Source organism: Xylanimonas ulmi, from assembly GCF_004216535.1.
Taxonomy (GTDB): Bacteria; Actinomycetota; Actinomycetes; order Actinomycetales; family Cellulomonadaceae; genus Xylanimonas; species Xylanimonas ulmi.
The window spans coordinates 230,687-288,198 of the sequence record NZ_SGWX01000001.1; the positions used below are offsets into that span (position 1 = coordinate 230,687).

50 protein-coding genes (1 of these 50 cut by a window edge) are annotated in these 57,512 nt (G+C 73.9%); 27 read left to right on the plus strand and 23 right to left on the minus strand.

Annotated features, from left to right (window positions below):
• The 3 genes from EV386_RS00980 to EV386_RS00990 all read right to left on the minus strand — a co-directional run.
• Positions 1 to 461: the beginning of a DUF2142 domain-containing protein gene (locus EV386_RS00980; RefSeq protein WP_130411513.1), read on the minus strand. Its footprint begins 1,093 nt before the window's first position; 461 of the gene's 1,554 nt are visible here — the first part of the coding sequence; the start codon lies at positions 459 to 461; its stop codon lies beyond the left edge, outside the window.
• Positions 462 to 537: 76 nt separating this feature from the next.
• Complete coding sequence (locus EV386_RS00985) at positions 538 to 2,949, minus strand: hypothetical protein (protein WP_130411515.1); 2,412 nt, start codon at positions 2,947 to 2,949, stop codon at positions 538 to 540.
• Positions 2,946 to 3,539, minus strand: a complete 594-nt coding sequence (locus EV386_RS00990; RefSeq protein ID WP_130411517.1) for a hypothetical protein — start codon at positions 3,537 to 3,539, stop codon at positions 2,946 to 2,948. Before EV386_RS00990 ends, EV386_RS00985 begins: the two co-directional genes overlap by 4 nt.
• A 243-nt stretch (positions 3,540 to 3,782) precedes the next feature.
• On the opposite strand from EV386_RS00990, the gene EV386_RS00995 reads away from it, so the two are divergent.
• Both EV386_RS00995 and EV386_RS01000 read left to right on the plus strand, forming a co-directional pair.
• Positions 3,783 to 4,988 carry a lipopolysaccharide biosynthesis protein gene (locus EV386_RS00995; RefSeq protein ID WP_130411519.1) on the plus strand — a complete coding sequence of 402 codons (1,206 nt, stop codon included), beginning with the start codon at positions 3,783 to 3,785 and terminating at the stop codon, positions 4,986 to 4,988.
• On the plus strand, positions 4,981 to 6,030 hold the full coding sequence (locus EV386_RS01000; protein WP_130411521.1) for a glycosyltransferase: 1,050 nt from the start codon (positions 4,981 to 4,983) through the stop codon (positions 6,028 to 6,030). The genes EV386_RS00995 and EV386_RS01000 overlap by 8 nt, the downstream gene beginning before the upstream one ends.
• On the opposite strand, the gene EV386_RS01005 is transcribed toward EV386_RS01000, so the two are convergent.
• A complete protein-coding gene (locus EV386_RS01005) occupies positions 6,021 to 7,520 on the minus strand; it encodes a DUF2142 domain-containing protein (protein ID WP_165399797.1) in 1,500 nt (499 codons plus the stop codon). The genes EV386_RS01000 and EV386_RS01005 overlap by 10 nt on opposite strands.
• Before the next feature lie 119 nt (positions 7,521 to 7,639).
• Here EV386_RS01005 and EV386_RS01010 point away from each other — a divergent pair, with 119 nt between their 5' ends.
• Genes EV386_RS01010 through EV386_RS01035 form a run of 6 tightly spaced genes read left to right on the plus strand, consistent with a single transcriptional unit; the run spans position 7,640 to position 14,231 of the window.
• A complete protein-coding gene (locus EV386_RS01010) occupies positions 7,640 to 9,511 on the plus strand; it encodes an NTP transferase domain-containing protein (RefSeq protein ID WP_130411525.1) in 1,872 nt (623 codons plus the stop codon).
• On the plus strand, positions 9,459 to 10,541 hold the full coding sequence (locus EV386_RS01015) for a DMT family transporter (protein ID WP_130411527.1): 1,083 nt from the start codon (positions 9,459 to 9,461) through the stop codon (positions 10,539 to 10,541). The genes EV386_RS01010 and EV386_RS01015 overlap by 53 nt, the downstream gene beginning before the upstream one ends.
• Positions 10,538 to 10,816, plus strand: coding sequence for a hypothetical protein (locus EV386_RS01020; protein WP_130411529.1), 279 nt, complete (start codon positions 10,538 to 10,540; stop codon positions 10,814 to 10,816). The genes EV386_RS01015 and EV386_RS01020 overlap by 4 nt, the downstream gene beginning before the upstream one ends.
• A complete protein-coding gene (locus EV386_RS01025) occupies positions 10,809 to 11,651 on the plus strand; it encodes a LicD family protein (protein WP_130411531.1) in 843 nt (280 codons plus the stop codon). Before EV386_RS01020 ends, EV386_RS01025 begins: the two co-directional genes overlap by 8 nt.
• Entirely contained in the window at positions 11,644 to 13,116 is a 1,473-nt protein-coding gene (locus EV386_RS01030; RefSeq protein WP_130411532.1) for an oligosaccharide flippase family protein, read from the plus strand. Before EV386_RS01025 ends, EV386_RS01030 begins: the two co-directional genes overlap by 8 nt.
• 11 nt (positions 13,117 to 13,127) lie before the next feature.
• Positions 13,128 to 14,231: a glycosyltransferase family 4 protein gene (locus EV386_RS01035; protein ID WP_207216440.1), complete on the plus strand. Its 1,104-nt coding sequence runs from the start codon at positions 13,128 to 13,130 to the stop codon at positions 14,229 to 14,231.
• 1 nt (position 14,232) lies between these two features.
• On the opposite strand, the gene EV386_RS01040 is transcribed toward EV386_RS01035, so the two are convergent.
• From EV386_RS01040 to EV386_RS01055, 4 genes are read right to left on the minus strand one after another with little or no spacing between them, the layout of a single operon-like run.
• Entirely contained in the window at positions 14,233 to 14,637 is a 405-nt protein-coding gene (locus EV386_RS01040) for a DUF2304 domain-containing protein (protein ID WP_130411536.1), read from the minus strand.
• The gene (locus EV386_RS01045; RefSeq protein WP_130411538.1) at positions 14,634 to 15,377 is read right to left on the minus strand and encodes a glycosyltransferase family 2 protein; all 744 of its coding nucleotides are present in this window, start codon (positions 15,375 to 15,377) and stop codon (positions 14,634 to 14,636) included. The genes EV386_RS01040 and EV386_RS01045 overlap by 4 nt, the downstream gene beginning before the upstream one ends.
• Before the next feature lie 26 nt (positions 15,378 to 15,403).
• Positions 15,404 to 16,354 (minus strand): glycosyltransferase family 2 protein, encoded by a 951-nt coding sequence (locus EV386_RS01050; RefSeq protein WP_165399798.1) that lies wholly within the window; start codon positions 16,352 to 16,354, stop codon positions 15,404 to 15,406.
• Positions 16,351 to 17,475 carry a glycosyltransferase family 4 protein gene (locus tag EV386_RS01055; protein WP_242607771.1) on the minus strand — a complete coding sequence of 375 codons (1,125 nt, stop codon included), beginning with the start codon at positions 17,473 to 17,475 and terminating at the stop codon, positions 16,351 to 16,353. The genes EV386_RS01050 and EV386_RS01055 overlap by 4 nt, the downstream gene beginning before the upstream one ends.
• 94 nt (positions 17,476 to 17,569) lie before the next feature.
• Here EV386_RS01055 and EV386_RS01060 point away from each other — a divergent pair, with 94 nt between their 5' ends.
• Positions 17,570 to 18,694 carry a glycosyltransferase family 4 protein gene (locus tag EV386_RS01060; RefSeq protein ID WP_130411541.1) on the plus strand — a complete coding sequence of 375 codons (1,125 nt, stop codon included), beginning with the start codon at positions 17,570 to 17,572 and terminating at the stop codon, positions 18,692 to 18,694.
• Positions 18,695 to 18,717: 23 nt separating this feature from the next.
• Here EV386_RS01060 and EV386_RS01065 read toward each other — a convergent pair whose 3' ends face one another.
• Positions 18,718 to 19,335 (minus strand): dTDP-4-dehydrorhamnose 3,5-epimerase family protein, encoded by a 618-nt coding sequence (locus EV386_RS01065; protein ID WP_130411542.1) that lies wholly within the window; start codon positions 19,333 to 19,335, stop codon positions 18,718 to 18,720.
• A 52-nt stretch (positions 19,336 to 19,387) separates the two neighbouring features.
• On the opposite strand from EV386_RS01065, the gene rfbD reads away from it, so the two are divergent.
• Positions 19,388 to 20,269, plus strand: a complete 882-nt coding sequence (gene rfbD, locus EV386_RS01070; protein ID WP_278025402.1) for a dTDP-4-dehydrorhamnose reductase — start codon at positions 19,388 to 19,390, stop codon at positions 20,267 to 20,269.
• A 62-nt stretch (positions 20,270 to 20,331) separates the two neighbouring features.
• On the opposite strand, the gene rfbA is transcribed toward rfbD, so the two are convergent.
• Both rfbA and EV386_RS01080 read right to left on the minus strand, forming a co-directional pair.
• Entirely contained in the window at positions 20,332 to 21,195 is an 864-nt protein-coding gene (gene rfbA / locus EV386_RS01075; RefSeq protein WP_130411544.1) for a glucose-1-phosphate thymidylyltransferase RfbA, read from the minus strand.
• Between the two features lie 19 nt (positions 21,196 to 21,214).
• Complete coding sequence (locus EV386_RS01080) at positions 21,215 to 22,117, minus strand: glycosyltransferase family 2 protein (protein ID WP_130411546.1); 903 nt, start codon at positions 22,115 to 22,117, stop codon at positions 21,215 to 21,217.
• Between the two features lie 94 nt (positions 22,118 to 22,211).
• Here EV386_RS01080 and EV386_RS01085 point away from each other — a divergent pair, with 94 nt between their 5' ends.
• A complete protein-coding gene (locus EV386_RS01085) occupies positions 22,212 to 23,828 on the plus strand; it encodes a DUF2142 domain-containing protein (protein ID WP_165399799.1) in 1,617 nt (538 codons plus the stop codon).
• Here EV386_RS01085 and EV386_RS01090 read toward each other — a convergent pair.
• Positions 23,797 to 25,287, minus strand: coding sequence for a hypothetical protein (locus EV386_RS01090; RefSeq protein WP_130411550.1), 1,491 nt, complete (start codon positions 25,285 to 25,287; stop codon positions 23,797 to 23,799). The genes EV386_RS01085 and EV386_RS01090 overlap by 32 nt on opposite strands.
• Before the next feature lie 72 nt (positions 25,288 to 25,359).
• On the opposite strand from EV386_RS01090, the gene EV386_RS01095 reads away from it, so the two are divergent.
• From EV386_RS01095 to EV386_RS01110, 4 genes are read left to right on the plus strand one after another with little or no spacing between them, the layout of a single operon-like run.
• Positions 25,360 to 26,439, plus strand: coding sequence for a glycosyltransferase family 2 protein (locus EV386_RS01095; RefSeq protein WP_130411552.1), 1,080 nt, complete (start codon positions 25,360 to 25,362; stop codon positions 26,437 to 26,439).
• Positions 26,436 to 27,662, plus strand: coding sequence for a glycosyltransferase family protein (locus EV386_RS01100; RefSeq protein ID WP_130411554.1), 1,227 nt, complete (start codon positions 26,436 to 26,438; stop codon positions 27,660 to 27,662). The genes EV386_RS01095 and EV386_RS01100 overlap by 4 nt, the downstream gene beginning before the upstream one ends.
• The gene (locus EV386_RS01105; RefSeq protein ID WP_242607772.1) at positions 27,659 to 28,609 is read left to right on the plus strand and encodes a lysylphosphatidylglycerol synthase domain-containing protein; all 951 of its coding nucleotides are present in this window, start codon (positions 27,659 to 27,661) and stop codon (positions 28,607 to 28,609) included. Before EV386_RS01100 ends, EV386_RS01105 begins: the two co-directional genes overlap by 4 nt.
• A gap of 52 nt (positions 28,610 to 28,661) precedes the next feature.
• The gene (locus EV386_RS01110; RefSeq protein WP_130411556.1) at positions 28,662 to 29,408 is read left to right on the plus strand and encodes a class I SAM-dependent methyltransferase; all 747 of its coding nucleotides are present in this window, start codon (positions 28,662 to 28,664) and stop codon (positions 29,406 to 29,408) included.
• A gap of 11 nt (positions 29,409 to 29,419) precedes the next feature.
• Here the strand turns inward: EV386_RS01110 and EV386_RS01115 are convergent, their stop codons facing one another.
• Positions 29,420 to 30,151: a TIGR03089 family protein gene (locus tag EV386_RS01115; RefSeq protein ID WP_130416692.1), complete on the minus strand. Its 732-nt coding sequence runs from the start codon at positions 30,149 to 30,151 to the stop codon at positions 29,420 to 29,422.
• A 183-nt stretch (positions 30,152 to 30,334) separates the two neighbouring features.
• Here EV386_RS01115 and EV386_RS01120 point away from each other — a divergent pair, with 183 nt between their 5' ends.
• The gene (locus EV386_RS01120) at positions 30,335 to 30,661 is read left to right on the plus strand and encodes a WhiB family transcriptional regulator (RefSeq protein WP_130411558.1); all 327 of its coding nucleotides are present in this window, start codon (positions 30,335 to 30,337) and stop codon (positions 30,659 to 30,661) included.
• On the opposite strand, the gene EV386_RS01125 is transcribed toward EV386_RS01120, so the two are convergent.
• Positions 30,642 to 32,282 carry a glycosyltransferase family protein gene (locus tag EV386_RS01125; protein ID WP_165399800.1) on the minus strand — a complete coding sequence of 547 codons (1,641 nt, stop codon included), beginning with the start codon at positions 32,280 to 32,282 and terminating at the stop codon, positions 30,642 to 30,644. The genes EV386_RS01120 and EV386_RS01125 overlap by 20 nt on opposite strands.
• Positions 32,283 to 32,487: 205 nt before the next feature.
• Here EV386_RS01125 and EV386_RS01130 point away from each other — a divergent pair, with 205 nt between their 5' ends.
• Complete coding sequence (locus EV386_RS01130; RefSeq protein WP_165399801.1) at positions 32,488 to 35,715, plus strand: glycosyltransferase family 2 protein; 3,228 nt, start codon at positions 32,488 to 32,490, stop codon at positions 35,713 to 35,715.
• A 2-nt stretch (positions 35,716 to 35,717) separates the two neighbouring features.
• Complete coding sequence (locus EV386_RS01135; RefSeq protein ID WP_130411564.1) at positions 35,718 to 37,304, plus strand: DUF5719 family protein; 1,587 nt, start codon at positions 35,718 to 35,720, stop codon at positions 37,302 to 37,304.
• Positions 37,305 to 37,332: 28 nt separating this feature from the next.
• Here EV386_RS01135 and EV386_RS01140 read toward each other — a convergent pair whose 3' ends face one another.
• Complete coding sequence (locus EV386_RS01140; protein WP_423218951.1) at positions 37,333 to 37,884, minus strand: metallopeptidase family protein; 552 nt, start codon at positions 37,882 to 37,884, stop codon at positions 37,333 to 37,335.
• Between the two features lie 214 nt (positions 37,885 to 38,098).
• Here EV386_RS01140 and EV386_RS01145 point away from each other — a divergent pair, with 214 nt between their 5' ends.
• Entirely contained in the window at positions 38,099 to 38,458 is a 360-nt protein-coding gene (locus EV386_RS01145; protein WP_130411566.1) for a DUF3499 domain-containing protein, read from the plus strand.
• A 40-nt stretch (positions 38,459 to 38,498) separates the two neighbouring features.
• Here EV386_RS01145 and manA read toward each other — a convergent pair whose 3' ends face one another.
• Positions 38,499 to 39,737 carry a mannose-6-phosphate isomerase, class I gene (manA, locus tag EV386_RS01150; protein ID WP_130411568.1) on the minus strand — a complete coding sequence of 413 codons (1,239 nt, stop codon included), beginning with the start codon at positions 39,735 to 39,737 and terminating at the stop codon, positions 38,499 to 38,501.
• Between the two features lie 83 nt (positions 39,738 to 39,820).
• Here manA and EV386_RS01155 point away from each other — a divergent pair, with 83 nt between their 5' ends.
• The 3 genes from EV386_RS01155 to EV386_RS01165 all read left to right on the plus strand — a co-directional run bounded on the left by EV386_RS01155 (position 39,821) and on the right by EV386_RS01165 (position 44,086).
• Positions 39,821 to 41,353, plus strand: coding sequence for a phosphomannomutase/phosphoglucomutase (locus tag EV386_RS01155; RefSeq protein ID WP_130411570.1), 1,533 nt, complete (start codon positions 39,821 to 39,823; stop codon positions 41,351 to 41,353).
• Complete coding sequence (locus EV386_RS01160) at positions 41,350 to 41,568, plus strand: Trm112 family protein (protein WP_130411572.1); 219 nt, start codon at positions 41,350 to 41,352, stop codon at positions 41,566 to 41,568. Before EV386_RS01155 ends, EV386_RS01160 begins: the two co-directional genes overlap by 4 nt.
• A gap of 88 nt (positions 41,569 to 41,656) precedes the next feature.
• Positions 41,657 to 44,086 carry an HAD-IC family P-type ATPase gene (locus tag EV386_RS01165; RefSeq protein WP_130411574.1) on the plus strand — a complete coding sequence of 810 codons (2,430 nt, stop codon included), beginning with the start codon at positions 41,657 to 41,659 and terminating at the stop codon, positions 44,084 to 44,086.
• A gap of 7 nt (positions 44,087 to 44,093) precedes the next feature.
• On the opposite strand, the gene EV386_RS01170 is transcribed toward EV386_RS01165, so the two are convergent.
• Positions 44,094 to 45,329 (minus strand): MFS transporter, encoded by a 1,236-nt coding sequence (locus tag EV386_RS01170; RefSeq protein ID WP_242607773.1) that lies wholly within the window; start codon positions 45,327 to 45,329, stop codon positions 44,094 to 44,096.
• A gap of 148 nt (positions 45,330 to 45,477) precedes the next feature.
• On the opposite strand from EV386_RS01170, the gene ahcY reads away from it, so the two are divergent.
• The 3 genes from ahcY to EV386_RS01185 all read left to right on the plus strand — a co-directional run bounded on the left by ahcY (position 45,478) and on the right by EV386_RS01185 (position 49,099).
• Positions 45,478 to 46,992, plus strand: coding sequence for an adenosylhomocysteinase (ahcY, locus tag EV386_RS01175; protein WP_130411578.1), 1,515 nt, complete (start codon positions 45,478 to 45,480; stop codon positions 46,990 to 46,992).
• Between the two features lie 107 nt (positions 46,993 to 47,099).
• On the plus strand, positions 47,100 to 48,413 hold the full coding sequence (locus EV386_RS01180) for a sensor histidine kinase (RefSeq protein WP_130411580.1): 1,314 nt from the start codon (positions 47,100 to 47,102) through the stop codon (positions 48,411 to 48,413).
• 26 nt (positions 48,414 to 48,439) lie between these two features.
• Positions 48,440 to 49,099, plus strand: a complete 660-nt coding sequence (locus tag EV386_RS01185; protein WP_130416694.1) for a response regulator transcription factor — start codon at positions 48,440 to 48,442, stop codon at positions 49,097 to 49,099.
• A 22-nt stretch (positions 49,100 to 49,121) separates the two neighbouring features.
• On the opposite strand, the gene EV386_RS01190 is transcribed toward EV386_RS01185, so the two are convergent.
• The gene (locus EV386_RS01190; RefSeq protein WP_130411583.1) at positions 49,122 to 49,940 is read right to left on the minus strand and encodes an RDD family protein; all 819 of its coding nucleotides are present in this window, start codon (positions 49,938 to 49,940) and stop codon (positions 49,122 to 49,124) included.
• A gap of 77 nt (positions 49,941 to 50,017) precedes the next feature.
• Between EV386_RS01190 and EV386_RS01195 the strand changes: the two genes are divergently transcribed.
• Together EV386_RS01195 and EV386_RS01200 are read left to right on the plus strand one after the other, a co-directional pair.
• Positions 50,018 to 51,007 (plus strand): stage II sporulation protein M, encoded by a 990-nt coding sequence (locus EV386_RS01195; RefSeq protein ID WP_130411585.1) that lies wholly within the window; start codon positions 50,018 to 50,020, stop codon positions 51,005 to 51,007.
• Positions 51,008 to 51,116: 109 nt separating this feature from the next.
• A complete protein-coding gene (locus EV386_RS01200) occupies positions 51,117 to 52,043 on the plus strand; it encodes a cation diffusion facilitator family transporter (RefSeq protein ID WP_130411587.1) in 927 nt (308 codons plus the stop codon).
• Between the two features lie 20 nt (positions 52,044 to 52,063).
• Here EV386_RS01200 and EV386_RS01205 read toward each other — a convergent pair whose 3' ends face one another.
• Genes EV386_RS01205 through EV386_RS01225 form a run of 5 tightly spaced genes read right to left on the minus strand, consistent with a single transcriptional unit; the run spans position 52,064 to position 57,449 of the window.
• A complete protein-coding gene (locus tag EV386_RS01205; protein WP_130411589.1) occupies positions 52,064 to 53,449 on the minus strand; it encodes a DUF58 domain-containing protein in 1,386 nt (461 codons plus the stop codon).
• Complete coding sequence (locus EV386_RS01210) at positions 53,446 to 54,462, minus strand: AAA family ATPase (protein ID WP_130411591.1); 1,017 nt, start codon at positions 54,460 to 54,462, stop codon at positions 53,446 to 53,448. The genes EV386_RS01205 and EV386_RS01210 overlap by 4 nt, the downstream gene beginning before the upstream one ends.
• Positions 54,459 to 55,649 (minus strand): DUF4350 domain-containing protein, encoded by a 1,191-nt coding sequence (locus EV386_RS01215; protein ID WP_130411593.1) that lies wholly within the window; start codon positions 55,647 to 55,649, stop codon positions 54,459 to 54,461. The genes EV386_RS01210 and EV386_RS01215 overlap by 4 nt, the downstream gene beginning before the upstream one ends.
• Positions 55,646 to 56,305 carry a DUF4129 domain-containing protein gene (locus tag EV386_RS01220; RefSeq protein ID WP_242607775.1) on the minus strand — a complete coding sequence of 220 codons (660 nt, stop codon included), beginning with the start codon at positions 56,303 to 56,305 and terminating at the stop codon, positions 55,646 to 55,648. The genes EV386_RS01215 and EV386_RS01220 overlap by 4 nt, the downstream gene beginning before the upstream one ends.
• Before the next feature lie 7 nt (positions 56,306 to 56,312).
• A complete protein-coding gene (locus EV386_RS01225) occupies positions 56,313 to 57,449 on the minus strand; it encodes a glycerophosphoryl diester phosphodiesterase membrane domain-containing protein (protein ID WP_130411595.1) in 1,137 nt (378 codons plus the stop codon).
• Positions 57,450 to 57,512: the final 63 nt, after the last annotated feature.

Here is a 57,512-nt window from a genome sequence, read left to right on the forward strand (position 1 = left end):
GCCACCAGTCCGTTCGCGATCCGCATGTTCGTCACGGACTGGGGCACGTCGGGGCCGACGAACCAGTGCATGACGTCGTAGAAGCCGCCGGGGTAGAGGCCGTCGTTGAGGCGGCTCGCCCAGACCTTGTCGTTGCCGAGCCCGTCCACGCAGGCGCCCGAGTTGTCGGGCTGGAAGGCCGTGCAGAGCGCCGCGGAGACGACCACGTGTGGTGCGGCGACCTGGGTCTCTCCCTCCTCCCCCACGCGGGTCTCGCAGGATCCGTCGATCGGCATCGGGCACCAGATCGACGTGAGGTGGAAGTCCTCGTCGGGCGACGATCCGGGGGGCGACGCCGTCGCCCAGGCGACCACGGCGAGGAGCGCGCCCACCACCAGCAGGGCCGACCATGCGGCCGTCCGCAGTCGCGATCGGCGACGCGCGTCGGTGTCTCCGGGCGTGCGGTGGCGCAGGGGGCTCATCCCCGCAGGATACCGGCGCGGATCCACCTCACGGCGCGAACGACGGAGGATGGATCCGCGCCGGTCCGTCACCAGATCACGGGACGGCGATGGTGGACGGCCAGCCGATGCTGGGGTGGACGCCGTCGTTCGGGGAGTTGATGAAGTACACGCGGACGTCCTTGGCGCCAGAGGTCACGGGGACGGTGATGTCGAAGCCGCGGTTGGCGCCGAGGCCGATCGCCGCCTCGACATCGGGCCGGGATCGGTTGGCGACCCCGGAGCCCGCGTAGACGCCGCCCACGTAGACGTCGACCGCGACGAAGGCGCTGGTGTCCGGGTCGATCGCCCACCCGGCGACCTGCAGGCTGCTCGACCCGTTCGACGTCGAGAGGCTCACGACGTCAAGGGATCCGAACGGGCCGCGGTTGGGCACGTCGACCGAGGCGCAGCCGAGGGACGCCGTCACACCCGTCGGGGAGTCGACGGCGGTCGCGCAGACCTGACGTGTGCCCGGCGACGTCTGGGTGGTCAGTGACCAGCCCACGGTCGCGCGGCCGGCGCCCGCGGGGATCGGGGACACGGTCGCGGACGCCTTGGCCTGGCCGACGGCGACGCCGTCGACCGCAAGACGCACGGTCACGGGAGTCGTGACGTCGTAGTCCCACGCCCACCCGGACGCGACCAGGCGCGCGGGCGCGGTTCCGCTCACGTCCGCTGCCGCGTCGGTGATGGCCCCCGTCGGCGGGGTGTTCGGGACGGTCACGGTGCGGCATCCCACCGCAGTCGCGGCTCCGGTGGGCGCGTCGAGGGCGTCGACGCAGATCTGCCGACTCCCGGCCGTCAGGGCGACGGTGGTGTCGAACCCGGTCGCGTCCCGGACGCCGAGCGCCTTGCCGACGTCGGGACGCGACGCGTCCGCGGTCGCGGTGTGGACGACGGCGCCGTCGACCCGGACCCGCACGCCGATCGGGGCGGTGGAGTCCGCGTCGTACGCCCAGCCGGCCACCCGGACGTTCTGCGGGCTGGCGGCGTCGACGATGTCGAGCACGCCGATCGGAGTCGCGTTGCGGACCGTGACCGTCCGGCACCCGGTCTCGACGTTGAGCCCGGCGGGGACGTTGATCGCGTAGGCGCAGACGCGGTGCGTCCCGTCGCTCGCGCCGAAGGTGGTCATGAACCCGGAGGTCGCGCCCATCCCCCCAAAGGCGTTCGCGACGTCCTGGCGCGCTCCGTCCGCGACGACACCCTGCGTGATCTTCCCGTCGACATAGATGTGCACGGGGATCGGCGACGTCGTGTCGGGGTCGAAGGCCCAACCGCCGACCGTGATGGCGCCAGGTCCGGCCGTCACGACGTCGAGGACCCCGAGCGGCGTGCGGTTGGTGACCGTGACCGTCGAGCACCCGAGCAACGCGTTGAGGCCGGCGGGGCTGTTGATGGCGTAGGCGCACACGTTGTGCTGGCCGGCTGTGACGGTGAAGGTGCCGCCATAGCCAGCCCGGGCGTTGCCGTAGATCGCGGCGACGTCCGGACGGGCGCTCGAGGTCATGAGCTGCCCGGCGATCGCGCCATCGATGTACACGTGGACCGGGATCGAGCTGACGTCAGGGTCGATCGCCCAGCCGCCCACGTAGATCGTCCCCGGCGTCGTCGCCTGGACCAGGTCCAGGTTTCCGAACGGAGTCCGGTTGCCCGTCGGCGAGCCGAACCACTGCTTGAAGAAGGTGTGGAAGTTGCGGTTCCCGTAGGACGAGCAGGCGTCTCCCGTCCCGGTGCCGGCCGCTAGCGCGGCGGCGTTGGGCTGGTAGGGCGTGTAGTTGTAGAGCGACGCCGTCGCTTGGTTCTGGATGTAGACGGGCGACGTCCCGCACGAGGCGTTGGGGCTGTAGCGGATGTTGTTCACCGCGCCCGGGCGGTGGGCGTAGGCGTTGGGGTTGGCGGCGTAGCGCTGGAGCTGCTGGGCCGCGGAGTACACCTGGTTCGCGAAGCCGGCGTACTGACCGTCGCACACCCCGCCCGCGTTGTCGGGGCAGCCGAACCCAAGCGCCCGGGCGTAGGTCGACGCGGGCTTGCCCGTCGTCGCCGTGACGAGGCCCTGCTCCTTCTGGAGCGTCACGAGCAGCACCTGCGGATTGATGCCGCAGGCGGCACCCACCTTGCTGATGATGGTGGCCGCGCTCTCGCCGCTCGCACCGGTGTAGGCGCTCGCGCACAACGCGCTCGCCGGCCGTGTCGGTGTCGTCTCGCGGTAGTCCTTGAGGCAGGTGTTGCCCGCGGACGGCCTGCAGTTCGCCCCCTGGGTGGCGATGAACTGCGCGACCTGGGCCGCGCTCATGCTGCGCGAGTCGTACATCACGGCGTCGCTGATGATGTAGCCCGGGTCGAAGTCGGTGATGGGCGCCGCGGTCGCCGTGCCGGTCGAGAGCACGGCGGTCACGAGCAGCAGCGCGGCGGACAGCGTCGTCGCGAGCGCCGCGGGAAGGGCGCGCCTTGCTGTCGAAGTCATGGGACCGTCACCGCCACCGAGGACGATTTGCCGCTATGCGTCGCGGACTCGTAGTGGAGCACAGCCGACCAGGTCCCTGACGACAGGCGCTCACCGGGGACCGTGAGGCCGCCGCACACCGTCGAGGTGACGTCGGGGATGGACGGCGTCTCGACGGTGACCGACGGGCTGCCCTCCTTCGTCAACGTCAGCGCGCAGGTGCCCCCGCCGTCGAGCGGGATCGAGAAGCCCGACGCCTCGACGTGCTGAGCCTGCGGCGACCACGCGAGGTAGCTGAGGGTGACATCGGCGCTCGGCTGTGGAGACGCCTCGTGCGGTGGCGGTGCGGACGCAGGCGCGACGTCGGGCGTGGGCGCCGCTGCGGGCGACGGCGTTGGCGCGGCGTCCGACGGCGTGCCCGAGGGCGCCGAGGCGGCGCCCGACGCTGACGGGGCGTCGGACGGTGTGTCGCGGGGCGGGGCGGAGGACGACCCCGCGGCATCCGGTTCGGGGCTTGGGCCGGGCCGGTCGAGCGTGATCGCGTAGCCGACCGCGCCGGCCGCGAGCACGCCGACGGCCACGACCGCTGCGACGATAACGGGACGTTTCATGACACACTCCTCACCGATGTGGCCTCACCCTAAGCGAGCGTTCGCGACGGAGGCGGTCGAACCGCGCCAGATCGGCCCCGATTGGCCTGGAAGGCGCCTTCGCGGACGCGTCGTGCGCGCCTTCGGCGGCCGTGGCTCGACGCGCGTTCGCGGCCACTAGGATCGGCGGCGATGCTTCGGCGACTTCTCACCCAGACAGACAACCCGGATCGAGCGGGTTTCCTCTGGAACACCATCGTCGGAGTGTGGTTCACGTTCCAGCCGACAGCCATCTCGTTCGTCATCACCCGAACACTCGGGGCGAGCGAGACCGGGCAGTTCGCCTACGCCGTCGCCCAGGCCTACCTGTTCTGGGGGATCGGGATCTACGGGATGAGGCGGTACCAGGCGTCGGACGTCGAGTTCCGGTTCACCTTCGGCGAGTACCTCGGCTCGCGTGTGGTCACCACCGCGGCGATGATCCTCGCCGGCCTCGGCTTCGCCGCCTGGAGCATCGTGCGCGACCCTGGGTCGGCAGACACGATGGCGCTGGTCCTGCTCGTCCTCGCGCTGCGGGCGGTCGACTCGCTCGAGGATGTCTATCTCGGCTACTTCCAGCAGATGGGCCGCCTCGACATCGGCTCGAAGGTCTCGGCGTACCGGTCGATCGCGTCCACCATCGTGATCATGCTGGCCCTCCAGGCAACGCACGACATGCCCCTGGCGATCGGGCTCGGCGTCGTGGTGTCCGTCGTGCTGCTCGCGGTCATGCTGCCCCAGGCGTTCGTGCGGCCCCTTACGCCGCAGGAGCGCGCCCTGACCTCAGCGCGACTGTGGCGGCTGCTGAGCGCGTGCGCGCCGCTGTTCGTCGCGACCTTCGTGTCCATCTACGTGGCGAACGCGCCGCGCTACGCGATCAACGCCGCGCTCGACCTGGAGGCGCAGGGGTTCTTCTCCTGGCTGTCGCTTGCGCCGTTCCTGATCACGCTGCTCAGCATGGTGATCTACAACCCCGTCATTACGAGGATGGCGGTGCAGTGGACCACGGGAGACCTGCGGACCTTCGTGTCCTGGACGCGGCGGCTCTCGATGCTGATCGGAGGCGTCACCGTGGTCACGACCGCGGCCGGGCTCCTGCTGGGCGTCCCGGTGCTCAACGCCATCACCGGATGGGACTTCGGCCCGTATCGGACCGAGTTGGTCGTTCTGCTGCTCGCCGGAGGGCTGTCCGCATGGGGCGGCCTGTACTCGACGGTGCTGACGATCGTGCGTCGGCAGGGCTGGTTCACGGTGGGTGTGGTCGCGGCCGCCGCGGTCGGGCTCACCGGCGGCGCCTGGGTCCGGCACGGAGGGCTGCTCGGCGCGAGTTGGCTGTACGTGGCGCTCTTCGCGGTGCAGTGCGCGGTGTTCGGCGCCGCACTCCAGACGGTGGTGCGTCGGCGACGACTCGAAGGGACCTCGCGTGCGTGACACCAGGGCGGCGGCGCCGCGACGGGTTCTGCACCTGCTGGGGACCAACCAGTTCTCCGGCGCCGAGAACGTGATCGTGACGATGATGGAGCAGTTCCGCGGCTCAGAGGTCGAGATGGTCTACTGCTCGCCCGACGGCCCCATCCGCGAGGTGCTCACCTCGCGCGGGCTCGCGTTCCTTCCGTTGGCGGGCCTGACGCCGCACCAGGTGCGGTCCGTGCTGCGCGCACACCGCTTCGACGTCGTGCACGCGCACGACTTCAAAGCGAGCATGGTCGCCGTGCTCGCGGGGTTCGCGGGCGAGATCATCGCCCACATCCATTCGAACCCGCGGTTCGTCAAGAGCTGGAACCCGCTCTCCCTCGCGTTCGCCAGCGTGGCCAGGAGGTTCCACCGGGTGGTGTTCGTCTCCGCGGAGGCGACGCGCGGAACGGTGTTCGCCGGGCTGGTCCGCGACAGGGCGCGGGTCGTGGCGAACGTGGTCGACAGCGAGCGGGTCCGACGGCTCGCCGCCGAACGCGACGTCGAGCGGCGTGATGTCGTCTTCCTCGGTCGCCTGACCGAGGTCAAGCGGCCGCAGACGGTCATCAGGGCCGTGGCCGGGGCGCGCCGGGCAGTCCCGGAGCTGACCGCGCGACTCGTCGGTGACGGTGATCTCAGGGCCGCGTGCGAGCGTGAGATCCGCGCGCTCGGCCTGGACGGTGGCGTGAGGCTCGAAGGGTTCCAGTCCAACCCGTACCCGTTCGTCCGCGCCGCGAGGATCGCGCTCATGCCCTCGACCTACGAGGGCCTCGGCCTCGCGGCGATCGAGGCGCTCGCCCTCGGGGTTCCCGTGCTCAACAGCGGTGCGGGCGGTCTCGGCGATATGTTCGCGGCCCATCCGGAGTTCATCTGTCGCACCGTCGAGGAGTACGCCGCGCGCCTCGTCGAGCTCCAGGACCCCGACAGATACTGCGAGCTCCAGGCGGCGTGCGCCGAGATCGTCGCGCCGTACTGCGACCTCGCGCGCTATACCGCCCAGATACGCGAGCTCTACGCGTGAGCGGCCACGGTGGCGGGCTCGGACCTCTCGGGGCGTGCCACCAGGAAGAGGGCGACCGCGAGCGCGGCGAAGCCGAAGCTGCCCAGAATCCAAGTGGCCACGGGTGAGACGGGCGACCCCCACCACTCGACGGCGTCGTTGAGATTGACGCCACCCACGTCGAGCCCGGTGACGTAGCGCCGGATCTGGGTGTGCAGCACGGCGCTGTGGCCGACGACCATCGCCGCGTAGGCGAGCACGGTCTGGGGCCGGCTCAGACGCGGGATGCCGCGTCGCACCGGGTCCCAGAGGGCGGCGGTCATGATCGCCGGGAGCAGGGGGGTGAGGTAGCGCGCTTGCACCTCCGTGCCGACATGCGCGCCCGACAGCTGCAGGAGCAGCAGGGGGAGCGCGGCGTAGACGCCGACGAGACCCAGCAGCGCGACGCGTTTGGGGACGTCGGTGACCCGCAGCCCGAGGAACGCGAGCGCCGCGATGACCAGCACGATCGGGACCCAGGTGATCGCGGGCACCGGGGTGTCCACCCAGTTGAGGGGGTCCATCTGCGAGCCGAGCAGCAGCTGCGGCAGTCCCTTGATGTTGGAGATGAGCAGCGCGCGGTCGCCGAGCTGCGCGTAGCCGCCCATGCCGCTGGTCACCGCCCCGGCTTGGCTCGCGGACGCGAATCCCGCGGCGCCGATGACGGCGACGGCCGTCGGGAGCGCCGCCAGGCGCAGGCGGCCGCGCACCGCCGTGAAGTGCAGCGCCACGGCGCCGACGGCGATCACGCCGAGGAAGGCGCCGGCGTCGGCGCGAGCGGTGGCCGCGACGACGGCGGCGCCCACCGCGAGCGCCGCGAGGCCCACGCGGCGCCGACGCTCCGGCTGCGTGAGGTACCCGTGCAGCGCGGCCCACGCGACCGCGACCCCGGTGATCGCCCAGCTGGAGGGGTTGACGGAGGCGATCAGGTAGACGGCCATCGGGACCGCCACGGTGAGATGGCCGTAGACCAGCGCGCGGCGCCCCTCGGGCGGGGAGAGCATGGTGACGGCCGCGAAGAGCACGATGGCGAGCAGGCCGTTGACCACGCGCATGATGGTGACGGATCTGGCGACGTCGTCGCCGACGAACACGTGCATGACGTCGTAGAAGCCGCCCGGGTACTGGCCGTCATCGAGGCGGTTCGACCACGTCGGGTCCGTCGTCAGCGTCTTGACACAGGCGCCCGAGTTCTCGGGGTGGAACGCCGTGCAGACCGCCGAGGAGATCACCATCTGCGGCGCCTGGACGGCGGTGTAGCCGTCCGGGCCGATCTTGGTCTCGCACGCGCGCCCCAGAGGTGTCGGACACCAGATCGATGTGAGGTGAAAGTCTTCATCGGGTGAACTTCCCGGCGGGGAGGCGGTCGCCCATGCGACGACCACGAGGAGGGCGCCGAGGACGAGCGCGGCAGCGCGCAGAGGCGTGGACGCGTGGTTTCGGGCGCGCGTCAGTCGCCTCAGGGCACTCATGCGCACATCGTAGTGGCGGGCGCGACGCCGCCCCGGCGGGGCGATCATCAACGGCAAGTGGGTGGTGGCGCCGTCGGCCACTGGTGAGTGTTCACCAGCCATTCAGGTAGCGTTCACCCGTGAATCTCGACAGACGTCCCCTCGCAGGCCCTGACGCGGGTGTCGACCCCGCGGTCCTGCTGCTGCGGGCCGTCGGCGAGCGCCGGACGAGGACGGCGTCGCAGCGAAAGCTCGCCGTCCTGCTGGGGTGGGACCGTTCGCAGGTGCGCGCGCGGGTTGCCGACGCCGTTGGGGCGGGGTTGCTCGTCCAAGTCGACGACTATGTGCAGTTGTCGCCTGCTGGATTCTCCTTCTTGGAGCCGTACCGGGTTCGCAACGCGATCATCCTTGCGGCGGGCACCGGGTCGCGGCTGCTTCCCTTGACGTTTGAGAGGCACAAGGGCCTGACTCCCGTCCGGGGGGAGCCGATGATCGAGCGGCAGATCCGGCAACTGCACGCGCGCGGGGTCGAGAACGTCGTCGTCGTCACGGGGTACCTGGCCGACTCGCTCGAATACCTCTCCGGGCGCCCGGGCGTCATCACGGTCCACAACCCGGAGTTTCAGGACAAGAACAACCTCGCGAGCCTCTTCCGGGCGGCCGATCAGTTGGGCGGCACGTACCTGCTCGTCGCCGACAACTGGATGGACGAGAACATCTTCCGGCCGTGGGAGACGCACAGTTGGATGTGGTGCGAGCACACCGACGACCCGACGCCGGAGTGGATCGTCGACACCGCGTCGGACGGTCGGATCACCGACATCCACATCGGCGGCGCCGGTGGGTGGTTCCTTGCTGGCCCCGCGTACCTCACGCCAGAGCTTGCCCAGGACTTCGCGCCGCTCGTCGTCGACTACTACCACCGGGACGGGTCGGACGACTTCTACTGGGAGGACGTGCTGCGCCGTGAGCTGGGCAGTCTGCCGCCCATCTACGCGGAGCACGCGTCGCGTCGCGTCGTGCATGAGTTCGAGACCGTCGAGGAGTTGCGCCAGTTCGACCGGTCCTACCTCTTCGACATCGACGATCCGTGCCTGACGACCATCTCCACCATCTTCGGAGTGCCGCAGCACGAGATCACCGGCTTCAAGCCGATCAAGACCGGCATGACGAACACCAGCTTCGTCTTCGCGGTCGATGGCGTCGACTACGTCTACCGCCGGCCCGGCGCCGGGACTGACGAGCTCATCAGCCGTCAGGACGAGAAGCGCAGCTACGAGGCGGTCGCCGAACTCGGGATCTCCGACGAGATCGTCCATTTCGACGCCGCGAGTGGGGTCAAGGTCTCCCGGTTCTACGAGGGCTCGGCGATCGTCGACCCGTTCAACGACGACCAGGTCGCGCGCTCCATGCGCCTGCTGCGAGAGTTCCACGACGCGCAGGTCACCACGCCGCACCGCTTCGACATCCGCGAGCGCCTCGCCGCGTATTTCGACCTCCTGGAGCAGGACGACCTCGACAAGGCTCGCGAGCTCAAGCCGTACATGCGCCAGGCCGCTCGGCTCGACGGGGTACGGGTCGGCCTCGGTGTGCCTGAGGTGCTGTGCCACATCGACTACGTCTTCGCCAACATCCTGACGCTGCCAAGCGGCGAGATGCGCGTCATCGACTGGGAGTACAGCGGTGCGGCCGACCCCCTGATCGACGTCGCGATGTTCTCCATCTATGCCCTGTATGACCGTGCGCACATCGACCGTGCGCTCGAGCACTACCTCGGCCGGTCCGCCACGGTCGAAGAGGCATTGCGCGTCTACCTGCACGTCGCGCTCGCGGGCCTGCTGTGGAGCCTGTGGGCCTACTTCAAAGCGGCCCGCGGCGAGACTTTCGGGGAGTATCCCGAGCAGATGCTGCAGTACTTCACGGCCTACTACCGGATCATCACGAGTGAGGGCACTTTCGATGACTACATTGCTCGCCACCACGCTGCGAGCCCAGCAGATCCGCCGGTATAGAAGCCGCGGAATCACGGTCGCCGTCGTCTCGGGCGTCTTCTACGGGCTCTACTCCGCCTTCATCTCGCTCGCGATGGCGACCGGTGGGTGGAGTGACTGGGCGGCGGGCGCTGCGGTCAGCGCATTCGCGGCCGTCTACCTGCTCGGCATCCTGGCCGCCGGCCTCAACGACCTGCTGAGCGGTGTGTGGGCGCTGGTCATCGGCGGCGCGCGCGGTAAGTTCCGCGACACGCTGCGAGTCGCGCGGACGAGGCCCGGCCGTGTGCTGATGGCCTGCGCGATCATCGGCGGCCCGATCGGGACCGTCGCGTACATCCTCGCGCTCCAACTCGGCGGTGCGGCGATCATCCCGATCACGGCGCTGTGTCCCGCGTTCGGCGCGATCCTGTCCCGCATCCTGTTCAAGCAGCCGCTGCGGCCGATCATGATCGTCGGCATCGCGGTCTGCTTGGGTGCGACGTGTCTGATCGCGTACTCGGCGGGCTCCGCTCCGGGCAGCGACGTCATCCTGGGCCTTGTGCTCGCCTTCGTCGCGGCCCTCGCCTGGGCAGTCGAGGGCGCGGTCGCGGGTATGGGCACGGCCGTCGTCGACTATGAGATCGCCATCACGATCCGTCAGTGGACGAGCGGCCTGATCACGCTCTTCATCGTCTTGCCAGCCGTCGCGCTGATCGGCGGAGAGCTCGGCACAGCGACCGAGATGATCGGGCTGACGCTCTCCAGCCCGATGACGCTGCTCGTCGTCGCCGTCTCGGGGCTCTTCGCGCTCTACGCCTTCGGTCTGTGGTATCGAGGCAATGGAATGTGCGGCACGGCGCTTGGAATGGCGTGCAATGGCACGTACTCCTTCTGGGGCCCGCTGTTCTGCTGGCTGCTGCTCGGTGTCTCGTTCGGCATGGCGGGGTGGGGCATCGCGCCCATCGCCTGGGTTGGCGCCGTCCTGATGAGCGTCGGCATCCTGCTTGTGGCCACCAACCCGCTTGAGTGGCTGCGCGCCGCTCGTGCCCGAGTCCCCGGAGGCGTCGCATGAGGCTCCCACTCAATGCCGCCGTGCTTCAGCAGTTCGCCCTACGCCCCGAGGCGAGCGCCGCCGAGATCGTCGAGGCTCTCGCGCCCGTCTACGGCCGAGACCGGTCGCTTCGCGTCGCCTACGTCGAGCAGGCGCTGCTCACCGCGATGATGAACGGCCTTCTCGAGGAGTCTCGAGTGGCCGAGGACGGCGGGGGCGTCTGCGCGTGGTACCGAGCCACATCGACCGGGCTCGACACCATCCGCACGTTCATCGGAGTGCCGACCCATGCCTGACCGGCGCCTGGTCGGCGAGGACGAGCTTCGCGCGATTCAGGTCGACATCCTGGAGACGATCGACCGCATCTGCCGCGAGCACGGCATCGAGTACACGATCGCGTTCGGCACGCTGCTCGGCGCGATCCGGCACGGCGGATACATCCCGTGGGACGACGACATCGACATCGAGTTGACGCGCGACGGGTACGAGCGCCTCATCGCGCTGCTGGCGACCGAACTGCCCGAACACCTCTCGCTGCTGCACCGCAGCGCGCGCCCGACATATCTGCCGTTCGCCAAGGTGTACGACAACCGCACCGAGTTCACCAGCAGACTCGACATGATGAACCGTGGCACCGGCGTCTTCGTCGACATCTTCCCCGTCGACGCCGTCCCCGACGACGCTGACGAGCGCCAGCGGTTTCACCAGAGCATCATCAAGGCGTCAACCCACCTCGCGGCGTCGAACGATCACGGCGTCGACTACTCGAGCGCCTCCCGGATGGCCTACCGGCTCGCCAAACTGGTGCTGTGGCTGCCCGCGCACCTGCGCCACCGGGGCCAGTGGCGACGTCTGGCGGCCGACGCCGACCTGCTGATGCAACGCTTCAACACCGAGCAGACGACGGAGTGCGGGTTCCTCGGCATGTTGACCGTCCCTGTCGTGGTTCCCCGCAGCCTTTACGCGCAGTATGAGGACGTGCTTTTCGAGGGCCGCACCCTGCGCAAGCTTGTCGATCACGACACGTACCTGCGCCGCCAGTACGGCGACTATATGGAGCTTCCGCCGCAGGGCCAGCGGGTCAACCACTCCTACTACCGATGGTTCTGGAAACCTGGATATCGTGAGTGAGCAGCCCGCGCAGCCCAGCCTCGGCGCGAACGCGCGCGTCATGCTGGTCTCGCAGGTCGCCCGCTACATCATCCAGTTCGGCGCCGTCGCGGTGCTCTCGCGCATCCTGACCCCGGCGGACTTCGGCGTCTACGCACTGGTCAGCGCCGTCGTCGTCATCGGCAGCGTCTTCAGCGATCTCGGCTTGACGCTCTCCGCGATCCGCGCGCCCGAACTCAGCCACCGCCAGTGGTCGGGCCTGTTCTGGGTCAACACGGCGCTCGGTGGAGTGCTCATGGTCGCCGTCATGGCGCTGGCGTCACCCATCGCCGCGCTCATGCACAACCCCAGCCTGACCACGTACCTCGTCGCCGTCGCGACCGTGTTCCTCTTGGGCGGCGCCTCGGCCCAGTACCGCGTCGCCTTGATTCGCGCGGGCCGGTATCAGGCGCTCGGCCTCGCCGAGGTCGTCGCCCCAGTGCTCGGCGTCGTGGTGACGCTTGTGGTGGCCATCTTCATCCGCGGCCCCTGGCCGCTGGTCATCCAGCAGATCGCCTGGGCGGCCTTCCTGCTCGCGCTCTCGGCGCTCGCCGCACGACGGGTGCCGCAGCGGCCCAGACGCGGCTCGGGAGTCCGCTCGCTTGTGACGACCGGCGGCGCGCTCGGCCTGCCGCTCCTCATCGAGTCGCTGTCGAACGCGCTCGCGCCGCTCGCGCTCGGGCGCACCCAACCCGCCGCAGCCGTGGGCGCGTTCTCGCAGGCGAGCAACATCGGCAATATCGTCCACCTCGCCCTCGGTGACTCGCTGACGCGCGTCGTCGTGCCGGCGATGTCGAAGGCCGAGGGCGACGAGGCGTTCGTCAGGGCGCTGCACACGGCGCGCGCGGCCTACGTCTTCAGCGTCGGAGTCCTGGTGATGGCGGTCGGTGGGCTCGCCGTCCCCGTCGTGACGATCCTCCTCGGCGGGAACTGGCTCGAACTCACGCCGCGGCTCTTGTCCATCTGGGCGGTCGGCAGCTTCTTCCAAGGAGTCGCCTTTGTCCTCTACTGGCCCTTGGTCGGCCGAGGGCTCGCGAGACTGCAGTTGCGGATCGACACGCCGGTCCGGGTGCTGTTCATCCTCGCCGTGCTCGTCGGTGCTCAGGTCGGCGTCGAGTTCGTCGCGTGGATGTTCCTGGCCACCGCGGCGCTGCGCGCGATCGCGTACCTCGCCTTCGTGCCTCGCGCGCTCGGGATCGGCGACTTGTCCTATGTGCGTGCGGCGATGCCGAGCCTGATGGCGCCGCCGCTCGTGTTCGCCGCCACGAGGGCGACCACACGCCTGCTGGCGGACGCGCCAGCGGTGGTGCAGGGCCTCGCGGGCGCCGGGGCGATGGCTGTCGTCGTGCTCATGTGCTCGGTCGTCTCGCCGACGGTTCGGGCGGACCTGCGCTCGACCCGTAACCTTGTCGCCGACGTCGTCGGACTGGGAGCGGGCAGGGCATGAGGATCGCGTTCATGGTGAGCAGCTACCCGCCCGCCATCGGAGGGCTTGAGCGTCACATCGCCGACCTTGCCGAAGAGCTCGCGAGCCTCGGCCACACGGTCGGGGTCTTCACGCTCGCGCCGCGCTCGCGGCCGATGCGGCGTGAGAACGGTGTTGAGGTCTGCCGTTACGCCGAGATCGTGCGGGTGGGCGACGTGCTCGGTTTGCCCACCGCGCCGGCACTGCGTCGGCTGCGCGAGGAGGTCAAGGCATGGCGTCCTGACGCGATCTCGGTGCATACGCGGTTCTTCCCGCCCACGTGGTTCGGCGTCCTGCTGGCACGACGCCTCGGGGTCCCCTCCGTTCTGACAGAGCATGGAAGCGGTCACGTCGTCTCCGAGTCCACGCTCGTGCACGTGGCCAGTCGGGTGGTTGACGGGACGCTCGGGCGGTGGGCGCTGAGAAGGGCGTCGCTCGTGCTCGGGATCTCACGAGGGGCCACTGCGTTCGTGGACCGGCTCGCCGGGCGGCGGGCGGTCCTCTTCCAGAACGCAGTGCGGCTGAGCGCGGGCGCGTCGGGAGGGCCGCACCCCGAGCGCATCGTCTTCCTCGGGCGCATGGTCGGCGGCAAGGGCTGGGATACCTTCCTTGAGGTCGCGGGTGAGTTGCGCCGTCGAGGTGTCGCCTTCGACGCGGTCATGCTGGGTGACGGGCCTGAGTTGGAGCAGGCTCGCGCCGAGGTCGCCCGGCTCGCCCTCGCCGATGTCGTCGATGTGCGGGGAGGCGTCTCGCACGCCGAGGTCTATGAGGCGTTGCGGTCAGCGGTGCTCGTCAACCCGACCCTGCTGGCCGAGGGCTTTCAGACCACCGTCATGGAGGCCGTCGCGGCCGGGGGGCGCGTGGTCACCTACGCCGGGTCGCAGAGCGGCGAGGCGCTTGTCGAGGACGGCGCTCCCGTGACGATCGTGCCCCGTGGCGACAAGGCCGCGCTGTGCGAGGCGGTGTTGGCCGAGCTGGCACAGCCGAGCGCGCCGTTCGCCGCCGAGCGCTTCGCACAGTGGACCTGGCCGGAGCGCGCCCGAGAGTATGAGGCGCTGCTTGCGGGCCTGACCGCGGGGCAGCCCGGCCGCGACTGACTCAGGCGGGGCCGCCGGCACCGTTCGGTCCCGCCCGGGCCGCGCGGCCGAGCGCGCGCATTTCGTCACGCAGCTCCTCGCACTCCTGGCGCAACAGTGCGTGCTCCTCGGCCACGGTGCGCGCCGACTCCTCCAGGCTCGACACTTCGAGGCTCAACTGGATGCACACCAGCAGAAGCACGAAGATCGCCGCGGCGAACAACAGGTTGCTCGGTGTCTCGACGCCGACCAGTCGCGAGAGCCACCCGGCGAGCGGCGGGATCGCGCCGATCACGCAGACTCCGACCGCCAGGGTGAACCACAGCGCCGCGTACTTCTCCTTCAGACGGCGCCGTCGCAGCAGCACCACCAGCGTGACGAGCAGGATCGCGCAGATCGTGACGGCGAACCAGTAGCCGGGGCTCATCGGGCCTCCTCGTGCAGAGGCTTCATCGGACGGGACATCGCGACGACCAGGGCGAGCATGACCCGCCCGAGGTACACGGCCGCCTTGAGCGGGTTGTGCGACGGCGCCCCCGCCGCGCGCTCGCGCATCTCGACGCCGACCTGCGCCACCCTCAGGTGCGCGCGAGCGGCGATGACCAAGGCCTCGACCGTGTCTCCGAGGTACTCCGCCGGGTAGTCCTGGGCGAACACCTCGATGGCGGCGGGGCCCGAGGCCTTGAAGCCGGAGGTGGTGTCGGTCAGGCGCGTGCCGACGACACGGGACAGAACCCAGGAGAGCAGTCGCATCGCCCAGCGACGCGGTCCGCCGACCTCGTAGGACCCGGTCCCCGCGAACCGGGCGCCGATCACGAGATCGGCGCTGTGCTCCCTCATGGCGGCGAGCAGGCGAGGCACGTCAGCGGGATCGTGCTGCCCGTCGGCGTCCAACTGGATCGCGACGTCGTAGCCCTGCCGGTGGGCGTACTTGTACCCCGCGCGCATCGCGCCCCCGACCCCCAGGTTGAGCGGAAGGTCGACGATCGTCGCTCGGCCTGTCGAGCGGGCGACGGCGGCCGTGTCGTCCGTCGATCCGTCGTTGACGACGAGGAGGTCCGCCCACGGGAGCACGGTCGCGACCTCGTCCAGGACGGCGGCGATCGCCGCCTCTTCGTTCCAGGCTGGGAGCACGATCAAGACGCGCTGGGAGGGCGGGGAGGTCACGCCTGGAGTCTATCGGCGGTTGCCGGTCACTGGGGCGAACGTGGGCGGCGACCGTGCGACAGCCAGACAAGATAGGCGCCCAGTGCGCGCCAGCGAGCCCGGTTGACGGCCTGGGCCTCATCGCGCCGCACCAGGCGCGTCAGCGCCCCTGCGCTCTGGCGCGCGAGACTGTGCAGCGCGCGGACCCCTCCGGCGTGCCGCGTGACGACGATCAGGGAGTTGCGGGTGTTGTAGTACCGGAACACCGGACTGGCGCCACCGCCCGTCGACGCCATGTGCCGGTGGTGGGCCCGCGCCGCGTGCTCGTGGATGATCGTCCAGCCGTGCTCACGCATGCTCCACGACAGGTCGGTGTCCTCGTAGTAGAGGAACAGGCTCGCGTCGAACCCGCCCGCCTCGCGCAGCGCGGACGTCCGCAGAAGCGCCGCGCCGCCGTTGAAGCCGAACACCTCGCGTGTGGGACGTGCCTCGTCGAGGGGGACGCGGTAGTCGCGGTCGGCCGCCGCCCCCGACGCGGTGAGGATGTTGCCCGTCGAGTTGACCAGCACCCGTCCGTCGTCGTCGCGCTCGGCGAGTAGCACCGTCGCGGTCACCGCCCCCACGCGCTCTCCGGCCGCCTCGGCCGCGTCCGCGGCCGCGACCAGGAGTCGGACGGCGTCCGGCTCGAACCGGGCGTCGTTGTTGAGCAGCGCGACGAACTCGGGCAGCGCCCCACCCGCCTGAGCCGCGAGCACGTCCGCCGTGCCCGCCGCGACGCCGCCCGCGAAGCCTCGGTTCTGGGGCAGGGTGAGCACACGGACCTGGGGGTAGCGGTCGGCGAGCAGCGCCGCAGTGCCGTCGGCGCTCGCGTTGTCCACCACCAGCACCTCGAGCTGTCCGGGGGGCAGGTCCTGGGCGAGCAGCGAGTCGAGGCACTCGGGCAGCAGGTGGGCGCCGTTCCAGGTGACGACGACCGCGCGCACGCGCGGCGCGCTCACGACGCCCTCGCGTGGCTCAGGGCGGCGCGGTAGGCGGTGACATGCTGCTCGGCCGAGCGCTCCCAGGTGTACGCGGCGGCGTTGGCGCGCGCGGCGGCGGCCAGGTCCCCGTGGGCTGGGCCGACGGCGACTTGGATGCCCGCGGCGACGTCGTCGGCGTCGAGCGGGTCGATGAGCACGGCGCCGCCGCCGACGACCTCGGCCATCGAGGTCCCGCGCGAGGTGACCACGGGGACACCGTGCGCCTGGGCCTCGAGCACGGGCATGCCGAAGCCCTCCCACAGCGACGGGAAGCAGAAGACGCGCGCCGCGGCGTATGCCTCCTGCAGTTCGCGCCAACTGACCGCGCCCAGGACGTGCACCCGGTCGGCGGGCAGGGCGGCGCGCCGAGCCCTCAGGTCCTGGGCGGCGCCGCCCCAGCCGTCGGGGCCGACGAGCACCAGATCGAGGTCGGTCTCCTCCACCAGGCGGGAGAACGCGTCCAGCAGCACGCCGAGGTTCTTGCGGGGTTCGATGGCCCCGCACCACAGCACATAGGGCCGGGTGATCCCGTGACGCGCCCGGAACGCCGTCGCCGCGGCCTCGTCCACGGGCGCGGCGCTCACCCCGTGGGCGATCACGTGGAGCCGCGACGGGTCGACGCCGGCCGCGACGGCGTCGTCGCGCGTGGCGAGCGACGGCACGATGACGGCGTCGGCGTCACGGCGCGTCGCCGTGAGCGCGCGCTCGAAGAACGCCACGCCGCGGGGGGTGAAATGCTCGGGACTGCGCCGAAAGGCCAGGTCGTGCACCGTGACGACGAGCGGAGCGGACCGGGGCGGGACGGCCCACGTCGTCGCGTGGAGGACCTGGGGCCTCGGCCCCGGGACGCGCGGGAGGCGCCAGCGTGTCCACGCCTCGTAGAGCGCGGCGCGCGGCAGGCGCGACTGATCGATCGGAACTGATGCGGGCAGCCCGTGGCCGTCGCCCTGCGGCCCGGCCGCACGCACGGCGCGCAGCGCGACGTCGCCGCGGGCCACGAGCGCCGAGGCGAGCTCGCGGATGTAGGTGCCCGAGCCGCCGGGGACGGGCTGCCACAGCTGCTCGGCGACGAGCGTCACGTCCAGGCTCTCGTGAGTCACGGGCAAGAGCCTATGCGGGCGTTGGCTCCGTCCCGCGCCAGCCGTCCAGGTAGGGTCGGGCCTTGCGTCTCGCCCGAGACCGAACGGAGGTCCTGTGCACGTCCTGCTCGACGCCACCGCCGTCCCCGCCGACCGTGGCGGCGTGGGCCGCTACGTCGACGAGCTCGTGCCCGAGCTCGACCGAGCCGGCGTCGCCCTGACGATCGCCGCACAGGCCCGCGACGGCGCGCTGTTCTCCGCGCTCGCCCCGCACGCCGACGTCGTCACGGCGCCCGCCGCCCTGGAGAGCCGCGCCCGCCGCATGGCCTGGGAGCAGACCTCGCTGCCGGCGCTCGTCCGCCGGGTGCGCCCCGACGTCGTTCACAGCCCGCACTACACGATGCCGCTCGCGACGCGCGCCCCCGTCGTCGTGACGCTGCACGACGCGACCTTCTTCACCACACCCGAGCTGCACCTGCGCTCCAAGGCGGTGTTCTTCCGCAACGCGATCCGGCTGGCGTCGCGGCGCGCGGCCGCGCTGGTCACGCCCAGCAAGGCCACGCGTGACGAGGTCGTGCGGCTCGTGGGCGCCGATCCCGCGCGATTCCATGTGGCCTACCACGGCGTCGACCATGCGCGCTTCCACGCCGTGCCCGACGCCGACGCGGCCCGCGTGCGGGCGACGCTCGATGTCGGCGACGCGCCCTACGTCGGGTTCCTCGGCACGCTCGAGCCGCGCAAGAACGTCCCCGCGCTCATCCGCGGCTGGGTGCGGGCGTGTGAGGGACTCGCGGACCCGCCCGCGCTGGTGCTCGCCGGGGGCAAGGGCTGGGACGAGGCGATCGACGGCGCCGTCGCCGCCGTGCCCGGCCACCTGACGGTGCGCCGCCCCGGCTATCTGCCGCTCGACGATCTGCCGGGCTTCCTCGCCGGCGCCCGCGTGCTCGCCTACCCGAGCCTCGGCGAGGGGTTCGGGCTGCCCGTGCTCGAGGCCATGGCGTGCGGAGCCACCGTGCTGACGACGCGCGAGCTGTCGCTGCCCGAGGTCGGCGGGGACGCCGTCGCGTACTGCGGCGTCGACGACGCCTCGATCGGCGCCGCGCTGCGCGCGCTGCTCGACGACCCCGCGCGACGCGACGCGCTCGCGCACCACGCCGTCGAGCGGGCGGCGGAGTTCACCTGGGCTGCCGCGGCGCAGGCGCACATCGCGGCGTACGAGGCGGCCCGCACCGCCCGCTGAGCGGCCGGGCCCGCGCCGAGCGGTCAGGCCCCCAGCGACGCGACGTAGGCGAGCACCTGCTCGTAGTCGGGCAGGAGCCCCTGCTCGGCGGCCTCGGCCAGGGTCGGCGCCGCGGTGTCCTTCTCGGACAGCAGCGGCGTGACCGGGTTGCCGTGGCGGTCCTGTGTGGGCCACACGAGCCCGATCTGCGGGTCGAGCGGGTTGATCCCGTGCTCGCCCGACGGGTTGTAGCCCGTCGAGCACAGGTACATGACCGTCGAGCCGTCCTCGAGCGCCATGAACGCGTGGCCCAGGCCCTCGCCCAGGTAGATCGCGCGGCGGTCGACGTCGTCGAGCAGCACAGAGTCCCACTGGCCGAACGTCGGAGAGCCGACGCGGATGTCGACGACGACGTCGAGCACTGCGCCCTTGGCGCACGTGACGTACTTGGCCTGCCCGGGCGGCACGTCGGCGAAGTGGATGCCCCGCACCACGCCGGCGCTCGAGACGGAGCAGTTGGCCTGCTGGAGGTCGAGCGGGTGCCCGACGGCCTCCTCGAACGCCGGGGCCTTGAACCACTCGAGGAACACGCCACGGGGGTCGCCGAACTGCTTCGGGGTGATCTCGAAGGCGCCGGGCACGGCGAGCTCGCGGAACTGCATCGCAGGGTTCTCCTCGTCGGATGAAGGGGTCGCAGGCCCTAGGATCCTACGCGTGAACACCTCCGCGACCCCTTCGTCCGTCACGCTCTCCGGCCGCTGGCTCGTGGTCGGCGCGCACGGGATGCTCGGCCAGGACATGGTGGCCGCCGCCCGGGCCGCGGGCGCCGAGGTCGACGGCGTCGACCGCCAGCACCTCGACATCACCGATGCCGCAGCCGCGCTGGCCGGGGTGCGCGGGTACGACGTCGTCGTGAACTGCGCCGCGTGGACGGCCGTGGACGCCGCCGAGGACCAGGAGGCTGCGGCGTTCGCCGTCAACGCCGTCGGCGCCCAGAACCTGGCGCGCGCCGCCGCCGCGACGGGCGCGAGGATCGTGCAGATCTCGACCGACTACGTGTTCGAGGGCCACGGGTCTGAGCCGTACGTGGAGGACGCGCCGATGGCGCCGGTGTCGGCGTACGGGCGCACCAAGGCCGCGGGGGAGTGGGCGGTGCGTGCGAGCAACCCCGACCACCTGGTCGTCCGCACGGCCTGGCTGTACGGGGCAGGCGGGCCGAACTTCCCCAAGACCATGGCGCGGCTGGGCGCCGAGCGTGACGTGCTGACCGTGGTCGACGACCAGCAGGGGCAGCCGACGTGGACCGTCGACCTGGCCGACCTCATCGTGCGGCTCGTCGCCGCGGGCGCGCCGTCCGGCACCTATCACGGCACGGCGTCGGGCGTCGTGACCTGGAACGGGTTCGCGCAGGCGGTCATGGCCGCCGCGGGCCTGGGCGCCCGCGTCGAGCCGGTCAGCTCGGCCGCGTTCGCGGCGAAGGCGCCGCGCCCGGCGTACTCGGTGCTGGGGCACGACGCGCTGCGGGCGGTCGGCGTGGCGCCGATCGGGGACTGGGCCGAGCGATGGAAGGCCGCGGCGGCGAGCGTTCTGGCGTAGCCCCTGGCGGTTCGACAGGCTCAACCACCGGTGGTTGAGCCCGTCGAAACCCCCACGGACGCTCAGGCCTCCAGCAGCCCCAGCAGGTACGTCCCGTACCCCGACTTCGTGAGCTTCTCGGCGCGCGCGCGCAGCTCGTCGTCGGTCAGGAACCCGCGCCGCCAGGCGACCTCTTCGGGGCTTCCGATCTTCAGACCTTGGCGGTTCTCGATGGTCCGCACAAAGTCGCTGGCCTCGAGCAGCGAGTCGAACGTGCCGGTGTCGAGCCATGCGGTGCCGCGCGGCAGCACCTCGACCTGGAGCTTGCCCGCCTCCAGGTAGTGCCGGTTGACGTCCGTGATCTCATACTCCCCGCGCGCCGAGGGCTGGAGGTTCTTGGCGATCTCGACGACGTCGTTGTCGTAGAAGTACAGGCCGGGCACGGCGTAGTTCGACTTGGGCTCGGCCGGCTTCTCCTCGAGCGAGAGCGCCTTGAAGCTCTCGTCGAACTCGACGACGCCGTACGCCGTCGGGTCGGAGACCCGGTAGGCGAACACCGCGCCGCCGTCGATGTCGTCGAACCGCATGAGCGTGCTGCCCAGGCCCGGCCCGTAGAAGATGTTGTCGCCCAGCACCAGCGACGCCGAGTCGTCGCCCACGAAGTCGGCGCCCAGCACGAACGCCTGCGCGAGCCCGTTGGGCTCGGCCTGGACCGTGTAGCTGATGGACACGCCGAACTGCGAGCCGTCGCCCAGCAGGCGGTGGAACTGCTCGGCGTCGTGCGGCGTGGTGATGACCAGGATGTCCTTGATGCCCGCAAGGATCAGCGTCGACAGCGGGTAGTAGATCATCGGCTTGTCGTAGACGGGCACGAGCTGCTTGCTCACGCCCAGGGTGATCGGGTGCAGCCGGGTGCCAGAGCCGCCGGCGAGGATGATTCCGCGCATGGCGCCCATTCTGCCCGAGTCAGCGCGCCGGGCGCCGCTCGCGCTCCGACAGCGCGACCTCGACGCGCTCACGCACCGCGAGCCCGACGCCGATCGCCCACCGCACCGGCGCCTGCCACCACGCGCCCCAGCGGTCGAACAGGTACCGCTTGGCGCTCGCGTGGTGCGCGCGGATCATCGGCGCGGGCGAGTGCTTCCACGAGACGCCCTGCAGGTGTGTGACGCGCGCGGCGGGGACGTAGACGTTGCGCCACCCGGCCTGGCCCAGCCGGTCGCCCAGGTCGACGTCCTCGAAGAACATGAAGTACCGCTCGTCGAACCCGCCGACCTGTTCGAACGCCGCACGGCGCAGCAGCAGGCATGCGCCCGAGAGCCACCCGGCGGCGTGCGGTTCGGTGGCCGTGATGGCCTCTTGGGCCTGTCGGTACGCGCGCGTCCACGGATTGCCCGGCCACACCGCGTGCAGCAGGGCGTGGCCGGCGCCGGCCGCGAGCGAGGGCAGCGCCCGCGCCGACGGATAGGTGGTGCCGTCCGGGTTGAGGACGCGCGGGCCGAGGCTTCCGGCGGTCGGGTCGGCCTCGCCCGCCTCGACGAGCAGGTCGAGAGCGCCCGGCTCCCACACCACGTCGGGGTTGGCGACCACGAGCCACGAGGCCTTGAGCCCGGCGGCGCCCGCGTTGGCGGCCCGCCCGTACCCGACGTTGCCGTCGCGGTGCCGCTCCACGCGCGCCGCGCCTGACGCCTCAAGGTCGACGACGGCGTCGGTGCGCTCCCCGTTGTCGACGATCACCAGTTCGTAGGCTCGGGTCGTCGCGCGCGCGAGCGAGGAGGCGAAGGCGCGCAACTCGTCACCGGGGTTGTACGCGACGCAGATGACGCGGAGCGGGTCCCCCGACGGGTCCGTGGCAGGTTGCTGAGACATCGGGGGTCGAGCCTAACCGTCGTGGCTGGGAGTTCGGCGCAGTGGGATCAGCCATGATGCGCCCATGGCTCCGAACTCACGGGAGACTGTCCGCATGGCCCCGGTAGGCGCACGCACCACCGAGAGGGGCGCGGCTCGCCGCCTCGACGTCCTTCTGACCCTGCTTGTGGTCGCCGTGGCCGCGACATGGGCCCTGTTGACGCCGCCGCTGCGCGCTCCCGACGAGCCGCAGCACCTCAACAGCGTGCTGCGCGTCGCCCATGGCGGCGGCTGGCCCAAGCCTGGCGACGCGGTGCTCGCGCCGGTGGTCCAGCAGGCGCGCCTCGACGTGGCGCTCGCGACCGACCTGCCGGGCCGGTACGTCGACCGCGCCGCGACACCGCAGTTCGCCGACGCCGACATCGTCCCGGCCGCCGAGCGCGCCCGCACCGACGCGACGACGGCGCTGCCGCACGGTCCCGCGGCCGAGCCCGACGACGTGGATCAGATGAGCCAACACCCCCCGCTGTACTACGCGCTCGGAGCGGGGGTGCTGCACGCGACCGGTCTGGCCGACGGGCGCTGGGACCTGCAACTGCTCGCGCTGCGTCTGCTCGACGTCGCGCTGCTGGCGCCCCTCGTGCCGCTGGCGGCGTGGTCGGCCCGGCGCCTGACCGGCTCGACGGCGGCGGGCGCGCTCGCCGCGACGTTCCCGCTGTTCTCGCCGCAGGTGGGGCACATCCTCGGGGCGGTCAACAACGACGCGCTGATCACGCTGGTCGGCGGTGTGGTCACCGCCCTGGTCGTCCGGGTGCTCACCGGTGACCGGCGGCTGCGCACGGCCGCGGCCATCGGCGTCGTGGTCGGCGTGGGGCTGCTCACCAAGGTCATGGCGGCGTTCCTGCTGCCCGTCGTGGCGCTCGCCTACCTGATCGGGCCGGGCGGCGCGCTCGGGGCGGGCACGCGCGGGCGCGGGCGCGCGCTGGGCGGCGACGTCGTGCGCGTGCTGGCCAGCGGCGGCGCGGCGCTCGCCGTCGGCGGCTGGTGGTGGGTGCGCAACCTCGTCATCTACGGCACAGTGCAGCCGGTCGGCATCGAACGCGACCTGCAGGGGATGGTCCCCGAGGGCGTGGTCGCCTACACGGTCCAGGCGTGGCGGCGCCTGTCGCGCTCGTTCTTCGGCGACCTCGGCTGGCTCGACCTGCGCACGCCGCAGGGCTTTTGGATGACCGCCACCGTGGTGCTGCTGGCCCTCGGCGTCGTGGCGTTGACCGCGCGCCGGACCTGGCGTCCGGCGCTCGTCCTGGTGGCTCTGCCCACCACCCTGACCGTCGCGATCCTCTACAACGGGTGGTCGTACTACCAGCAGCACGGGCTGCTGGTCGGTCACCAGGGCCGCTACCTGTTCGGCGGGCTCGCGGCGCTCGCCGTGATCGTGGCCGTCGCGGTGCGCCGCCTGGTGGGCGGATCCGAGGCGCGGGTGCGCGCGGCCGTGCCCGTGGCGCTCGCGGCGGGTCTCGCGGTGACCTGCTACGGGCTGTGGTTCGCGTTCCGGGGCTTCTACCGGCCCGACGGCTGGCCGCTGGGCGCCGCGTTCGACCGCTGGGAGCTGCTCAGCCCGGTCGGCGCCGGCTGGCTGGTCGCGGTCCCCGCGCTCACCGCGGCCGTGGCGCTGGCCGCGGTGAGCGCCGCGGTGCGTCTCACGCTGCCGCGTCGGCGCGCTCAGCTCTGACGACGGCGAGGACGGCGGCGCACGCCGCGGCGACCAGCGCGATCGCGACGACGGCGGCGGCCCAGGCGGCGCCCGTGAGCGGGGGATAGCCGAGCGGTGTGTCGGGCGGGCGGATCATGGCCGCCCCCGCCGAGCCGCCACGACCGGTGCCGAGCCACGTCAGCAGGTCGAGGACCGTCACCGCGGTCCACGCGGGCAGCACGACGCGGGGCGTCCACCACCGCGCCCATCCCCAGGCCGTCGGACCGGCGCGGTGGGTCAGGCCCGCGCTGACCGCCAGGACCAGCGCCAGCGCCGCGGGCAGCAGGTAGCGCGGGTAGATGCCGCCGCCCGGCATCGCGTAGACCAGTTGCATCGCGACCGCGACGAGGCAGGCGGCGACGGGCACGCCCACGGGCAGCGCGTCGAGCAGCGCGCTGCGCCGCACGTCCCCCCGCGTGCGCTCCGTCGCGGTCCCCAGCAGGCGGCGCAGCGCGCGGCCGGCCGCGCGACGGTGGACCACGACGGCGATCACGACCGGCACGAGCCACAGCGCCGTGCCCGCCTCGCGCGGCAGCACCGGGCCCCACCACCACAGGTTCGGCAGGCGATCCCACGTGACCGGGTCGATCGCCACCTGCAGCAGCGAGCGCGCCTGGCGGCCCTGGTTCTCCGCCGCCCAGTCCGGATGCCCGCCCGTGACCGTGCCGGTCAGGCGCACATTGCGCGCGTAGAACCAGCCCGCCGCCGCGGCCACGGCGGCGGCGACGGCGCCCGTGAGCGCCGCCGTGCGCGCCACCTGCCGGTGGGCCAGCCCGGCCAGCGCCGCGCCCGCCAGCCCGACCAGCGCGACCACGAGCGACGAGGTGCGGGCCAGCGCGCACGCCGTCGCCGTCGCGACCAGGCCCGCGAACAAGGGCCAGGTCAGCCCGCGGCGCGCGACCCGCACCGCCAGGCCCAGCAGCGCCGTCGTCCACATCGCGGCGAACAGGTCGTTGAGCACCGTGCCCGCGGTCTGGGCCACCACGGCCGAGCACGCGGCGACGAACGCCGCGACGACCGGCAGGCGCGAGCCGTCGCGCACCACGCCGCGCGCGGCCCACGCCGTCACCAGCACGAAGAGCCCCGCGACCAGCGCGCCGAGCGCGCGCGCCGCGTACATGGCGCCCACGGCGTGCCCGGCGTCGGCGAGCGGGCCCACCACCGGCGCGAGCAGCAGATAGAACAGCGGCGGATGCTGCGACGTCCACTGCACGGGCGGGATCCACGCGTGCTCGGGCCGCAGTCGCAGCCCGTCCTCGAACACCGGGAGTTGGCCGTGCCACACCTGCCACGCGTAGTCGAGGTGGGCGACCTCGTCACCTGCGGTGAAGGGCGCCACCGCCAGGAGTTGCACCGTGGCGAGGCTGACTGCCGCGGCCACGCAGAGCCCGACCGGGTGGCGCAGCAGCGCGCGCACCGCGTCTATCGTGAGCCTCACACACAGCAGCCTAGGCGTCGGCGTCCGCGCGCTCTGGCCAGCTGGCCGTCCCCGAATCGGAGCGTCTGCCTCGTGAAGTTGTTCGTCCAGATCCCCTGCCTCAACGAGGAGGCCACCCTGCCCCTCGTCCTGGCGTCGATCCCCCGGGAGATCCCCGGCGTCGACGAGGTCCACATCCTCGTGATCGACGACGGGTCGAGCGACCGGACGGTCGAGGTCGCCCGCAACCTCGGCGTCGGGCACATCGTGCGCCACACCCGCAATATGGGCCTGGCGCGCTCCTTCCGGGACGGCATCGACTACGCGCTGCGCCACGGCGCCGACATCGTCGTCAACACCGACGGCGACAACCAGTACCCGCAGGAGATGATCCCGGACCTGGTCGCGCCGCTGCTGCGCGGCGAGGCCGACATCGCGATCGGCGACCGGCAGACCGCGACCATCGCGCACTTCTCGCCGTTCAAGAAACTCATGCAGCGGGTCGGGTCGCGCGTCGTCTCGGCGGCCGCGCAGACGGCGCTGCCCGACGCCGCCTCGGGATTCCGCGCCTACTCGCGCGCCGCGCTCATGCGGCTGAGCGTGCTGACGCAGTTCAGCTACACCATGGAGACCATCATCCAGGCGGGCAACAAGCGCCTGAAGATCGCCTCGGTGCCCATCACCACCAATCCCAAGACGCGCCCGTCGCGGTTGTTCACGAACATCTGGCAGCACATGGGCCAGTCCGGCAAGGCCATCGTGCGCAGCTACGTCATGTACAAGCCGTACGGCGTGTTCGTGACCCTCGGTGTGGTCTTCGGCGTCGCGGGCGTGGTGCCGCTGGCCCGGTTCGTCGTGCAGTGGGCGTACGGTCGCGGCGGTGGGCACGTGCAGTCCGTGGTGTTCGGCACCACGATGCTGGTCGGATCGCTGCTGTGCTTCGCGCTCATGGTGCTCGCCGACCTGCTGCGCACCAACCGCACGCTCTCGGAGGAGATCCTCGAGCGGACCAAGGAGCTGCAGTACGGGCCGGCGCCCGCGCTCGTGCGCGATGCGGCCGGGCCCGTGTCCGACGCCGCTGGGCCTGTGCCCGACGACGCCACGCCAGGCTCGGCCGGCGCCGAGCCGGCTGCGGTGGACGCGGAGTCGGGTGATCCGGTGGTCCGCCGGTGATCGTCGTCTTCGGGACGTACGACGCCGCACGCCACCCCCGCGTCGCCATCCTCGCCGCCGGGCTGCGCGCCCACGGGCGCGACGTTGTCGAGCTCAACCACCCGCTCGGCCTCTCGACCGCCGAGCGGGTGCGCATGCTGCGCGAGCCGTGGCGGCTGCCGTTGCTCGCGCTGCGCCTGCTCGCGTGCTGGGCGCGGCTCACGGCCGGCGCGGTCGCGCTGCGCGTGCGCCGCGGCGCGCCCGAGGCCGTCGTGGTCGGCTATCTCGGCCACTTCGACGTGCTGCTCGCGCGCGCGCTCTACCCGCGCACGACGCTCGTGCTCGACCACCTGGTCTTCGCCGCCGACACGGCGCTCGACCGCGGCGCGCGCGGCCTGCGCGTGCGACTGCTCGGCCTGCTCGACCGGGCAGCGACGGGCGCCGCCGACGTCGTGCTGACCGACACCGCCGAGCACCTGGCCATGCTGCGCGACCCGGCCAAGGGCGTGGTCGTGCCCGTCGGCGCGCCCGACGCGTGGTTCGCGGCGGGGGAGTCCGACGACGCCGCCCCCACCCCGCGGGACGGCGAGCCGCTGCGCGTGGTGTTCTTCGGGCTCTACACGCCGCTGCAGGGCGCCCCGGTGATCGGCGAGGCGCTCACGCTCGCGGCCGCCGCGGGCACGCGGCTCGAGGTGACGATGGCCGGCGCCGGGCAGGACCTCGCGGCGACCCGCGTGGCCGCTGCGCCGGTCGACCCCGCCCCACCGGTCGACCCGAATCCGCTGGTCGAGCCTGTCGAGACCACCGGGGACGTGGGGGTGGTTTCGACAGGCTCAACCACCGGGGGAGTGAGCGTCACCTGGCGCGACTGGGTCGACCCCGCCGCGCTGCCCGCTCTCGTCGCCGCACACCACGTGTGCCTCGGCATCTTCTCCGCGACCCCCAAGGGCCTGCGGGTCGTGCCCAACAAGGTCTACCAGGGGCTGGCGGCCGGTCGCGTCGTCGTCACCTCCGACTCCGCGCCGCAGCGGCGCGCCCTCGGCGAGCACCTGGAGTTGGTGCCACCCGCCGACGCGGCGGCGCTCGCGGCCCGCCTCGCGGCCCTCGCGGACCCGGCGCGCTACGCCGCCGCAGCCGAGCGCGCCCGCGCGGGCCGCGACGCCGCGCGGCCCACCGCCGTCGTGCTCCCCCTGCTCGAACGGCTCGAACGCCTCGACGGCGCGCGACCCGGGCGGGCCGCGTGAGCGCGGTGACCGGCGCCCGGCGGATCGCGGGCCGCGCGCTGCCCGTGCTGCGCTCGCCCGCCGTGCGGTGGGCGTTCCTGCTCGGGGCGGTCGCGCTCGCCGTCGTCGCGGTCGTCGCGTCGTGGCCCGACCTGGTCGCGGCCGCGCGCCGCATGCCGGGCTCCCACCTGGCCGGGGCCGGGGCCGTCGGCGTGGTCTACGTGTGGTGCACCTTCCTGTCGTGGCGGGCGCTGCTGGCCGATCTCGGCTCGCCGCTGCCGCTGCGGCCCGCGCTCGCGGTGTTCGGCATCAGCCAGATCGGCAAATACGTGCCGGGCGGGGTGTGGAACGTGGTCGCGGCCGCCGAGATCGGCGCCGACCACAAGGTTCCGCGCTCGCGCTCGCTGGCCGGCATGGCCCTGGCCGTGCTGCTCGGGGTGGTCACGGGCGCCGTGGTGGCCGCGGTGTGCCTGCCCATCGCCGGGGCCGGCGGGCTGGGCCGCTGGTCGTGGATCGCGTGGGCGGCGCCCGTGCTGGTGGTGCTGCTCGTGCCCACCGTGCTGGGCCGCCTCGTGGGCGCCGGACTGCGGTTCCTGCGCCGTCCGCCGATGGAGCGGCCGCTGAGCTGGACCGGGCTGGGGTCGGCCGTCGGCTGGTCGCTCCTGAGTTGGGCGCTGGCGGGGCTGCACGTGTGGCTGCTGGCGACCGGTCTGGGCCTGGAGGCGAGCGCGCGCACGCTCACGCTCATGGTCGGCGGGTACGCGATCGCATGGATCGCGGGGTTCGTCGTCGTGTTCGTCCCCGCGGGCGCCGGCGTGCGCGAGGCCGTGCTGCTCGCGCTCCTGGCGGGGCTGCTGCCGCACGCCGAGGTGCTGCTCGTCGTGCTGCTCACGCGCGTGCTGCTCACCGTCGTCGACCTGCTGTTCGCTGGGGCTGGAGCCCTGGTTCGGCCCGCACGCGCCCGCTAGGCTGCGCGCGCCCGTCTGTCCGCCGCGCCGTCGACCCGTTCGGAGACCACCTGTGCCACTGCCGCCGCTGACCCCGTATGCCCGACTGCGCTGGGACCTCGCCTCGCGCCTCGTCGCCCGCGCCCTGCCGTCCCCCGGCGCGCGCGTGCTCGAGGTCGGCTGCGGTCAGGGCGCCGTCGGCGTCCGGCTCGCGCAGCGGCACCACTACACGGGTGTCGAACTGGACGGCGCCAGCGTCGCGGTCGCGCGCGGGCGCGCCGCCGCGGCGGGCGTCGAGGCGACGCTCGTGCACGGCCCGCTCGCCTCGATCGACGCGGCCGGGTTCGACCTGGTGTGCGCGTTCGAGGTCGTCGAGCACATCGACGACGACGCCGCCGCGCTCGCCGAGTGGGTCGCGCGGCTGCGGCCAGGCGGCACGCTGCTGATCTCGACCCCCGCGTGGCCCTCGCGCTTCGGCGCGATGGACGAGGCCGTGGGGCACTTTCGCCGCTACGCGCCGGACGCGCTCGCCGGGATGCTGGCCGACGCCGGCCTGGCCGACGTCGGCACGCGCCTGTACGGGATGCCGCTGGGCTACGCGCTGGAGGCGGTGCGCAACCGGATCGCGGCCCGGCGGCCCGACGTGCGCGAGGAGGCGGTGGCCGATCGCACCGCGCGCAGCGGGCGGCTGTTCCAGCCGTCGACGGCCGTGCAGGGCGCCGTCATCGCGGCCGGAACGTGGCCGTTCCGGATGGCGCAGCGGGCGTTCCCGCACCAGGGGACCGGGCTGCTGGCATGGGGGAGCGCTCCGGCGAGGTGAGCGGCGCCCGGTCAGGCGGTGATCGACTCCTGCGCGACCAGGCGCTCGCGACGAGCGGGATCCGCGTCGAGTGCGGCGGCCGTCGCGGGAGACGTCAGCACCACCGAGCCGCCCGCGGCCCACAGTCCGAGCGCCGCGCGCAGCGTGTCGACCAGCGGGGCGCGCCCGTCGAGCAGCACGCGCGCGGGCGCGGCGGCGGCCGCCTCAGGCGCGCCCGCCGCCCAGTCGGTCAGGTCCCCGTACAACACACCCTGCACGGGCGCCGTCACGGCGGGCGCGATGATCGCCGGCTCGCTCGGGTCGGCCTCGGGCGCCCAGATCACGGTGTCGGCGTAGGTCATGACCGCGGACGCGGCGTCGATAGCCCCGGGGGGCAGGTCGCCGTCGAAGCGGCGTGCGAGCGCGGGCAGCGCGACGGCGACGACGTCGCCCGCGCGCCCGTCGGGACGAGTGGTGACGGTCACGTCCGCCGGGCGCTGGTCGGGGCACTCGCCGTCGGCGCCAGGCAGCAGCACGGTCGCGCCCGTGCGCAGCGCGCCCAGGGCCCACACCCCGGCGCGCCAGTGTGGGGGCAGGTCGATCAGCGCGCGCCGACCCGGACCGGAGTCGAACTCCTCGACCAGCAGATTGGCGGTCTTGCTCACCCAGTTCACCAGCACCGCTCCGGACAGCTCGACGCGTTCCCCATCGTCTCCATACCACGTCAGACGCGGTCGTCCAGGCTCTCTGACCAGGACATTCATGAGGTGGGCGACACTGCGAGCCGCAGCGGATGCGATGTTCACAGGAACAGGGTATAAGCGATCGGCAATTGCGTGCGGTGATGCTCGAACGAGCGCCTGCTAGCACAATCCGGCTTGACGCACCCGAAAGACACGCGTGTAATTCCACTTATGCGGTTTCCGTAAAGTTCAGGAGGACCCGCCATGTGGAACCTGCTCGAAGAGGACGACTTCCCGTCCGACGCGCAACGCGCGCCGGAGCGTGTCGCTCCGGTGCTCCCGCTGTTCGGCACGCCCATCGACGACGAGACGTTGCTGGGCTGGCAGGACAGGGCGCTGTGCGCTCAGACCGACCCGGAGGCGTTCTTCCCCGAGAAGGGTGGCTCGACCCGCGACGCCAAGAAGGTGTGCGCCGGCTGCGAGGTGCGCGCGGAGTGCCTGGAGTACGCGCTCGCGAACGACGAGCGGTTCGGCATCTGGGGCGGCCTGTCCGAGCGCGAGCGCCGCAAGCTCAAGCGCCGCGCGGTGTAGTCCCGCGCCCCAGGCGCAGGGCCTGCGCGCCCAACGCCACGACGGCTCCCGCCGCCACGAGCGCGGCGGGAGCGAGCAGTGGCCACCCGAACGGGTGCAGCCGCACCATCGCGGCGGCCGCGCTCCACACCGCGTCCGGTGACCCCGGACCCGACGGCATCCACAGGATCGCCCACGCGTCGGCCTGGAAGGCGGCGTGCAGCGCGAGGCCGAGCGCGAGGACGACCGCGGGCGTCCACCGGCGCACCGAGCGCGTCGAGCCCGCCCCCGCGACCGCGACCACCACCAGGCCGACGACGGCCATGAACAGGTAGCGCCCCTGCTGCGCGGCGCCGATCTTGCCGAACGCCGTGAACTGCTCGTACGAGCCCTTCGCGACGACGGCGGTCAGCGCGGCCGCGGGAAGCAGCAGCACCAGCACGTCGAGGCGGCGCAGCGGCCCGCGCACGAGCACGGCGGCGAGGCCGAGCGCGAGCGCCGCCAACCCCACGCGCGCCGCCCACCAGGACACGTCGTGGCGCAGCAGTGAGGCCTGGTCCTGGACGAAGAACAAGGTGATCATGCGGTCGGTCAACCGCCGCAGCCAGGCCGCGCCACCATCGGCCCACGTGTGGTGGCTCCCCGCGTCGAGGTAGCCCTGGTCGGCGTGGGTGCCGTGCGGCTGCAGGGCGCCGTAGAGGACGAGATTGCGCGCCCACCACGCGAGCCCGGGCGCCATGGCGAGCGCCGACCACGCCGCGGCGCCCAGCGAGCGGCGTGCGGCGTGCGGCGTCCGCCGCCCGTGCCACCACGACACCGCGTAGGCCGCGGCCACCCAGGCGGGCATCAGCAGCGCGAACCCCTTGGTCCACAGCGCGAGCGACGTCACCGCGCCCAGGGCGAGCGCGGTGCGGCGCGAGCGGTCGCCGGTCAGCACGCACGCCACCAGCCATGTCGCCGTGGCGCCCAGCAGGATCAGCAGGTTGTCGTTGTTGACCGAGGAGAGCAGGTGCGTGAGCTCGGGGATCGCGACGACGGCGCCCGCCGCCGCGAGCGGCAGCGGCTCGGGCAGGCGCAGGCGGCGCGCCGTCGCCCACGCGAGCAGCGGCAGCGGCGCCGCGAGCAGCACGTTGACCGTGCGCAGCACCATCCACACCTGGTCGAACGGCGCCTCGTGGCGGTCGGGGACCAGGTGGGCGACGGCGGCGCCGAGCACGTAGTACAGCGGAGGGTGCTGCACCAACTGGTTGTTGAGCGGCTCGCCGTCCACCTCGGAGATCCACGCGGACGCGCCGCCGGCCTCAGCCCACGACGGCCGGTTCGCGCGCGGCGGGAAGTCGCGGTCCGCGAGATGGGCGGCGCCCTGCAGCCGGTCAGGGGGCAACACCGTGCCCGCCTGGACCCCCGCGCCCACCACCAACGCGCCGGGATCGGGCCAGGGCCACGCCGTGCCGTCGGCGACCTGCATGACCAGGTCGACCTGCTTGGCCTCGTCAGGCGAGCGGCCGTGCGGGAACACCGCCGTCTGGAGCAGGCACACCGCGACCTGCAGCAGCACGATCAGCCAGAGCGTCAGGGGAACGGCCCGCAGCCTGGTCGCAGCGGCCCGGGGCGGGCGCAGGGGCGTCACGGCGCGCGGCACACGCCCACCCTACGTCCCCGCAACGGGCGACCCGCCGAAGGGCCAAATCCCGCGATCCGGGGCCCCGCCGCCCGATGATTCACAGGCGATGACAGCTCCCGACATGACCCAGGTTCGCGGCCTGCCACCGGAGGAACGTCCGGGCGGCGGCGCCGCACTCGATGTGGTGCACGCCCTCACCGGCGCGATACCGCAGGTTGTGGCCGTGACGGCAGTCGTGGTCACCCGTGGGCGCAGTCCCTTCCTGCCCACCACGCTGGCCGCCCTTGCCCGCCAGGACCACGCGCCCGACGACGTCGTCGTGGTCGACGTCGACGCGCCACGATCGACCGGATCGACGCTCGGCCTACGCCTCGAAGGCGCGCGATTCGTGGCCGCCGAGGGTGCGCGCACCTTCGGCGAGGCCGTCGACATCGCGCTCGCGGCGGGCGTCGCGCCCACCGATGGCTGGCTGTGGCTGTTGCATGACGACTCCGCGCCCGACCCAGGGGCCCTCGGCGTGCTGTTGCGCGCGGTCGAGCACACCAAGGCCGTCGCGATCGCCGGCGCCAAGCAGCGGCGTTGGCCCGTGGCCGACGACGGGAGCGTGCTCGACCCGTTCGCCGAGCCCGGCCGCGGCGTGCTCGTGGAGGTGGGTCACACCGTCTCGCCCCTCGGGCGGCGCATGACGGGCATCGACGACACCGAGATCGACCAGGGACAGCACGACGCGCGCGAGGACGTGCTCGCCGTCGGGCTGGCGGGCGCACTGGTCCGCACGCGCGTGTGGCGGGAGCTGGGCGGCACCGACCCCGAGTACGGCCTGTACGGCGACGGCCTCGACCTGTGCCGCCGCGCCTGGCGCGCGGGCCACCGCGTCGTCGTCGTGCCCGAGGCGGTCGTTCGCCACGCGCAGGCCTCGCTGCTGGGCGTGCGCGGCGCCCAGGGGCGCACGCCCGACGAGGGCGCCTCGTCGGGCGCTCGCCGACGCAGCCAGCTGCACCATCGGCTCGTGCACGTGCCGGGCGCGCTGCTCGTGCCCGCGATCCTCGGAATGCTGCTGTGGGCGCCGTTCGCGGCGATGTACCGGCTCGCGCTCAAACATCCGGGGCGCGCGCGCGACGAGATCGTCGCCGCGCTGTGGAACGCCGTCCGGCTCGGGCCGCTCATGCGCGCCAGGCGGAGGGCCGCGCGCACCTCGACCCAGCCGCGCCGTGCGCTGCGACCACTGCTGGCCACCTGGCGGCAGGTCTACTCCGAGCGGCGCGACGTGCGGCTCTCGCGCGCCGAGGCGAACCGCACGAGGTGGGCGCCGAGCGAGCTCGAACGCGCCGAGCTGCGCCGCATCGCGCTGCGGCGCCGCGCGGGGCTGACGGTCGCGCTGCTCGCGACCGGTGGGCTCGCCGTCGCCGTCTTCGGAGCGTGGCAGGGCGTGCTCGCCCAGGGTGGCCGCGTCGTGGGCGGTGCGCTGCTGCCCGCGCCCGGTGGGGCCAGCGATGTGTGGACCGCCGCCACCTCGGGCTGGGTCGCCACCGGCTTGGGCGCGCGCGTCCCCGCCGACCCGCTGCTGCTGCCGCTGACCGCGCTGTCGTGGCTCGCGGGCGGGTCGCTGCAGACCGCCGTGAATCTGCTCGTGGTGAGCGCGCTGCCGCTCGCCGCCCTCGGCGCGTGGTTCGCCGCTGGGGCGCTGACGCGCTCGACGTGGCCGCGCCTCGTCGCGGCGCTCGCCTGGACCGCCGCCCCGGCGTTCCTCGACTCGCTTGCGGCGGGCCGCCTCGGCACGGTGCTCGCGCACCTCACGCTGCCGTGGGTCGCGCTCGCGCTCGTGCGCGCCGTGGGCGCGCAGGCGCGCGACGAGGTCGACGTGCCCGAGTCCGCCAACCCTGACCCCGAGGCGCGCAGCCGACAGCGCTGGCGGCGCGAACGCGCCCGCCACGGCTCGCTGGGCGCCGCCGGCGCCGCGGGTCTGCTGCTGGCCGTCGCCGTGTGCGGCGCCCCCGTGCTCCTGCCGGTCGCCGCGGTGGCCGTGCTCGTCGCGATCGTGGCGGCGCCGCGCGGACGGCGCAAGCTGCCGCTCGCGCTCGTGCCGGCGCTCGCCGTCGGCGCGCCCTTCTGGCTCTTGGTGGTCCGCACCTGGTCCGACGGCGGCTGGCGTCTGCTGTTCGCGGAGCCGGGCGCCGACGTCGCGTCCCAGGCCGCGCCGACGGGGTGGCAGCTGCTGCTCGGGCAGGCCCAGGCGCCGGGCGCGTGGTTCGGCGCGAGCGACGGCGCCCACCCCGTGCTCCACGCGGCCGCGCAGATCGCCCCCTATGTGCTCGGTGGGATTCTGCTCGTGCTGGCCCTCGCCGCGCTGGTGCGCCGGCGCGTGCTCGCCGGAACCCGCACGGCCTGGCTCCTGGCCGCGATCGGCCTGGTGGCGGGAATGGGCGCCGTCGCCGTGGGGCAGTGGCCGGGCGTCGGCGCGAGCGTCGTCCTGCTCGGGCTGGGCGGAGCGGCCCTGCTGGGTGTGCCGGCGCAGCGTGAGGCGGTCGCCGAGCGCACCCGGTGGTCGCGCGTGCGCTCAGGCGCCGTGGCCCTCGGCGTCGGCGCGCTCGTGCTGCTGCCCGGGGCGGGCGCCGGCTCGTGGGCGTGGGGGGCCGTGGACGGCCGCGACGTGGGCGACCTGCGCGCCACGGCCACCCCCGTCGTACCCGCGGTGGGCCAGCAGATCCAAGGCGCCGGGCGCGGCGCCCGCGTGCTCCAGGTCACCCGTGACGAGCAGGGTGTGCTCGGCTACGCGCTCCTGCGCGCCGACGGGAGCGCACTCGTCGACTCCTCGGTGGTGGTGCGCGCGCGTGACGCGGGCGTCGTCGTCGGCCCCGAGCGCGCCGGCCGCGCACGCCTCGACGCGCTGGTCGCCGAACTTGGCTCAGGGCAGGCGCCCGGCCTGGCCGCGCGGCTCGCCGACGTCGGCGTGGGCGCCGTCCAGGCGCCCCCCGACGCCGACCCCGACCTGGTGACGACACTCGACATGGTGCCCGGACTGCAGCGCGTGACCGAGGGCGCCGGGACGCGGCTGTGGCGGGTCGCCGTCGCCGACGAGCCCGCCCCCGGTTGGGCGCGCGTGACCGACGGCGCGCCGACGGCGAGGGAACGTCCGACGACGCTCGCGGTGCTGCCCTCCGACGGCCGTTCGGTGCGCACCGACGCGCCGGCCGCGTCGTCGCCCGACCAGGAGCGCACCCTCGTGCTCGCCGCGGTCGCCGACTCGGGCTGGCGTGCCACGCTCGACGGGCGCCGTCTGCCCGTGGTGGAGGCCGATGGGCTCCAGGCGTTCGCCATGCCCGCCGAGGGCGGCGCGCTCGTGGTCGAGCACGTCACCTCGCGCCAGCCGTGGTGGTTCGCCGCGGCCGGCGCCGTCCTGCTCGTGTACGTGCTGCTGGCCCTGCCTGTCGGGCGCCGGCGGGGGAGGTGACCATGGCCCGCTCGTTCCTGCGCGCGCTCGGCGCGACGTCGACGGCGGCCGTCGCCGTCGGCGCCGTGGCCGTCGCCACGCTGTACGCCGGGCCGTGGGCCAGCGCGCTCGACGGCGCCGGCGCGCACGAGGGCGACGGCGTCCGGCAGGTCGGCGTCACGCCCGCACCCGTCCAACTCGTGTGCCCGCCCGCCGCGACGCTTCCGGAGGGGGCCGACGTCGGCGACACCCAGTTCTCCGCCGCCCCGGTGAGCACGACCTCGTCGCTCGCGGCGGGTGTGCTCTCCGCCGGGGACACCGGCGCGCGGTGGGGAGCGCTCGGCGGCCAGGGCGCGGCGCTGACCGTCGGCGCGGACGCCGCGGCGCACGTCGGCGACCCCGGAGCCGCGGGCAGCGTGCTGCAGGCCCAGCCTGTGGCGGGCGCGCCGTTCCGCGCCGCGGCGGCCCAGGCGTCGGTGACGACGGGCGGCGACCTGCGCGGCCTCGCGGCCGCATCATGCGCGGCGCCCGCGATCTCGCAATGGATCGTCGGCGGCAGCACCGAGGTCGGCTCGACGGCGGTGCTGACCGTGCAGAACCCGAGCGCCAGCACAGCGACCGTGACGCTCGACGTGTACGGACCCGCCGGCAAGGTGGCCCTCGGCAGCCAGGGCGCATTCGTGCTCGGCGCCGGTCAGTCGGCAACGACCCGCATCGAGGCCGTCGCGCCCGACCAGCGGCGCGTGGTGGTGCACGTGACCTCGACGGGCGCGCGCGTCGCGGCGAGCCTGCAGGTCCAGAGCCTCGACGGACTCGTGCCGCAGGGGGTCGACATCCTGACGCCCGGCGCGGCGCCGTCGACCTCGGTGGCGATCGCCGGGCTGCTGTCGGGCGGCGAGGCGCTCGATGACCCGCGCGCGCCGGTGCTGCGTCTGCTCGCCCCCGACGACGGCGGCACGGCGCACGTGAGCATCTACGGCAAGGACGGCCTCGCGCGACTGCGCGGCGCCGAGAGCGTCGCGCTCGAGCCGGGCGTCGTGACCGACCTGCCGCTCGGCGGCCTCGCCGCCGGGGGGTACGGCATCGTGATCGACGCGGACGTGCCGGTGCTCGCCGCCGCGAGCCTCACGCGCAGCGGGCCGGTGCCCGACGACGCCGTCGTCCAGGGATTGCCGTACGACGTCGCGTGGCAGGCGGGCCAGCCGCTGCCCGATCCGGGATTGGGCGCGCAGGCCGCGCTGCCCGGGGGGACCTCGGCGGTCGTCGCGGTCACCGCCGTTCCCGACGAGCGCGGCGCCACCCCGCCGTCGGGCAAGGCCAGCGCGGTCGTGCGCGTCTACGGCAGCGACGGCTCGGCGCTCGGCGAGCAGACCCTCACGCTCGACGTGGGGACCGTCGCGCGCGTCCCGGTCACCTCGATCGCCCCGCACGGCACGCCGGCCCTGGTCGTCGTCGACGCGGGCGAGGACGACCGGATCGCCTGGGCCGTGGAGCTCACGGCCGAGGACGGCAGCGAGCAGAGCGAGCGCCTGGTGGCGTCGTTGGCGCCGACGGCGTCCGTGCCCGCGCCGGGCGCGGCCAGCGTGCGCGAGGTCGACGCGCAGGGGTGAGCGCGATGCGCGCGCCCGGCCTGGCGGCTCAGCGCCCCTCGAAGTGCGGGTCGATCTCCTCGGGTGTGCGCGCCAGCAGATGGGCGACCTGCTCGACGACGACGTCGTGCACCAGGTCGGCGAGGTCCTCCGGATCCTCGGCGCGCAACTCGATCGGCCGTCGGTAGACGACCACGCGCGCGGGCTGCCCCGACTGGGCGGGGAAGCAGCGCCCGAGCGGCACCCCGCCGTCCTCCCAGGGCGCCGGGTCGGAGGGCGGCACGTCCTCGACCGCGAACTCGGTTCCCGTGAGCTGGCGCTCCCAGTCGTGCTCGACGTCCTCGACCGCGTCGAGCACCAGATCGTCGAACTGCTCGGCGCGCGTGCGGTGCGCGGGCAGACCCGGAGGCATCAGCGGGCCGCGTGGCCCGCGTCCGCGGCGGTCGCGCCGTCGGACGGGCAGGGCGGACAGGTCGGCCCGCGACGGCGCGGCGGACGCGTCGAGGTCAGGGGCTGCGCCCGTCCCCGTGCGCAGTCGACGCGAGTGCCCGTGCGGTCGCGGGGTCGGCGACGAGCCGCGCGAGGAGCCGAAAAGTCCCACGAGTGTGAGCCTACCGATCCGCCTGGGCCAAGGAGCGCGGAGGCGTCACCACGTGGCGCGACCGTGCGGGGTGGTTTCGACGGGCTCAACCGCCGGATGCGGCGCCACCACCGGTGGTTGAGCCTGTCGAAACCACGCTGGGGACGCAGGCGGGCAGCGCCTCGTGCGGCGTGGGGCGCCCGCCAGGGGGCGGTGCGGGGCGTAGTCTCACGCCGTGAGATCGGTCAGGCAGTGCTCGCGCACGGCATGCCAGCGTGCAGCCGTCGCGACCCTTACCTACGTGTACGCGGACTCGACCGCGGTGCTCGGCCCGCTGGCCCAGCACGCCGAGCCGCACAGCTACGACCTGTGCGCGGAGCACGCCGAGCGGTTGACGGCGCCGCGCGGCTGGGAGGTCGTGCGGCTGACGCCGCAGTACGCGGACGCCGGGCCCACGCCCGACGACCTGTCCGCGCTGGCCGAGGCCGTGCGCGAGGCGGGACGCGTGCGCCGTCCGGTCGAGCCCGAGCAGGGCTCGGTCGAGACCTCCCGGCGCGGGCACCTGCGCGTGCTGCGCGCGGACGGCGCCGAGTAGAACGACGGCGAGTAGACCGACGGTCGGGGCCGTGCGCGCGTCAGGGAACCCAGGCGCAGGCCACGAGGCCTGATCCCTCGACCGACGCCGCGCCGGCGTCGTGGGCGACGAACACCGACCCGCCCCGGCCCAGTTTCGTTCGCCCCCCGGCGTCGACCACCTCCACCTCACCATCGAGGCAGATGACCGTGCGCGGACCCGTCGGCGCGAGCGGCACCGACTCGGACTCGTCGACGTCGATGAGCGTCAGCGCGAACTCACGCACCGGCGGGCGGAACGTCACCGACTGTCCGCGCGATCCGGCGAGGTCCAGGTGCGGCGCCAGCGGTGGGCGCGGTTCGAAGGACGCCGCCTCGAACAGCGCCGCCTCGTCGACATGTTTGGTGGTCAGGCCCGCGCGCAGCACGTTGTCGCTGCTGGCCATGACCTCGACGCCGAGCCCGGACAGGTACGCGTGGATCTCGCCCGCGGCGAGGAACAGCGCCTCGCCCGGCTCGAGCGTGACGCGGTTGAGCATGAGGGACGCGATGGCGCCCGGGTCGCCGGGGTGCTCCTGGGCGAGGCGCAGCACCGTGGCGTCGGCGCGGCCGAAGCGCGATCCCGCCTCGGCGCGGGCGCGCACCGACGCGATGGTGCGCTCGAGTTGAGCGGCGCAGGCGTCGTCGTCGCGCGCCGCGAGCAGGCGCGAGAACGCCGCACGCAGGCCGCGCGCGGACCGGTCTCGCGCGAGCTCGTCGCGCACGGCGTCGACCAAGGGGCCGTCGAGCCCGTCGAGCAGCGAGGTGATGCTGCGCGGGTTGCGGAACCCGGCCAGCGCCTCGAACTGTGAGACGGCGACGATGAGCTCGGGCTTGTGCTGGTCGTCCCGGAACGAGCGGTGGGGTGCGTCGAGCGGGACGCCGCGCGCGTTCTCGCGGTTGAACCCCGCGCGGGCCAGGTGCGGCTTGGGGTGAACCTGCAAGGACAGCGCACGGTCTGCTGCGAGCACCTTGAGCAGGTACGGAAGCCGCGGCCCGTACTCGTCCGAGACGCGCTTGCCGAGCATGCGCTCGGGGTCAGAGCGGATGAGCGCGTCGAGCGGCTCCGTCGCGCCGTGGCGGTCGCGGGCCAGCGACGGTGCGCTCGCGTGCGCCCCCAGCCACAACTCGGCGGCGGGTCGCCCGTCCGGCGCGTCGCCCAGCAACTCGTGCAACTGCGTCCCCGAGCCCCAGTCGTAGTGCTGGATCGGGTTGTCCAGCGTGTAGACCGAGCGCCCGCGAGGCTCGTTCGTCGTCGTCATATCGCCGCCCACTCTCCCATACGCCCGCGCGCGGGCGGACGTCCTGGCCGACCGGCGGACCGCGCCCGGCATAGGCTGGGCCGGTGACCGTCGACCTCACCTCGATCATCAAGGCCTACGACGTGCGGGGCACCGTCCCCGACCCGTTCTCACCCGCCGTCGCCGAGGCTGTCGGCGCCGCGTTCGCGCGCGTCGTCGTGCTGCCGCAGCCCGGGGAGGCGGGACGGCGTCCCGAGGTCGTCATCGGCAACGACATGCGCGACTCGGGCCCCGCCCTCGTCGAGGCGTTCGCACGCGGGCTGACCGCGGCGGGCGTCGACGTCCTGCGCATCGGCCTGTGCTCTACCGACGGCCTGTACTACGCCTCGGGCGTGCGCGAGGCGCCGGGGGCGATGTTCACCGCCTCGCACAACCCCGCGATCTACAACGGCATCAAGCTGTGCCGTCCCGGCGCCCGCCCGGTCGGCGAGGAGACGGGCCTGGCCGAGGTCCGCTCGCTCGCGCAGCAGTTCCTCGACGAGGGGCTGCCGGACCCGGTCGCCGAGCTCGGGACGGTGCGCGAGGCCGACCTGCTGGGCGACTACGCGGCGTTCCTGCGCTCCCTCGTGGACCTGTCGGGCATCCGCCCGCTCAAGGTCGTGGTCGACGCCGGCAACGGCATGGGCGGGCACACCGTCCCCGCGGTGCTGGGCACGGGCGCGGGGCTGCCCGCCCTGCCGCTGGACATCGTGCCGCTCTACTTCGAGCTCGACGGGTCGTTCCCGAACCACGAGGCCAACCCGCTGGAGCCGGCCAACCTGGTGGACCTGCAGCGCGCCGTCGTCGCGCACGGCGCCGACCTGGGCCTGGCGTTCGACGGCGACGCCGACCGCTGCTTCGTCGTCGACGAGCGCGGCCGCGCGGTCTCGCCGTCGGCCGTGACGGCGCTTGTGGGGCTGCGCGAGCTGGCCAAGGAGAAGGCGGCGGGCCGCGAGGCGAGCGTCATCCACAACCTCATCACCTCACGCGCCGTGCCCGAGCTGCTGACGGCCGCCGGCGCGACGACGGTGCGCACGCGCGTGGGCCACTCGTTCATCAAAGCGCAGATGGCCCAGCACCAGGCGGTGTTCGGAGGCGAGCACAGCGCGCACTACTACTTCCGCGACTTCTGGTTCGCCGACACCGGCATGCTCGCCGCGATGCACGTGCTCGCGGCGCTCGGCGGGCAGGCGCACCCCATGTCGGCCCTGTCGGAGATGTACGAGCCGTACGTCGCCTCGGGCGAGATCAACTCACGCGTGGCCGACGTGCCCGCGGCCCGCGCGCGGGTGCTCGACGCGTACCTGGCCGCCTACCCCGACGTCGAGGTCGACGAGCTCGACGGCGTGACCGTCTCGCACTGGGAGGGGCAGCCGCGCTGGTGGTTCAACCTGCGCGCGTCGAACACCGAGCCGTTGCTGCGCCTGAATGTCGAGGCGGCCGACGAGGACATCATGGAGAAGGTGCGCGACGACGTCCTCGCGCTCGTGCGCGCCGAGCCCACTGCGGCGGTCGAGCCGAGCCCGGCAGTCGAGCCGAGCCCGGCGGTCGAGCCGAGCCCGGCGGTCGAGCCTGTCGAGACCCCGGAGGCGAAGTGACCGCCGAGATCGACCCCTGGGTCCGCGCGATCCTGCGCTGCCCGGCGACGGGCGCCGAGCTGGTCGACGGCGTCGGCCCGACCGGCGAGCCTGAGCTGCACTCGACCGACCCGCAGCGGCCCCTGGCCTACCCGGTGCGCGAGGGCATCCCGGTGCTGCTGGAGTCGGACGCGCGCCGGTTGGCGGCGCCGGCCGCGCCGCCCGCGGGGGCCTGACCGGCCGCTGCGGGCGGACGCCGTGCGGATCGGGTCAGCGGTGTCGCTTGAGCACGGCCCGCGGGCCGGGTGGCGATAGGTTCACGTCGTGGACGTCGCACTCACCCCCCTCGACGGACTGAGCGCCGCCCAGGTCGCCGAGCGTGTCGCCGACGGTCGCACCAACACCGCGGCGCGGCTGCCGAGCCGCACGATCGGGCAGATCGTCCGGGCCAACGTCCTGACGCCGTTCAACGGGCTGCTCGTCTCGCTGTTCTGCGTCATCATCGCCACGGGACGGTGGCAGAACGGGTTGTTCGTCGGCGTCGTCGTCGCCAACTCGGTGGTCGGCATCGTGCAGGAGGTGCGCGCCAAGCGGACCCTTGACCGCCTGGCCATGCTCACCGCGCCCACCGCGCGCACCGTGCGACAGGGTGTCGTCGCCGAGCGGCCCATCGAGGACGTCGTGCTCGACGACCTGCTGGAGCTGCGGGCGGGCGACCAGGTGCCCGCCGACGGCGTCGTGCGGGCGAGCGTGGGACTCGAGATCGACGAGTCGCTGCTGACGGGTGAGTCCGACCCCGTGCCCAAGGCCGAGCACGACGAGGTGCGGTCGGGCTCGATCGTCGTCGCCGGGACGGGGCGCGCCCAGGCCACGCGCGTGGGCGCCGACGCGTATGCGGCGCGGCTGGCCGCCGAGGCGCGGCGCTTCTCGCTGACGCGCTCCGAACTGCAGGCGGGCACCAACCGGCTGCTGCGCTGGATCTCGCTGCTCATGGTCGTCGTCGCGCCGATCCTCGTGTGGAGCCAGTTGCGCAGCCCCGACAACCAAGGGTGGCGCGACGCGCTCACCGGGGTGGTCGCGGCGCTCGTCGGCATGGTGCCCGAGGGGCTCGTGCTGCTGACCTCGCTCGCCTTCGTGCTCGGGGTCATCACGCTCGCACGGCGCAGCACACTGGTCCAGGAGTTGCCGGCCGTGGAGGGACTCGCCCGCGTCGACGTGGTGTGCCTCGACAAGACGGGCACGCTCACGCACGGTGACATCGTGTTCGACCGGATCGAGGTCGTCGGGAGCGACGGCGCGCCCGGCGACGTGTCCGGCGCGCTCGGGTTGTTCCGCGACGACGCCAACGCGACCGGCGCCGCCATCGCGGACGCGTTCGAGCCGAGCCCGTGGCCCGTGATCGGGGCCGTCCCGTTCTCCTCGACGCGCAAATGGGCCGCGGTCTCGGTCGCGGATGCGACCTGGGTGCTCGGCGCCCCCGAGCGGGTGCTGCCCGGGCCGGTGAGCGAGGCGGCGCGCACCACGCTCGCCCGCGCGCACCAAGTCGCCGCCGCCGGCAGTCGGGTGCTGGTCCTGGCCCGCGCGCCGCGCACGCCCGCCGCGCCGCCGCCCGAGCCCGCCTCGTCGCCGCCCGGGCCCGCCGTGCCGCCGTCCGAGCCGGTGGCGCCGGCGCTGCCCGACGGGCTGGAGCCCGCCGCCCTCGTCGTGCTCGCCGAGCGCCTGCGCCCCGACGCCGCGCGGACGCTCGCGTACTTCACCCAGCAGGGCGTCGCGCTCAAGGTCATCTCGGGCGACAACCCGCGCACGGTCGGCGCGGTCGCCGCGCGCGTCGGCGTGCCGGGCGTGTCGGGGCCCGACGACGCCGTGGACGCCACGCAGTTGCCCGAGGACCCGCAGGCCCTGGCTGACGCGCTGGAGGGCGCGAGCGTCTTCGGGCGCGTCACCCCGCAGCAGAAGCGCGCCATGGTGGGCGCGCTCCAAAGCCGCGGCCACGTCGTGGCGATGACCGGCGACGGCGTCAACGACGCGCTCGCGCTCAAGGACGCCGACATCGGTGTGGCGATGGGCTCGGGCGCCGCCGCGACGCGCGCGGTCGCCCAACTCGTGCTGCTCGACGGCCGCTTCGCGCACCTGCCCGAGGTCGTGGCCGAGGGGCGGCGCGTGATCGCGAACATCGAGCGCGCGGCCAACCTGTTCCTCGTCAAGAACGTGTACGCCCTCGTGCTGGCGCTCAGCGCCGCGGTCTCGGGCAGCGCCTTCCCCCTTGAGCCCATCCAGCTCACGCTCATCTCGACGCTGACGATCGGCGTGCCGGGGTTCTTCCTCGCGCTCGCGCCTAACCACCGGCGCTATGTGCCCGGGTTCCTGCGGCGCGTGCTGCGGTTCGCGGTGCCGGTGGGCGTGCTGGTGGCGGCCTCGGCGTATGCCGCGTTCCGCGTCGCGCAGGTGGTCGAGCCGGGCACGAGCGCGGTCGAGGCGCGCACGGTCGCGACCATCGTCGTGCTGCTGATCGGGCTGTGGACCGTGGGCGTGCTGGCCCGCCCGTTCAACCGATGGAAGACGCTGCTCGTGGTGGGTCTGGCGAGCCTGGGCGCCGCGGCCGTGCTGGTCCCGGTCGTCTCCCAGCACGTGTTCCTGCTCTCGGTGACCCCGATGCGCCTCGCGGTCGGCCTCGGGCTGGGCGCGGTGGGCGCGGGGCTGGTCGAGGTCGCGCACCGCGTCACCGCGCGCGTGGGCGCCCGCCGTGTCGGCTGAGGCCCCCTCAGACCTGGATGCCCGCGGCGCGCCGCGTCGTGCGGTTGGCGTGCGGCGTCCAGCGCGGCACCCAGCGCGCCAGGGCCAGCGCCGCCGTCGGGCTCAGCACGCCCACGGCCCAGATGCCCGCGGCGAGCGAGCCGAGCGCCGCGCCCGCCGAGACCACGAGCGGTCCGGCGGCTGAGCCCGTGTCTTGCAGCACGCGCCACAGCCCGAGGAACTGGGCGCGCCCGTGCGCGGGTGAGGCGTCCGAGCCGAGCGTCATGAGGATGCCCGAGCCGATGCCGTTGCCGAACCCGAGCGCCATCGCCACGGCGGTGAGCGAGGCGACGCCGCCCGTGAACGGCAGTGCGATCAGCGCGACCCCCATGAGCAGCATCGACGGGATCGCGATCCAGTTTCGGCCCATGCGGTCCATGACCTTGCCCGCTGGGTAGAACAGGAGCATGTCGACGCCGCCGGCGACGCCGAAGATGACCGAGGCCACCGCCGGCTCCAGGCCCAGGTGCTCGCCCCACAGCGGGATGACGGTCTGCCGGGCGCCGCGCACCAGGCCGACCAGCAGGCACGCGATGCCGAGCGTCGCGAACAGCGACCGGTGCTCGCGCAGCACCGAGCCGAGGGTGGCCCGCTCGGGCGCGGGGGAGGGGGTCGCGCCGCGTGCGCCGTCGTCGTCGGGCACGACGACGACGGTGACGGCGGCCGCGAGCGCGACCACCGCGCCGAGCCAGTACGCGCCGGCCAGGCCGACGCGGTCGATGGCGAGCGCGCCCGCGAACGGGCCGACGAATTGCCCGATGCGATGCACCCCGCCCATGGTCGACAGCACCCGAGCGCGTCGCAGCGGCGGGGTGACCTCGGTGAGGTAGGAGTGCCGCGCGAGGTTGAACACGGCCCCCGCGGCGCCGAGCGCGAGCACCGCGACCGCGAGTTGCGTGAGGCTGGTCGCCAGCGCGGCCAGGACGAACGCGCCCGCCCCCACCACTCCCGCCAGGATCATCGCGACCCGGTCTCCCACCCGCGCGGCCAGCGCGCCGGCGGGCAGGTCCGCAGCGATCGTGCCGACCGGCAGCAGGGCCGCGACCACGCCGGCCACGGCGAGCGAGGAGCCCAGGGCCGTGGCCGTCGGCGCGACGACGGGCAGCAGCGCGCCCACCCCGACGTCGAACAGGAAGGCGGGCACGAACGCGCCGAGGACCACGGTGCGCAGCGGGAAGAGCGGGGTGTCGGCTGAGGAGGGCATCGGTGCCATCATCGCGCGCCCCGGGAGCGCGAGGCCGCCGGTGTCCAGCGCGGCGACCCGGCAGCCGGGGTGGGTAGTCTGGTGCGCGAGCGCACACGGGAGCCCCCAGCGCACGCTGACCGACACCTGTCCCTCGGAGGTAACACCCGTGTCCACCGCGCAGTTCGACGAGGTCCCGGGCCGCTACAAGGTCCGCTCCCTCGCGCTGGCCGAGTCCGGCCGCCACCAGATCCGCCTCGCCGAGCACGAGATGCCCGGCCTCATGGCGCTGCGCGCCGAGTTCGGCGCGTCCAAGCCGCTCGCGGGCGCCCGCATCGCCGGGTCGCTGCACATGACCGTGCAGACCGCCGTGCTCATCGAGACCCTGGTCGCGCTCGGCGCGCAGGTGCGCTGGGCGTCCTGCAACATCTTCTCGACGCAGGACGAGGCCGCCGCGGCCGTCGCGGTCGGCCCCGACGGCACGCCCGACGACCCCCGCGGCGTGCCCGTGTTCGCCTGGAAGGGCGAGACCCTCGAGGAGTACTGGGACTGCACCGAGCAGATCCTCGTGTGGCCGAGCGAGTCGGGCGACGACGGCGCCGAGCGCCGCGGCCCCAACATGATCCTCGACGACGGCGGCGACGCCACCATGCTGGTGCACCTGGGCCTGCAGTACGAGCGCGCCGGCGTCGTGCCACCCAACACGCTGCCGGGCGAGCCCGACCACACGCACGAGATGAACGTCGTGCGCGACGTGCTGCGCCGCGCGCTGGAGGCCGACCCGCTGCGCTGGACCGAGATCGCCGTCAGCATCAAGGGGGTGACCGAGGAGACGACGACGGGCGTGCACCGCCTGTACCACCTGGCCGAGGCCGGCGAGCTGCTCTTCCCGGCCATCAACGTCAACGACTCGGTGACCAAGTCGAAGTTCGACAACAAGTACGGCATCCGCCACTCGCTGCCCGACGGGATCAACCGCGCCACCGACATCCTCATCGGCGGCAAGGTTGCGTTCGTCGCGGGCTACGGCGACGTCGGCAAGGGCGCCGCGGAGGCGTTCCGCGGGCAGGGAGCGCGCGTCATCGTCTCGGAGATCGACCCGATCTGCGCGCTTCAGGCCGCCATGGACGGCTTCCAGGTCGCGCGCATCGAGGACGTGCTCGACGAGGCCGACTTCTTCATCACCACGACCGGCAACAAGGACGTCATCCTCGCCGAGCACATCGTGGCGATGAAGGACAAGGCCGTGGTCGGCAACATCGGGCACTTCGACAACGAGATCGACATGGCCGGGCTGGCCAAGGTCCCGGGCGTCGTCAAGACCGAGATCAAGCCGCAGGTCCACGAGTGGACTCTCCCCGCGGGCAAGTCGGTGATCGTGCTGTCGGAGGGGCGCCTGCTCAACCTGGGCAACGCGACCGGCCACCCGTCGTTCGTCATGTCCAACTCGTTCTCGAACCAGACGATCGCGCAGATCGAGCTGTTCCTGGACGCCGCGAAACCCGAGGGGGAGCGCCAGTACGAGCGCCAGGTCTACCGCCTGCCCAAGGTCCTCGACGAGAAGGTGGCCCGCACGCACCTGGACGCGCTGGGCGTGCGCCTGACCGAGCTGTCGAAGGAGCAGGCCGAGTACATCGGCGTGCCGGTCGAGGGCCCCTACAAGCCCGAGCACTACCGGTACTGACCCCACCGCGCGGCGCCGCCGCGCCAGGGCGTCACGGGGGTTGTCCCCCGGCGCCGACGGCGGCGCTCCCGGTGGGCGCCGGCGTCGGCGCGCGGAAGGCTGAGGGCATGAGGACACCTTTCGCGGCGCTGTTCGCGCGCCGCACATGGCGCGCGTACGGGTACCTGTGGGTCATGCTCCTGATGGCGCCGTTCGGGCTCGCGTACACGCTGCTCGTCCCGGCGCTGTCGGCCGGTCTGCTGGTCACCGTGGTGGGGTTGATCGTGCCCGGCGGGCTGGTGCTGGGCGCCCGCGGATGGGGCGGCACCCACCGCGCGCTGGCCCGCGCAATGCTCGACGAGCCGGTCGAGCACCCGCCCGCGTTCGTCCGCCCACGCGGATGGTGGCGCGCGCTCGGCGCACGGCTGTTCGACCCCGCGGGCTGGCGCGCCCTGCTGTTCCTGGTGCTCGCCCTCCCGCTGTCGATCCTCAGCCTCGTCGTCTCGACGGTGTTCCTCGCCGTCGGCGCCGGTGGGCTCACCTACTGGCTCTGGCTCGGGTTCCTCCCGCTCCAGCGGGCCGGCGACGGCACGTGGCGCCGCGGCATCACGTTCGGCGCCAACTGGTTCGCCGACACCCCGCCGCGCATCGCGCTCGTCTCGCTCGCCGGGCTCGCGCTCCTCGCGCTCTGGCCGGTGCTCACGCGGGGGTTCGCCGGGCTGTTCCGCCTTCTGGTGCGCGGCCTGCTGGGCCCGACGGCGAACGCCGTGCGCGTGGCCCAGCTGCGCGCCGCGCGGGCCGCCGCGGTCGACGACGCCGACACGCGCCTGCGCCGCCTCGAACGCGACCTGCACGACGGCACACAGGCGCGCCTGGTCGCCGTGGCCATGCAGCTCGGTGAGGCGCGCGAGCACCTCGCGGCGGGCGGCGACCCGGCGCTCGCGGCCGAGCTGCTCGCCTCCGCCCACGCCTCGTCCAAGGACGCGCTGGGCGAGCTGCGCGAGATCGTGCGCGGCATCCACCCACCGGCGCTCGACGACGGACTCGTCGTCGCGCTCGAGACGCTCGCCGCGCGCACCCCACTGCCCGTCACGGTCGACGTCGACCCCACCATCGAGGCCCGCGGGGCACTCGCCCCCGCGGTGCGGTCGATCGCGTACTACACGGTCGCCGAACTGCTCACCAACGTCGTCAAGCACGCGGGCGCGAGCGGGGCGTACGTGCTTCTGGAGCGGGTCGACGACCGGACGCTGCGCCTGCGGGTGCGCGACGACGGGCGCGGCGGCGCCGTCGTCGTCACGGGCGGCCAGGACGGGCGGCACACCGGCCTGGCTGGGCTGGCCGAGCGGGTGGCGACAGTGGACGGCGCGCTGCGCCTGACCAGCCCCGCGGGCGGGCCTACGGTGGTCGACGTGACGCTGCCGACCTCCACGCCGACGTGACGCCCCGCCTCGAAGGCGCGACGCGCCTGCGCGTGGTCATCGCCGAGGACTCCGCGATCCTGCGCGACGGCCTCGCCGCGCTGCTGGCCCGTCGCGGGCACGACGTCGTCGCGGTCGGCGACGGCGAAGCCCTCGTGCGCGAGGTCGCGCTGCGGGACGCGGGCGGCGACCTGCCCGACGTCGTCGTCGCCGACATCCGCATGCCCCCGACGTTCACCGACGAGGGCATGCGCGCCGCGACGGCGCTGCGCGCGGCGCACCCCGGGCTGCCGGTGCTGGTGTTCTCGCAGTACGTCGAGATGCGCTACGCGGCGCAGCTGCTCGCCGCGGGGGCGGGCGGGATCGGGTATCTGCTCAAGGACCGCGTGGCCGACGTGAGCGACTTCCTCGACGCGCTCGACCGCGTCGCCGGCGGGCAGACCGTGCTCGACCCCGAGGTGGTCACGCAGCTCATGGGGGCGTCGGCGGCGGGCGACGCGGGGCTGGCGCGCCTGACACCACGCGAGCGGGAGGTGATCGGCCTCATGGCCGAGGGGCGGTCCAACGGGGCCATCGCCGAGCGGCTGTACCTGTCCTACGGAGCAGTCGAGAAGAACGTCGCCTCGATCTTCGCGAAGCTCGGCCTCGAGGCCGACGCAGCCGACCATCGTCGCGTCCTGGCGGTGCTGCGCTACCTGGGCGCCTGAGCGCGGACCCCGCCGCGGGCGCTCAGGTGCGCGGGTCGGGAATGGCGTAGGGGAGGCGGTGCAGGGCCTGTGACTGTTCGGCGGCGCGGTCGCGGTCGCGCAAGCCGCGATCCAGCTCACGGTCGCGACGCTCGTACAGGACGGCGTGCAGAAACGCCTCGGCCGGCGTGCCCACCGGCGGAGCGGGCGCCACATAGGGCTCGACGCGTGCGGCCAGGTCGTCGGCGAGCGAGGCGCGCGAGGCGGGCGCCAGGCGCGGCGCCCGGTCGATCATGCGCCGGGCCGCCAGCGCGAGGCCGTCGGGCAGCCGCCGCATGTCGGCGGTGCGCGCCCATCCGGCCAGTTCGGGCGGCATCAACAACGGCGACGTCCAGCCCTTGCCCCCGCGCACGCGGATCGCGTACGTGCCCGCGACCATGTCACCGAGCCGCTTGCCCTTGGCGTTGGCGAGCGAGGCGATCAGGGCCACACCACCCAAGGTCAGCCACAGCTCGGCCACGCCGACCAGCGCCCGCACGAGCGCGTGCCGGAGCCGGACGGGGCCGCCGTCGTCGCGCACCACGCGCACGCCCGTGGCGAGCTTGCCGACCGAACGGCCGCGCGTGAGGGTCTCAACCGTGACAGGCAGTGCGACGAACGCCGTCACCATGAGCGCGACGCCGCCGGCCTGCGCCCACCGCGCGTCGATCTGCGAGAGGCCGAACCCCGCCGCGAGCGTGACGGCGATCAGGAGCGCGACCGTCACGAGCGCGTCGAGCAGCCCGCCGAGCGCCCGGGTGAAGAACGAGGCCGGGCGCGCGTCGAGCACGACACCCTCGCCGATGAGGATTCCGTCGTGCACCTGCGCCTCCCTGGTGGCGGTGGCCATCTCGCGGCGCCGCGTCCGGCGACGAGACGTCCTGTGGCAGGGTAACGGGCGTGGACCTCGACGCCTTCACCACCGTGCACACGCCCGCGTGGGAGCGCCTGGCCGCCCTGGTGCGCCGACGACGGCTCGACGGCGCCGAGGCCGACGAGCTCGTGCGCCTCTACCAGGAGGTCGCGACCCACCTGTCGACGATCCGCTCGGCGGCGCCCGACCCGGTGCTCGTGACGCGTCTGAGCGACCTGCTGACGCGGGCGCGCGCCCGCGTCGGCGGCGCGCACGACCCGGCCTGGTACGACGTTGTGCGCTACGCCGCCTGGACGGTGCCCGCGGCGCTGTACCGGGTGCGGTGGTGGACGCTCGGCGTCGTCGTCGCGTTCCTGGCCGTCTCGATCGTTGCCGGGGCGCATGTGGCGACCGACCCGGACGCGCTCGCGGCGATGGGCACGCCCGCCGAGCGCGAGCAATACGTCAATGAGGCGTTCGCCGCCTACTACGACCCCGGCGCCTCGTTCGCGGCGATGGTGTGGACCAACAACGCGTGGATCGCCGCGCAGTCCGTCGCGCTCGGCATCACCGGGATCGGGCCGGTCTACGTGCTCGCACAGAACGCGCTCAGCGTCGGAGCGATCGGCGGCATGATGGCCGCCTACGGCGAACTCGACACATTCCTGCAGCTCATCGCGCCGCACGGGCAGCTTGAGGTGACCGCGGTCTTGGTCGCGGGGGCCGCCGGGCTCAAGACGTTCTGGGCGATGATCGACCCCGGTCCCCGCAAGCGCGCGACCGCGTTGGCGCAGGAGGGGCGCGCCCTGGTGACCTGCGCGGTCGGGCTGGCCGGGGCGCTGGCGCTGTCAGGGCTGATCGAGGGCTTCGTCACCGGTTCGGCGCTGCCGTGGTGGCTCAAGATCGCCATCGGGACCGTCGCGCTCGCCGCATTCTGGGCCTACGTGCTGGTGTGGGGGTCGCGGGCCGTCGCCGCTGGGCAGACGGGCGACCTGGACACCGACCGCGCGGGCGCGGTTGCGCCGACGGCGGGCTGAGTCCGCCCCGGGCGTGAGCGGGTGACCGGCCGCGCCCCGCGGCCATACCATCGCCGCATGGCAGGAGAGCGCGAACGCTGGAGCGTGCGATGAGCGGCGGTGTCGCCTGATGGGCGGGCACGCGCACGCGCACGGGCCGGACGCCCACGCGCCCGACCACCGGCGCGGCCTCGCGATCGCGTTCGCCATCACCGCCGCCATCCTGGTCGCGCAGGCCGTGGGCGCGCTCTGGACCGGATCGCTCGCGCTCATGGTCGACACCGCGCACATGCTGACCGACGTCGCCGGGCTGGGCATGGCGCTGGCCGCCGCGTCCCTGAGCCTGCGCCCGGCCACGGCCCGGCGCACCTGGGGCCTGCGCCGCATCGAGGTGCTCGCCGCGGGCGCCCAGGCGGCCGTCCTGCTCGCCGTCGGGGTCTACGTGCTGATCGAAGGGGTCCGGCGGCTCGCGGACCCGCCGCAGGTGCCCTCGACCGAACTGGTCGTGTTCGGCGTCGTCGGACTGGCGGGCAACCTCGCGTCGCTGCTTGTGCTGCGGGCGTCGCGGTCGGCGTCGCTCAACCTGCGCGCCGCGTTCCTCGAGGTGCTCAACGACGCGCTCGGGTCGATCGGCGTCATCGTCGCGGCCGTCGTGATCGCCACGACGGGATGGCAGCGCGCCGACGCCGTCGCGGGCCTGCTCATCGGGGCGCTTATCCTGCCGCGCGCCGTGCGGCTGCTGGTCGAGACCGGCAACGTGCTGCTGGAGTCGACGCCCGCCGGTCTCGACCTGGACGAGGTGCGCGCCCGGCTGCTGGAGGTCGAGCACGTCGTGGCCGTGCACGACCTGCACGCCTCACTCGTCGCGACCGGACTGCCGACGCTGTCGGCGCACGTGGTCGTGGCCGACTCCTGCTTCCAGGACGGGCACGCGCCGCAGATCCTCGACCGGCTGCAGGAGTGCGTCGCGACGCGGTTCGACGTTGCCGTCGAGCACTCGACATTCCAGTTGGAGCCGTCCGTGCACGCCGGGCACGAGGCGCCGTCGCACCTGTGACCGCTGGACTCGCGGCGCGGCTACAGGCGGCCGGCCGCTTTGAGCGCGAGGTAGACGTCGGCCAGGGCGGGCGGCAGGTCGTCGGGCAGGGCCTCGAGCACGTGGGCCCCCTGGCGGCGCAGCACGTCGCAGACCGCGGCCCGCTCCAGGTCGCCGCGGGCGGCCGCGGCGGCGTCGTAGACCGCCTCGGGCCCGCGGCCCGCGCGCAGCGCCGCCACCTCGGCGTCGGCCACCCCCGCGACGACGACCCGGTGTGTGCCGGCGAGCTGGCTGACGACGGTGAGCAGCCCGGTCTCGACGGCGGCGGGGTCGAGCGCGGTCAGCAGCACGACGAGCGCCCGCTGCGGCGCGTGCGCGCGCACCTGGCCCACGAGCCCGGGCCAGTCGGTCTCCAGCAGCCGCGGCTCGACGCCCGCGAGCGCGTCGGCGAGCTCGGGCAGCAGTCGCCGCCCCGAGGCCCCCGCCACGCGGGCGCGCAGTGTGCGGTCGTAGGCGAGGACCTGCACACGGTCCCCGGCGTGGTCGGCGAGCGCGGCGAGCAGCAGCGCAGCCTCGATCGAGGCGTCGAGCCGCGGGGCCGCGCCGCCCACGCGGGTGGCTGCCGTGCGACCGGTGTCGAGCACGATGAGCACGCGCCGGTCGCGCTCGGGCCGCCAGGTCCGCACGACGACGTCCGCGCGCCGCGCCGTGGCCCGCCAGTCGATCGACCGCACGTCGTCGCCCACGACGTAGGCGCGCAGCGAGTCGAACTCGGTGCCCTCGCCGCGCACCTGCACGGCCGAGCGCCCGTCCATCTCGCGCAGCCGCGCGAGCCGGGAGGGCAGGTGGCGGCGCGAGGCGAACTCGGGCAGCACCCGCAGCCGCACCGGAACCTCCAGCGTGGCCTGCCGCGCGGCCAACCCGAGCGGCCCGAACGAGCGCACCGTGACCGGGCCCGCGGGGCGGTCCCCGCGGCGGCGCGGGCGCAGCGGCGTGGCCAGGCGGGTCCCGTCGCCGTCGCGCAGCCGGACGCGGTGGCGTGCCGTGCGCACGGTCCGCGCCGACGCGGCGGCGACAGGGCCGGCGGCGTCGGAGACCCCCGCGTCGGACGCTCCGGCGTCGGAGGTCTCCGCGTCGGATGTGGCGGCGACCGACGGCGGCCACGCGTCGCGCACCAGCGCCCGCAGTGTGCGCCCCGAGTCGTTGACGACAGTCAGCTCGCACGTCGCTCCCTGCCCGAGCCGCACCGACGTCGGAACCTGGCGGGTGAGCGCCACGCGCCGCGGCGAGGCCGCCAGCAGCGCGTCGGCCCCGCACGCGAGCGCGACGACGGCGGCCCAGATCACGACCGTCCCGGGCGCCGGCCACAGCGCGACCGGCACGATCCCGGCGACGGCCAGCAGCGCGGCCCGACCGGTGAGGGTCACCGGGGCACCGGAACCGTCGCGAGCACCGAGGACAGGATCGTCTCGGCGGTCACGCCCTCCAGCTCGGCCTCGGGGCGCAACTGGACGCGGTGGCGCAGCGTCGGGTGGGCGAGCGCCTTGACGTCGTCGGGGGTCGCGTAGTCACGCTTGTTGAGCCATGCCCACGCGCGCGCGGTCGCCAGCAGCGCCGTGGCGCCGCGCGGTGAGACCCCCAACGAGAGCGACGGTGACTGGCGGGTCGCGCGGCACACGTCGACGGCGTAGCCGAGCACCTCGGGGGCCACGGTGACGCGGCGCACCTGCGCCCGGGCCTCTGCAAGGTCCGCCGGGCCCGCGACGGCGCGGATCCCGGCCGCGGCCAGGTCACGCGGGTCGAACCCGGCGGCGTGCCGGGCCAGGACCTCGACCTCTTGCTCGCGCGGCGGCACGTGGAGCACCACCTTGAGCAGGAACCGGTCGAGCTGCGCCTCGGGCAGCGGGTAGGTGCCCTCGTACTCGACCGGGTTCTGCGTCGCGACCACGACGAACGGGTCGGGCAGCGGGCGCGGCGACCCGTCGACCGAGACCTGCCGCTCCTCCATGGCCTCCAACAGCGCCGCCTGTGTCTTGGGGGGCGTGCGGTTGATCTCGTCGGCCAGCAGCAGGTTGGTGAACACCGGCCCCTCGCGGAACGAGAACTGCGCGGTGCGCGCGTCGAACACGAGCGAGCCGGTCACGTCGCCCGGCATGAGGTCGGGTGTGAACTGCACGCGCTTGGCGCCGAGGTCGAGCGATGCCGCCAGCGCGCGCACCAGGAGCGTCTTGGCCACACCGGGCACTCCCTCGAGCAGCACATGGCCCTGGCACAGCAACGCGATGAGCAGGCTGGTCACGGCGCCGTCCTGGCCGACGACGGCCTTGCCGACCTCGGCGCGCACCCTCGTCAGGGCGCTGCGCACGGCCGCATCCGGCGCTCCGGGCGCGGCGGGGGTCTGCGCCTCCGGGCCGCCGGTGGTGTCCTCGGGATGGGTCACGGTCGGTGAACCTCGCTCTCCAGCTCGTCGAGCCGCCGGGCGAGCGCGGCGAGCGCCGCGTCGTGGGCGGGTGGGGGTCCGTACAGCAGGTCCGCGACCTCGTGCGGGTCGCGGGTGGTCGCCCGCACGACGGCGTCGGCGAGCGTGGCCTTGTCAGCGGAGCGCGGCACGCCGAGGCGCCCGGCCATGCGGTCGGCCGACGCCGCCCGCAGCGCCGCCGCGGCGTGCCCCCGGGCGCGAGCGCGCCGGTACAGCCGTCCGCGCCCTCGCGTCGCCTCGGCCGCGGGCACGATGACGGGCAGGTCTTCGGTCACGAGCGGTCCCAAACGGCGAGCGCGCCACAGCGCGACGACGATCGCGCACAGCACCGCCCACCCGGTGACGGCCCCGGCCCACCAGGGCAGCACGCCGCCCCCGGCGCCGACGCCGTCGCCCGTCGAGAGGTCGAACGGGTCGGGCACGAGCCACACCAGCCGCTCGTTCTCGCCGAGCAGTCGCAGTGCGAGGGCCGCATTGCCCTGCTCGGTCACGTTGGCGTTGCGCAGCAGCGCGGGGTCGCCGACGGCGGTCACGGTGCGGGCGCCGTCGCCGCCGTCGCCGCGCACCTGGACCAGTGCGACGCTCTCGCCCGCGGAGTAGCAGGCGGTCACGGCGCCGCCCGTCGACGGCTCGCCGAGCTCGAGCGTGGCGTCGAGCGCGACGGCGCCGGCCGCGCGCGCCGCGGGCAGGTCGCACGCCGGGTCGAGCACGCCGGCGGCGGGCAGGATCGCCAGGTCGGCCGCCCCACCGGTCGCCAGGCGCAGCAGTGTGCCGCCCGGTCCGACCAGGACGAGGTCGGCCGGCACGTCGGCGAGCGCCGCAGCCTGGTCGTCGCCGAGCAGCGGCGCCGGCGTCACCAGGAGCGTCGTTCCCGGCTCCGCGGCGCGCACGGCCTCCTCGACGGTCGTGACGTGCCGCACCTCGACACCCTGGCGCGAGAGCACCTGCGCGAGCGCCCGCGATCCGGTCGGCGCCGCCGAGTCGGGGGCGTACGGCGTGTCGGACGTCTGCGGGCGCGTGACGACCAGGAGGGCGACCGTGATCGCGAACACCGCGAGGACCAGCGCGGTCCAGCGCACGCGCCGCCAACGGCGGCCTGCGCGCACGACGGCGGTGGTCCCGTCGCCGACGACGGTCGCGGTGCTCATCGCGGCCCTCGCAGGGCGGCGGGGGAGAGGCGGGCGGCGCGCACGTGGGCGTCGAGCTCGCGCATCGACGCGGCGTCGGCGGCCGAAGCCCCGTGCGCGCCGTAGACGACGTCGTCGAAGAGCGTCGCCGCGGTGCGCAGGGCCGCAGCGTGCGCGGGCAGCCTCGCTCCCGCCGCGGCCGCGGCCTCCTGGGCGGTGCGCCCGGGCCTTTCGTCGAGCGCGGCGCGCTCCTCAAGCCCGCGCACGACGGCGCGGAACCCATCGGCGACGGCCGCGGCCCAGTCGCCGCGGGCGGCCGCGGCGTCGGCGGCCGCGCGCAACTGCGCGGCGGTGCGGGTGTCGTCGTCCAGCACGACAGGCCCGGCGACGCGGCGTGTGCGCGCCAGGCGCACCGGCCCGGCGACCCAGCGCGCGACGAGCAGCACGAGAACGACGACGACGACGGCGCCCAGCAGCACCTGCCAGGGCGGCGCCGCGATCGGGTCCAGGGTGTCGAACAGGCCCGTGAACCATCGCCACAGCCGCTCGAGCAGCGAGGGCGGCGTCGCGTACTCGGGATGGGCGAGCTCCTCGACCAGCCACCGACGCGCGGTGTCGCGGTCGGGCGTGACGGGCACGTCGGTCAGCACCATGCCGCCCCACGCGCCCGCCAGCACCGCGGCCTCAGCTCTTGTCGGCCGCGGCGGCGGCCAGTGCGACGTCGAGGCCCTCGCGCCGCATGCGCAGGTCGATGTAGAGCAGCGCGACGACGCCCGCGAGGAAGATCGTCGAGATGGACGTCGAGACGACCGTGGTCACGACCGTGGTGGCCACGACCGCCGCCGTCGAGGATCCCACCGACAGCGCGATGGCGCTGCCCAGCAACCCGAGCGGCACCGCGACCACCTGGGCGATCACGCCCACGATGATGGAGGCCAACAGGTAGATGCCCAGGAGGCGCCAGAACGAGCGGCGCGTCAGGCGCCACGCACGGCGCACCGTGGCCCACAGGCCCGCGCTCTCGAGCGCGAGCGCGGGCGGCACCAGAACCAGGCGCGTGCCGAGCCAGACGGCCACCACGAGGCCGCCGATCGTGAGGAGGATCCCGAGCGCGACGGCGAGCGCCAGTGACTGCTGCCAGGCGGCGAGGACCAGTGCGGCGGCCGCGAGCGTGTACGCCGAGACCAGCACGAGCAGCGCGGCCGTCTGCAGCAGCGACCACCCGATGAGGGTCCACAGGCGCGGGCCGAGCCGTCGCCACACCTGGCGCACGCTCTCCCGCTCCCCGAGCACCGAGCGGCTGACCGACACGGTCAGGATGCCGTTGACGATCGGCGCCGCGAGGATGAAGGTCAGGCTGTTCCCAGCCGCCAGCGCGTAGGTCCGGGCGAGGTCGCCGACCGTGAACCCGATGGTCAGGCCCGAGTCCTGCAGCGCCGGGTCGTCGAAGAGGGGCCCGACCAGGTTGGTGACCGCCGGGATGAGGGCCATGCCCACGACCAGCCCGACGAGTGTCGCGATGAGGATGACCAGCGTCGCGATTCCGAGCATCACCGCGGGGTTGTGCCGCACCGCCGCGAACGCGCCGTCGTAGATCTCACCCATGGTCAGCGGGCGCAGGGGGATGATGCCCGGGCGGTCCGACGGGGGGCGGTACGGCGACTGCCCGGCGGGACCGCCATAGGGCGTCGGCGGCGCCGCGGGGCCCGTGCCGTACTGCCCGTAGCGGGGCACGTCGCCCCAGCCGGAGGGTGTCGGGGCTGGGCCGCCGGCGTCGGGCGGCGCGGGGTTGGCGTCGTCGGGCGGGCTCGGCGTGCTCATGCTCTCCCCATCGTGGGCTGGCTGTCGTCGGGTCACGATAGCGCGCCAGGCCTGGTCACCGAG

Coding starts and splice junctions, on each gene's coding strand:
- EV386_RS00985 (WP_130411515.1), bottom strand. CDS start 2,949: ATGACTTCGACAGCAAGGCGCGCCCTTCCCGCGGCGCTCGCGACGACG.
- EV386_RS00990 (WP_130411517.1), bottom strand. CDS start 3,539: ATGAAACGTCCCGTTATCGTCGCAGCGGTCGTGGCCGTCGGCGTGCTC.
- EV386_RS01005 (WP_165399797.1), bottom strand. CDS start 7,520: ATGAGTGCCCTGAGGCGACTGACGCGCGCCCGAAACCACGCGTCCACG.
- EV386_RS01015 (WP_130411527.1), top strand. CDS start 9,459: ATGACTACATTGCTCGCCACCACGCTGCGAGCCCAGCAGATCCGCCGG.
- EV386_RS01020 (WP_130411529.1), top strand. CDS start 10,538: ATGAGGCTCCCACTCAATGCCGCCGTGCTTCAGCAGTTCGCCCTACGC.
- EV386_RS01025 (WP_130411531.1), top strand. CDS start 10,809: ATGCCTGACCGGCGCCTGGTCGGCGAGGACGAGCTTCGCGCGATTCAG.
- EV386_RS01035 (WP_207216440.1), top strand. CDS start 13,128: ATGGTGAGCAGCTACCCGCCCGCCATCGGAGGGCTTGAGCGTCACATC.
- EV386_RS01040 (WP_130411536.1), bottom strand. CDS start 14,637: ATGAGCCCCGGCTACTGGTTCGCCGTCACGATCTGCGCGATCCTGCTC.
- EV386_RS01065 (WP_130411542.1), bottom strand. CDS start 19,335: ATGCAGTTCCGCGAGCTCGCCGTGCCCGGCGCCTTCGAGATCACCCCG.
- rfbA (WP_130411544.1), bottom strand. CDS start 21,195: ATGCGCGGAATCATCCTCGCCGGCGGCTCTGGCACCCGGCTGCACCCG.
- EV386_RS01080 (WP_130411546.1), bottom strand. CDS start 22,117: ATGTCTCAGCAACCTGCCACGGACCCGTCGGGGGACCCGCTCCGCGTC.
- EV386_RS01085 (WP_165399799.1), top strand. CDS start 22,212: ATGGCCCCGGTAGGCGCACGCACCACCGAGAGGGGCGCGGCTCGCCGC.
- EV386_RS01115 (WP_130416692.1), bottom strand. CDS start 30,151: ATGAATGTCCTGGTCAGAGAGCCTGGACGACCGCGTCTGACGTGGTAT.
- EV386_RS01120 (WP_130411558.1), top strand. CDS start 30,335: ATGTGGAACCTGCTCGAAGAGGACGACTTCCCGTCCGACGCGCAACGC.
- EV386_RS01135 (WP_130411564.1), top strand. CDS start 35,718: ATGGCCCGCTCGTTCCTGCGCGCGCTCGGCGCGACGTCGACGGCGGCC.
- manA (WP_130411568.1), bottom strand. CDS start 39,737: ATGACGACGACGAACGAGCCTCGCGGGCGCTCGGTCTACACGCTGGAC.
- EV386_RS01170 (WP_242607773.1), bottom strand. CDS start 45,329: ATGCCCTCCTCAGCCGACACCCCGCTCTTCCCGCTGCGCACCGTGGTC.
- EV386_RS01180 (WP_130411580.1), top strand. CDS start 47,100: ATGAGGACACCTTTCGCGGCGCTGTTCGCGCGCCGCACATGGCGCGCG.
- EV386_RS01200 (WP_130411587.1), top strand. CDS start 51,117: ATGGGCGGGCACGCGCACGCGCACGGGCCGGACGCCCACGCGCCCGAC.
- EV386_RS01215 (WP_130411593.1), bottom strand. CDS start 55,649: ATGAGCACCGCGACCGTCGTCGGCGACGGGACCACCGCCGTCGTGCGC.
- EV386_RS01225 (WP_130411595.1), bottom strand. CDS start 57,449: ATGAGCACGCCGAGCCCGCCCGACGACGCCAACCCCGCGCCGCCCGAC.